We start from the raw sequence: 52,031 nt of genomic DNA, 5'->3' as shown, positions 1-52,031 counted from the left end.
GTTCGACCGACACTCACCGCCGCCGTTCTCCGGGGGAATCGTTACGATAGCATCCCCGATCTGAACGTCCCGAATGTCAGTCCAAACGTCGCCGGAGTGGGACGGAAGAAGCTCAACGTTCCCACTCCATTGCTTCTTCTGCTCGTTTATCAGCTTGCGTTTGGCGATCTCCTTCAACCCGTCAGCCGCCGCATCGAGGTCTTCGGGACTAATGATTCGCCCATAGTCCAGATCGGGACGCTCAGCAACGCCCTCCATACGGAAGTCCAAGATGTTCCGGTTCTGATTGACGAACTCCCCGACGTTATCAACGAAACTGTCGTTCGGGTCGTGAACCTGCTTCCCCCGAACCACGACCTTCATAATCGGGTCGCGGGGCGGAGTGATGTTGTAGTCGATTAGCTTCCACACTCGGGGGTCGTCGGGAGCCGCAACGTGGTCGATTCCCGTAGCCTCCCGGCTACCAACCCAAAACTTCCCGTCCGGGGCTACCCACGTCGTGACGCCGAACTTCTCGTTCATTTCGAGGATAGCTTCCCACGGCGTCACCTGCTTGAAGTCCAGAGCGTAGTGTCCGTCGATGATGTTGTGGACGTTCTCGGCTTCGAGATCGCGGATAACGTCCTCTTGATGCTTTGGCTCGAACGAACCCGTCTGGTCGCGCCGAGCCTGCCGAATCGCATCCCACGCCCGCTGGTTCTTCAGCGTAATCGGCCCCAAACCGGGCTTGTACCGACTGTTCAGTTCCTCGAACGCCGAGTCGGGAACAGAGAACTCGATACCTGAGAACATCTCGCCGTCCGAGGTGTCCCGCTGATTGAACACGTAGCGGTACGCATCATCGAGGCGAACGTTCTGCCGCTGGTAGTCCACTACTCCCCGGTCGAGGTACTTCTGACAGTCGTGAAGCTCGATATGGACGTTTCCCGACCCGAACTGAACAGCGTCAGGGAGGTAGAGCATCCGGTGAATCGGCTTCCCGCCGAGCTTGATAACAACGGGGCGGGGGCGGTGTAGGACTCCATCATCATCGAGGACAGCCAACTCGATGTGGTCGGCCACTCCTTGAGAGAATTTGGAGCGAACGAAATCGAACTGATTGATATTCCGCTGGAAATCCATCGTCAGCGGACGAATTTCAACAATCGGATTATCGAGATCGTTGTCCGTCCCGATAAACGAGAAAGTAATATCAGCGTCTTCGCAATTCATTCGATAATCTCGCTCACAATATCGTTCTCGGTGTCGTTACCGAACTCGTCGAGGCCAGTAGAGACGAAATCGAGAGTGTAGTTGAACATCCATTGCTTCTCAACGGGGTTCCAGCCCTCGATCTCTCCCACGTCACCGCCCTTGATGTAGCACTCCATCCCACCGTTCGGGGAAACTGGAGTGAACATATCCACAACCCCATCGTGTTCAGCAAGCGCCTGAATACGGCGGAGGTTTTCCTCAAGGACGACCCCGGTAGCGTGAAACTCGGAGTTCTTCAGGTTCTTGATGGAGACGTCTTCCCCACGGCATTGCTGACCCTCACGACGTAGCTCCTTGTCGAACGACTGCGTGAATCGGTCAGGGTAGAACAGGGGAGCGAACTCGAACAGGGCGGGGCGCTGAGCCTCACCACTATCATCGTCGTCGTCAATATCGGGTTCCCCCAACGCAACCACGCGGAACGTGATTGTCTCGTTCGGCCCCTCAGAAATGGGGTCTTCATCGAAATTAAATTCAGAGCTACTCATTTAGGTTCCTTCTCCATCGTTCAGGGAGAGCGACCGCGTGGAGTCGGTCTGGTTGTTCAGCTTCGCTACGTCCAGCATCTTCTGAGTCGTCGGCCCATCGGTCGAACCGTCGACGTTGAAGTTGTACGTGTCACCCTCGTTGATGACCGTGTTACCGTATCCACGGCCCGTGTAACCGGAGTAGTCGTCACCACCGGACGGCGGGCCTTTCGGCTTCAACGCTTGGTAGGCCAGCAGGCCACCACCGACCAGCAGAGCGCCAATCCCGGTCGCAATCAACGCCGCTTGAAGCGCGGTGAGGGACGCGATAGTGGCCCACACCTTCGCCTGAATCGTACTCAGAGCGGTGAGCGCCGTCCCCGCGAAGGAGGCCATAGCGCCCGACCCCGTGATGCTCATAATCAGGAGCGCGATACGGAGCTTTGCCATCACCGCAATGGTCTTGATCAGAAGCCCGACGAACACACCAACGACCACCAACACAGAGATAATCGCGCGTGCAAGGCGGCTCTCGAACGTCCGAGTCAGCCACAGGACGAACCCGATGAGCGGACTGAAGACGATGATGAGCTGAGAGAAGACCGTGGAGAGGTTGTAGATGATCTCAATGACCATCAGGATTACCTGTCCAAGTCGAATCAGCGTCTCCTGATTCAGGTAGGCTTCACGAGTAAGCCACGAGAAGAAGTCGAGGATGTTCGTTCCGATAATGTCCCCAAACCGCATTGCGAGCTGAGCGATTATCCCGTCCATCTCGCGCATCCGGCGGATGAACTCAGCGAGGAAATTCGCCGTCCCGCCGGTCGCGTCGAACAGGGCGTACTGAAGGCTCGTTCCCTGAAGCTGTTTCAGCTCATCGTTGACAACAGAGAGCTTCTGCGGGAGAATGTCGAACCAAGCGTCCTGAATCGGAGCGAAGGTCTGCATCGAGGGCTGGAACGTCTCGTACAGGTCTTCCTTGAGATCGGAGAGCTGTTCCTGAGCGTTCCGCCACGACTCGGCCATATCGTTACCGTGCCCGATTAGACCGAGGCCGATGAACGCCGCACCAGCGGCGGCCACCGAGAGCATCGCCGCCCCAACACCCGCCGCCTGAGTACCGAACGTAATCAGGGCCGGGATAGCAAGGGCAATCAGTTGCCACCACTTCGCCATCGAGGGAATCGCGCTACGGATAACGCCCCGGAGGTTTGAAACGCGACCGCTAAGCCGCTGAGTCGCCTTCCCGAGCTTCCCGAACCGGAGTCGGTCGGGAGTAACGCCCTTCCCTTCGAGCATCGCGGGGATGCCCATACTCCTATCGGACGTGTAACCGGCCCAATTCCCCTGCCGAGTGAGGAATCCAGAGATCAGTCCGTCCCCGATGGAGTCGGACATAGCCTCTTTCAGCCCCTCGATGCGTTCCCGACGCTCGATTTCAAAGCCGAGGTCGGCGCTCGCAACGTCGTCAGCAGTAGTACCGAAGTCACCACCGCGAACGCGCCGCATAATCTCCCGCATCCCCATCGTCGCGCCGGAGCTATCGGGAGTGTACCTATCTCCGCTATCACTCCCGGTGTCGCCACCGGAATCGCCCCCTCCCACGGGAGCTTCTACACCGATTTCGAGTCCTTCGAGACGGTCGGCAACTTCATCGAGATCGTCAACCAACGAGTCACCCAACCCATCGAGGGTCTTGGCAATATCGTCCAGTTGGGCCTTGAAATCGCCATCAAAGGAGAAGTCGAACTCGTCCTCAAGAGACTCAAGCTGTCCCTTGATTTTGGTCAACTTCGCCATCACGTCCCCAGCCCGAAGGTCGAGGTCAATAGTAACAGACATAATTAGTCAACGAACTTGACGTTCGCCTCTGGATTCTCGTCGGGACTGTCGTTCACATACCGTACTGTTTCAGACTGAGAGTGCCGGGAGCCGGGGGAGCCGCCGGACGGAACGCTCGGGTGAGCCGCGTTCGGAGTCCGACCGCCGCCCCCCATCTTACCGTTCTGAGCGGCCTCCATCCGCTCTTGTTCTTCGCGGTGTTCCCGCAGTTTCTCCGCCTCGAAAATCTGCCGCTGGAACGGCGTCATTTCGAGCTGGCTCTCACACCCGACGAATCCAGCGCCGAGTTCAGTCTTGAGGCCGAGAACTACGCTTGCCGCCCCGCTATCTGCGAAACTTTTTCGCGTCCTCTGCGTTGCTGGAAATGTCCAGAACGCGCTCCGCGATCTCGATGGACTTGCCACCAATCAGGTCACGGATGGTTTCGAGAACCAAGTCCTCGTCCAGACCTTCGGCGTCACCCTGCGTGGTGTCTACGCCCATCGCGGCGGCTTCCTGCATAATGCCGACGAACTCCTTGTCGAAGTTCGAGGCATCAATCGTGTCGTCTTCTCCGGCTTCGCGCTCCTCCTCGATGCGTTCCTTCGCTTCCTCGGCGTCCATGTCGAGCTTGTCTTCGAGGAAGGCCGCAATCGGCAGGAACTCAAGATCGGTGAGCGGCTTGAGGTAGAGAGTTAGAGTCTCACCGAGGTATTCGGTTTCAAACTCCTCGCGGTAGTTCTTTCCCCGGAGGGCAAGTTCGCGGAGCTTCGAGATGTTAACGTCGTTACTGTCGTTGTCGGTTTCGTCAGACATTATAGATTAAGTGTAAAGAAAGTTAGTTGTGGTGCGGTGCGTGGGAGAGCGCCCGATTACGAACTCGTGGAGTCCGTCTTCGGGTCTTTCGTAACCTTGTCCATCGCAATCCAGTCGAAGGCCGTCTCCGTCTCAGACTCAGACTGAACCTCGTAGGAATCGCTGGTCACGAGAACGTCCTCGAACGTCTCCGACTTACCGGAGAGTTCGTGGGTAATGGTGATCGAGCAGGGAACCGGGACGCCATCAGAGTCGTAGATAAGCGACTCGATGCTGGTCGGCTCGTTGTCGGGGCCGTGGACGCGCTCGCCCTTGAACATCATCGAGCCGGAATAGCTGATGGAAGTGACCGAGTAGCCGGTCGCCTTCAGCGAGGATTCCCGAATCTCGGAAATCTCAATGTCCTTCGTGGTGTCCAACCGCGAGATGGGGACGCGGAGAGTACCCGCGTCAACAGCGCCAGCCGCGTCATCGAAGCCGTCCGTCTCCGAGAAGTCCGTATCCTCGAAGTCGCCCTCAGTAACCTGTTCGCCACCCTTCGAGATGTTCAGGGTGATGTTCGCCGCGCTCTCAATCCGGTCAACGTTAGAAGCAGACATAATGAGTTAGAAAAGAGATTTTGAGTCTTTACGCCGAAGCGCCAATCGTGATCGTGTTCTCGATGAACCGGAGCGGCTTCGCCGTCCGAATCTGGATTTCAACCGCCGCGCTCGTCGCGTCGACGCGGGACACCGACACGCGGTAGTCCACGATAGCGTTCGACCGCTTCAGCGTCTTGAGCTGGTTGCTCAGAAGACCCTCAAGGGACGACCGCACCGCACGACTGTTCAGGCGACCGATGAACGGCTTTTCGTTCGTGCGAATCGTCGTGATAACGTAGTCCATCACGAGTCGCGTGAAGCCGAAGCGGATGCCCGCTTCCTCCGCGTTCGTGTCACTCACGGTGTTCACGTCGTCAGCAATCCGAGCGCCCTCCGTCTCGTCAGCGAGCGGAACAACGCGCTCGTCAATCAGCGCACCGCGCTCAGCCTTGTTCAGACTAACAGCGAGCGACTTGACGGACGAGAGGCGCTTGTTGATCGGCGTGGTCGTGATACCGAGCTTCGCACGGAGGCCAGCGTAGGCCCCGAGCGTGGAGTATCCCTCCGAGTCCCGAGCCGGGTAGATAACCTGAACGCGGGAATCGTCGAACTGCGGGGAGTAGTTGTCGGGGTCGAGGCCGGGGACACCGCCCACGATTGCCAGCGCGAGATTGTATTCGCTCGCCAGCTCACCGACGACGGCCTGTGCGTCAGCGGTAACAGCGTCGTCCTCACTCAGCGTCGTGAAGAAGTCAACCGCGCCACCAGCACCATCAGCAAGAGCCGCGTGGCCCGCCGAGTAGTCACCAACGGCGTAGTCAACGGAATCGCCCGCGTTGCCCACCGTCACGTCAGCGTCGATCTTGAACTCCCGAGTCGAGGGGTTCACGTAGACCTCGCCAGCGTCCGGCGAGAGATCGGTGAGGTCGTCGTAGACGAGAACCGTCTCCAGTTCCGCGCCGTTGACCGTGAACACCGTGTCAGCGGCGTCCTCGCTCACCGGGCCGTCCGAGAGCGTCCCCGTGTTCGAACTAAGTCCAGAGAGGTCTTCGCCCGTCACGTCCACGAGGTCAACCGCGACCGCGTAGACCGGGTACGCGCCCTCCGCGAGAGCATCGAGAACGTTCCGCGCGAGCGGGCTGTCCTCACCGAACCACTCGCGGGCCTTGGTCGCACGAGTGACCTGATAGACAGCGTTCGTCTGAGCCGTCCCCGCATCGAGGTCAGCCTGCCCCACGATACCAACGTCGGCGGGAGCGCCCCCACTCGAAGTGACAGCCAGCGCCGAGTTGACGTTCGTAACAATACCGGGTTCGATAGTGTTGCCGTAGTCAGCCATAGATTAGAATTAGGAAATTTCGATTGTGTCGGAGATAGACTGGATAACATCGAGGTCATCGCCAGCCGTCTCGAAGAACGATACAAGCTCGAAGGCTTGGTGGATTTCAGTCTCAGCAGGCTCGTTGAACGTGTAGCTCACCGAACCGGAGCTGAGTAGCCGGATTTCGTTCACATCCGGGTGGAACGTTTCCCACGGCCTCTCGCTCAGAGTAGCCAGCGCCGACTGAAGCTGAGTGAGAATGTCGTAGGCTCCCGTCTCGGAGTCGTCTCGAACAACGAGGTCGAACCGAAGTGTGTAGTAATAGCGGTTGATCTCCGCTTCTTCGTGGCCCGTTGCTGAATCAAACTTAGAACCGGCGTAGTTCTCATTGTGGACGTTGAGGTTTTCGAGATCAACGCCGTCAATCAGAACAGCCGGAATCGGTCGGTCTTCCTGAATCCCCGCCGTGTGGACGGGTGGAGGAATCCGACTGTTTAGTTCCGTGATTAGAGTTGAGACTGCTTCTTTAGGAAACATAGGAGAAAAGAGGCGGGAGAGAGGGGCTACGTCAGTTAGTAAACGTCGTCCATCTCGCCCTCGATGATACGCTTCGCCATCATCGGCCCGACTTGCCGCATATGGGATTCAGCGTTCTCGCCCCCGTCCGGGCCGGGGTGCATGAAGTGAATCCCCTTCACGCCGTGGTGCTTGATGTGGTTCTGGAGCCAAAACGCCTTGCGAACGGTATCCTCGCCCCACTTCTCCATCAGCGCGTCAATCTCGTCGTCGGCCATTCAGATTAGTCTTCTACCAGAGTCGTTTTCGCTCCGTAGAAACGGAGGTCACGAGCAAGCTCCCGAATCTGCTCATCCCACGGTAGCTCCACGAACTGCTCGCTTGGGGCCACCGCACCACTCCGGCTCGTCTCTACGATTGGTTCACCCGTGTCCACTTCATCGTAGAGTAGGCCATCATCGAGGTCTTGTAGCAGGCCGAGGATTTCCTCGTGGTCGCCCTCGTATTCCCACGAGAACGTGTCGGTGGACTCATCGTATTCCGCCCACCCACGGTTCCCACGCTCGATGAATGTGACCTTCATAGGAATCCCTCGTCTTTCAGTACCTTCTCAGCCTCAGCACTTACAGGTTTCTTCGTCAGCAGGTACGCTTCGATGAAGTACGGGTATGTGTCCACCAGCGTCCGAAGTTTCCGCAACTGCTTTCTGGAGGGATTGGGGACAGTCAACGCCTCGTTGAACGTCGCCATAACCTCCTCGTAGACAGTAGCCGAGTAGCCGTTTCGGAAGACGATCTCCTTCGAGTCGGCCTTGTTCGGAGACTGGTCGTTTGCGATATGGACGATCTGATACCAGAGCGCCATATTCGCCGCCTCTTGGAGTCGCTTGTGGGGTTCCGACTCCGGCGTGGTCAGCTCGGGGAACACGTCGAGCGACTCATCGTAGAACCGCTGGTCAATCATCCCTACAAACTCGGGAGCGGCTTCTTTCGAGAGGTAGTAGTCACCCCAATCGTCCGATACCGTGTCGTAGATCGTCCCATCTTCGCCAACGTAGAAGCCCTCATCCCCGTACTTCTCGTGTGGCTTCTTGAATCCGTAAGCAATTGCTTGGCTCGGCGTGTCTTCTTCTCCACCGACGAACGAGGTCGGGGAGTTGGGGCCGTCCCATCCCGTAAATTCGAGGATTTCAACCTCGCCGTCCTTCCGAACCGCAATGAAGTCTCCTTGTTCGAGCTTCATATCGTCCGGCTTGAGAACCTGCTGAGGCGTTAGCTCCTGAATGTGATCTTTCAGCGCCTCAGTCGCCGGAGACGTGCCCTGCGTCTCTAATCGCGCCAACTCCTCCACTTCGTCTTCCCAATCGTGGAAGCCGTAGGGTTCGAGCTGGTCGCGGTTGTCTTCAACGAGATTCCCATTACTGAACCGAACCCGATTCGGGTCGGAATTGTCGCGGGCCATGTACGCCTCGATGTACGTGTGAACGGCGTTTTCCTCGTCGTAGGGATTCCATTTCGGGAGGCCGTCCTCGTACATATGGGAGTGGGAAGCGTCGTTCCGCTTGCTCCACGGCTTCATAAACTTGTGTTCCATCGGGTCGTTCCCGTAGACTGAGTATTGGGTGTCGGTCGGCTGGCTGTATGCGTGGCCGAACTCGTGCGCCAGCGTCGTCTCCCATTGCTGGCCGGAACTCGGAGTGTGCTGAAGTCTCCATCCGTCCTTCTCGACGCCAACGTGGTCACGGTCTTGGCGGATACGTGCCTTCTCCCACTCGAAGATAACCCGACCGAGGTGTTCGCGGTCGCGGTAAGACGGGAGGATGAAGTCCTCCACACCGTCGCGGAGGTTCTGAATAGATTGAGCCGTGGGAACGCCTCCATCCCCATCGGTTTTTGCGACCACCTCATCGAAGTGGCCGAGCATCAGTTCTCTCTGTCGGGCCTCAGAAACCTCGGTGAAATCTTCGAGGTGTCGGATTACCCATCCATTCAGAGAGTCACCGATCTCGACTTCTTCGCCGGTATCCAGCTCTACCTTGAAGTTGTCGTTCAGGTTGATGGGGGGACTGGTGACGGTTCCACGAGCGGTCTGACCCGAGTGTTCGTCGTATGCTACAACTTCGGCGTTGTAGTAGGCCATCTGTGCCTTCCCGCCCGCCGAGTCCCGAATGAAGACTTGCTTCATCGAGGGGTCTGCGAACGAGTCGTCGTATTCCGGCCTGTCTTCGACCTGAAGAACCCGAGTGACCGGAACCATATGGCTCTCGTCGGAGTCCAGTTCTTCGACCACGTACCGGCGGTTGTACCCTATGTAGTGGGCGTCACCCGTGACGTAGCCGTGCAGGAGATTCCCGTCTTCATCGTACCAGTAGACGCGATCTCCCACGTCGGCACGTCCGGTAGTATCCAGCGACGGATGCTCTCCGAACGGAGAGATAATGTCCGAGTAGTCCACATCGTAGCGAGAGCCGTCTCCTTGGAGAGCAACGAACGAGTCGTCGTTCTTCTCAACTACGTCAACGAGGTAGTCAATATCCTCGTCGTACTTGATGTAAACTCGGTCGCCTTCTTCCACGTCGTCGCGGTCGTAGCGCCCGGTGAGCGACCGGGGAACGTCCGGGCCTACGTCGAACACAGACCCGTTCCCGCCGCCGTCAGAGTCAGAGTCTCCGAGGGAGAATCCCTGCATCTTCCGGGCGACCCACGGGAGTAGGGCCTGAACAGGAGGGCCGCCGTCAGCGTACTTCGCCGCCGGAACGCCAGCGTCGAGCGCCCCTGCGTGGGGAGCTTCATTGACGAACTTGATACTGGAACGAGTCGGGGTGTCTCCCGCGTCGATGATTCGGAACCCCTTGGCGACCTCGTAGTTGAAGTACGCCTGATTCCGATTGATGATTTCGAGGGCCTTCTCACGACCGGACTCCGCGATCTTCTCAGCGGATTTGTCCATCCCGCGTTTGAAATCCCGCTTAATATCGCGGATAACGCGGTCTTCGTTTTTGACCCGAACCCGGAACTTGCCCATCGTTATTCAGAAACGAGCTTTCCGAAAATCGCAACGTGCGTGTCGTAGATCGTCGGAGACTCCAGCTCGTAGAGAGTCCCGTCGTACCGAATCCGTGAGTTGTCGTCGGGCGCGTCGTCCCGAGCGAACAGGAACACCGGGTGATCACGCTTCCGGGGGCCACCACGGTTGTTTACCTCCGTGTTCCGATTCGGGTACGTTCTAACGCATCGAGTGGTGTGAGACAGAATCCAATCGTACTGCGGGTTGTTGAAGCCGTCAACCCCCGTCTTCCCCTCGATAAGAACGTCAACCTCCTTTCCAAGCCGGTCGATTGCGGAGTGAACCGAACGGCGGGACATTAGAGCGAGATACCTCCGCTGGTATCCTCATCGTCGACGCCGTACTCCCGGTCAGTCCGGGCGACCGAGGAAAGACCGAATGACGCTTCCGGCTTCTGGATACGCCGGAGCGCGTTCTCCATATTCCGATACCAGATGGTGACTTCATTGTTCGACTTGGCGAGAAGCGCCTTGTGGTCGATAGCACCAACCTGAACGGTCTGAGAGTCGAGTTCGCCTGCGGCAACCTTGAGGAAAAGCTTGGTAGCCCAATTGAGGGCTTCTTCCTGAGCCGGGTCGCCATACCAATCCACCTCGGCGTCGTTCAAAGAGGCGCGTAGCTGGACGTGCCGCTTCGCGTCCGAGAGGACAGTATCCATCTCCTCCTCGGAGATTCGAGAAACCTCGATGCCGGTGAACGCCCGGACTTCAGATTTGAATGTAGTATCGTCTGTTGCCATTGAAAGTACGAAAAAGGAAAATCGAACTCGAACTACCAGCCCGTTTACGAGTAGTTCGTGCTGTCGCCCTTGAAGTGGACAGCGCCGAGGGGGTTCGTCATCGAGACGCCGAACGACATGGTGGCGCTCGAATTGATGATCTCGCCCGGCTCCGTCGCGGGGCCACCCGTGGGACGGGTAATCTGCATCGGGCGGTCGATGTATTCCTTGACGGGATTCTCACCGACGCCGATCACGTAGAACTCGTCGCCGCGCAGGTAGGGCGTGGTCATCAGCTCAACACCGTCGATGCTGAACGTCTGCTCACGAACGTCCTGCGAGCGCATCCCGGTCGCCATCGGGATGTGGTAGTTCATGTCCCACGACAGCTCGTTGCGGAGCTTGCGCTTGAGGTCGATGGACATGAGGGCGACCTTCTGCCCGTTCCAGCCGTGGTGACGCAGTTCGTCAGCGGCGTACTCGATGTGTTCGCTGGCGCGGTGCGCCGAAGTGTCACCGAACAGCTCACTCGTGTCAGCGAAGACGTGGGAGTGCGTGCGGTCGAAGCCGTATGCACCGTGGTCGGGAACGTCGAACCAGACCGGCTCGCTACCGTCAGCGATGCCGTTGAAGATCACCTCGTGGATGATGCGGTCTTCAGTCTCCTTGCCCTCCTCCAGCACATTACGAACCTGCTTCATAATGTGGTCGGAGGTGGACTTCTCGATGAACCGCTGAGTAAAGCCGAGGGCCTTACCGTATTCGCTCGTGCGAATGGTCATCTGGAGGTAGTCGTCGTCCTTTGCGCGGGTGGTCGCGGGGAATTCACCCTCACTCAGCTTCTCCCACTCGCCCGGCTCAGCCTCGATTTCCTGAAGGAAAGTCTGCTGATCGACCTGCTCAACGAACAGGTCACGGAACGGGCGGTCAGCCTCGTTGAAGTAGTTGACGAGATTCTGAGTCTTCTCAGCGATCTCGACAAGCGGAACATCGTCCTTAGTGAAGATTTCGCGGTTAACCATAAAGAGTTAGAAAGTAGAGATTAAGTCTTTAGCCGATTACTCTACGCCGTCTGGTAGTCGTGGTTCACGTCCAGAAGGAACGTCGTCGCGTTGACCGCAACGCCGAGATACTGAACCAGCTCACCAGCCGCCGAAGGAGCGGTCTGCGTGACGCCGCCGCCGACGCCGAGGTACACCGGCTCGTTCGGAGTGAAGTCAACAGTACCGTCCTCGTCTTCGAGGTAGATACCGTGGGTGAAGTACGTCACCTCGTCGCCAGCCTGCGTCCGTTCGAGGTCGTAGGCTTCGTCGAGGCGGCGACCCATCGTGCCGTTGTCGTGGAGGTTAGCCGACCAGTACGAACGGTCGCGTACGTCCTCCATCAGGACGCCAATAGCGGGCTGTGCAACAGCCGCGTCAGCGTCGGCGGGGACGACGATGGTGTTCCCATCAGCGTCCTCGCTCAGACCCACAACGTCGCCTTCCAGAAGCGGAAGGTCAGCGTCGGGGTTCAGAGTCTCACCGTCGCGGTTCAGCGGCGTGTCCTTGAACTTAGCGAACTTGAAGTTAGCCATGATAGATTAGAAATGTAGTCGTTTAGAAGCCGAGGCCCGGAATGTCACCGAGATACTGCTTGGCGAAGTCGGCCTTCGCCTCGTCGTCGTCGCCAACATTACCGCGCGTTCCGAAGTCAGAGAACTCAGCCTCCTCGTCCTCGTTGTCGTCGTCGTCCTCCTCCTCCTCATCCTCGTCCGCCTCAGCGAACTCGGCAAGAAGCTCGCGCTTCCGCGAGATCGAGAACGCCGCCAGCTCGTCCTCACCGAGAGGCGAGACTTCGGCAAGCTCCTCAGTCAGTTCAGCATCGAAATCCTGAACCTCCGAGACGCGACCCTCAAGACCTTCGATAGTCTCGCTGGCCTGCTCGAACTCAGCAATATTCTGTTCCTGTGCCTCAGAGAACTGACGAACGAGCGAAGCAAGCTCGTCAGCCTCCATCTCATCGAGGTCGGTGTCGAAAGTAACCTTCTGGAAATCCATAGTTAGTTAGAAGGAGATAGTCTCCGTGCGGACAGAGAAGGCCGAGTTCTCCGAGGACTCCCCCACATCGAGGGGGTTGGCTTCGTCCTCATCATCGACATCGGCGTTCGCCTGCTCCATGATGTGTTCTGCAAAGGCGGCGCTCGGTAGACCAAGGCCACCTTCATCGTACCCGCCGGGGAACGGGACGGTACTGAACTCTCGAATCTGCCCGTCGATGAGTTCAGGCTCGCCGTCTTCGTTCACAACGGCTTCGTACTGATTACCGAACCCGACCGAGCCATCGGTCATCGTCGGCGGGGTGTACGTCAGGCGCTTCACCACTTCGTCGTGGGTCGGAGCGCCCGTGTTGAACACCCGATTCATCAGCATCAGCTTCTCGACGGACTCCTCGAACCACACCTTCTGGATTTTCCCGATCTCGTCCAGAGGGCGGTCGGAGTGGCCGAGCATATACGGCTCCTGACCGGAGTAGTTCTTCTCCGCGACCTTCCGCAAGAACGTGTCCGTGATTCGGACGCCGTTGCGGGCTTCGGGCGGGCCGGGTTCCATTGCTTCGTACACAACGTCAACCGACAGAAGCTCGCCCTCGTCGTCGCGGTTCTCACGCACCCCGTACTCGTTGAACCCATCGAGGTCAACGGACTCGGGGTAGTGACGCCCCGCCGTAAACTCCAGCAGGGCGTCCGAACTAATCGGGGAAGGGCCGTCGCCGTCGTCGTCCGGCGGGGAATCGGTACTCGTAGAAAATTCGATTTCGTGTAGATTGAGACTCATAGGAGAGTAAAGAGATACGTCACCGCCGCCCCGAAACCGAGCGTCAGCGCCGTGATGAACGCACCAAGAATCAGCGAATTGCGCCGACTACGGTTATCGTTCGTCTCGGCCTGCTTCTCCAAAGGGATAATCCGGTTGTCCCGTAGATTCTCCACTTGGTCGCGGTTATTTCGAGATCGCTCGTCTGTCCGGGCGAGCTGAGAATTTAGGTCTTGTATCTCACTCAGAATACTCTTGAGGAGTTTCACCTCAGAGTCCCCATCTGCTTCGTCAGGGGGCATTAGGCGTTTTCATCCTCCGTGATGGACTGTCTATTCCGCTCGTTAGAGCTATCACGCCCCGATTCACGGGACTTGACCTCCCCACCCGCCGACTCTACACCAGTCCCGGTGTCAGTCGGACGCCCACCTTCAGGATTCTGTATCCTGTCGCCACGCCCGGCGAGTTCCGTAATCAGCGGAATGATCTCGCTCGTAAGCTGGTCGGGAGTCGGCAGTTCAACCTCGGGGTCGATGCCAGCCCGGTCAGCGAACGCTTCACGAGTGAGGAAGCCGGACTGATAGAGCGTAACGAGCTTATCAATCTCAAGCCGCTTCTCCGCCGACGAGTGTTCACCGAACTCAAACTCGGGAACCACGCCGTCGAACTCGTCCAGCGAGGACTCCACCATCAGCGACTTGAGAATCTGATTCTCAACAGCCGACTTGACGATGTTCTGGAGCCGCTTGATACGCCGCTTGAACGACGGCATCGAGGCGGTAGCTTCGCCGGTCGAACCTCCCATATTCATCAAGAGCGCCGGAATCCCGAGGCCCGTGATAATGCGGTTCTGAAGATGCTCGAACGTCCCTTCGAGCTTCATAGCCCCCGCCGTCGATGAGGTAGAGGTCACGCCAACCACGTCGAAGTCAACGTCGTGGGGAGCCGCGAGCATCGAGTCCGGCTCGATCTGCTCAACGGTGTCCAGCCAGCCACCAATCTGGTCTTCCGACCATTGTTCTTCCTCAGTCCCGAGCTTCCACAGCACGGGCGGGTACGCCTTGGTAGCCACGAAGCGGGCGTAGTCGAACTCCATATCGCGGAGCATATCCGCCTGTTCCTGAACCGGCTCGACGAACGACCGACCAAAATCCTCGGCGGGGTCTTTCGTGAACCAAAGCTCAGCGACCTCGTGGGGCTTGTACCGGGTCGCATCATCGTCGTCCGGGCCACCGCCACTCGGCGGCTCCAGAGCGTATTCAGTTACGAACCCGTACTCGTCCGTCTTCTTGTGCATCCGCTCGGTCGGCAGGACACGCGGGAGGAATCGCTCATCCTGAACGACCAGCTCCATGAAGGAGTGGCCGTCCTGAGCCGCGTACTCAACCCATTGGTTGAACACGCGCCAAAACTCCGAGTTGTGGAGTAGGAGAGCGATAGGAGCAATGTCTTCCTCGGTCTGCTCGATACCCGTACCGGGAACGTTCCGAGGGGAGAGATTGAACCCGTCGCCGCAAATCCAGTCGATAAGCGTGTAAAGCGCCTCGTGAACGTGAGGGTCGGTGCGAACTATGTCCCGATTCTTCTGAATCTCCGACTTCGGAGCCTCAGAAGATCGAGGGCCGGAGAACCGACCACCGCCGCCTTGCCCCTTTTCTTTGATAGCACCCTTGGGGGAGTCGGCGGCGAAGTCCAACCGTTCATCCTCACTCGGAGGGTCAACAAAATTTCCTTCAGTCATTTAAAGAGAGTAGATTAGAACTTCCGTCGCCGCCTGTGAGTTGAACGGCGTCTGTGCCTTGATTTGTAACCGCGCTTGTCGCGTCCGTGCGAGAGAGAATAGCCGCGACCACCGGACGATTCGCCGGAAATTTTCAGTCCTGCCCATCCCTCGCGCTCCTGAGGTTCTTCCACCTGAACCGGAGGGGTCACATCCTCTCGCTGTTGGAGGGTTCTCGACTTGTCCGACTTGAAGTTCGGAGGGAACGCCGCCAGCACCGTCGCCATAGCGAGGTCGTCCTTCCCCTCCGGGGCGTGTTCCTTCCCCGTGAACTTCGGCTTCTGCCAATCCTCCTTCTGCTGTTTGACAATCGCACCGAGCTGTTCTCGGAGCTGTTCGTCGTCAGGGAGAGAGACGAGATCGTTGTGAAGGGCGTAGTTCATGTTGCCCATCATCTTCTCCACCTTGTCCTTCGCGGAGAAATTGAAGCCCGTGTAGGCCCGCCCGATACGACGGCGAACCTCGTCATGGAATCCCTGTCCCACCCCCGTCATGTCCATCACGACGTTCGAGATGCCCATCGCGTGATAGACCTGAGAGATACGTTCGGCCACCGCCGCCGGGTTCTGCCGACTCGATGGAGTGATTCCCGCCTGCGACAGCACGCGGTCGTTCACGACCTCCTTGTACCGGCAGTACCGACGCGGGCCTTCATGCTCGAAGACCACAATCGCCGTGTCGTCGGAGTTGAACCCAATGTCCACACCCATAACCAGAGTGTTGGGAGTGTCGTACCGCCTGAGGCCGTAGGAGTACCCCTCAGCGGCCCCCCGCTCCATTGCGACCTCTATGGTGGGCATCGAGAAGAAGCGGTACTCGTCACTCACAGGGCGGCACAGATACTCTTGTGCGAAGCCGTTGGGGTCGGAGGCTCGCTGAGTTTCCGCCGCCATTAGGTCGAAGTCGGGCCGGACGGGTTCCACATCCTGCTCGAATAGCGAGCGATCAGTCTCGATCTCGTCCGCGTTCTTGAACGTCGGCTGTTTCAGAGCGAGAATCCCGAAGTCGTTGCGACCGTCCGGCGTCCCCCGCTCGTTCGCCTGCATGAACTCGTCGTTCGCGGCCTTCGGCGTGGACACCTGCACCATTTGACTCGAACCGAGACTGATGGTGGGTAGGTACGCATCGAGGGTGGCGCTCTGGTCTTCCAAGAACGCCATCTCGTCAATAAAAACGGTCTTCGGCGGGTCTTCACCACGAGCGGAGTCCGGGTCGCCCGTGTACGCCTTGATTCGAGAGCCGTTCGGCAGAACGATCTCGTCCTGATTGTCCTTTTCGAGCGGAATGTCGATTTTCGCGTTCTTGATTAGCGTCTTAATGTCGCTAATCCGCGAGTTCGACTGCCCCTTCGTCTTCGAGAGAATAGGGTAGAACGTATCCGGCTTGAGAAGCGCCTCAATCAGGATACAGATACCGATTACGTAGGAAACGCCAATCCGCCGCCCCTTGTAGATGTTCAGAATCTTCGCATCGCCGTAGAAGTAGGCGTGCATAATCCGGGGCTGGTACGGGCGAAAGAGCGTCAGCGGCTCAATTTCGTCCGTCTCCAGATTCTTCGCCCGGAGAATGTCCTCTGCGAGAAGATCGGGGCGGCCATTCCACCGTTCGAGCAACGCATCAACGTCAGCATCGCTCTCAGAGGCGAACTTTTCAGCAATTTCCTGCATAAAATGGGTATATAAAGCGAGACAGACCGGAATCGAACCGGCTACGCCCTCCGATTTGGTGGACGTCTTCCCAACTACTACTGTCCCAAAATCACCGCAGATGGGCCAAATCGACGTAAGAATCGCCGTTCAGCGCCTCAATCCACGCATACCAGTTCCGAGAATCCTCGATCAGATACCTCGGAGGCTCAACACCGGAGTCTCCAAACTCCAATCCGACGGCTTCGCCGTCCGAAGGAGTATTACTCGGGGGGTATGGTTCAGATTTAGACACCTTGACCGGCTCGTAGGGGTTCATAAAGAGAGATTCGCCGCATCGAGGGGTGTGAGACGGCTATCGGAGCGTCAGAGTGACCGAATCACCGCAGATTTCGACCTTCTCAACGTCGGCGGGGTCAACGTCCGTTCGGCCACGGATATGACCGTCCAGAACCGACGCCAGCGGGAGTGACAGGCCAAATTCGACCGTATCGTACTCGAAATCCGGCTCAGAGAGGCCGCAATCGCAGTTTTCGCAAGGCTCAGTCACGGGTCAGTCCTCGAAAGTCAGATTTTCCTCGAAATTCGCTTCCTCAGTCTCCTCTCGGACGAGCTTGCCGTCCTCAGAGACGCTATACTCGGATGTTTCCTGCTTGTCCATCGTATCGTACCTGCCCCTCGATGCGGAAATCCCCAAGAAGAACGCCGCAGGTGGGGCAATTCCCGCCGTCAGGGGCGTGATAACCGCAATTATAGCAATTCATAGTTGATTCACCGCCGCACCAGAAGGGTGTCTCCGCTCACCCTCCGACCCCGGTACTTCCGGGGAACCGCGCATTGATAGCTGAGAACCTGCTTTGAGGGCCGGAAATGGTAGTTCACGCCCCCGACCATCCCGATGATCGGCTCTCCGAAGTAGAGAGCGAGGTCTTCGTACAGGTCAACGTCCATATGCGCCTGCTTCTCCTGCCACGTCTGAACCTCGGCATCCAGCACGAGATCGTAGTCGCGGGAGAAGCGTTCAAGTTCAGCCATCTTCGTCCTCGAATATGTCGTCGTCGGGGTCGAACGACGGCTCCTCACCGTCTTCACCCCCACCGAGAACAGCCTCCGCCGCGACAGCGGCGAGCTGTTCCGTCGCGCTCGCGGTCTTCTCGTCCGTGTTCATCTTGGACGCCTCCTTCGGGGTCAGCCCAAGCTCCTTCATTATATCGAGAATGAGCTTCTGCTTGAGCCGGAGGTCTTCGCTCAGACCGTGAGCATCCGTGATAACGCGAAGGTTTCCGTTCTCATCGTACACTTCCTGCCTGTCCATCTCGCCCTCGTCGAGGATGTATTTGGACGAGCGGGCTACGCGAACGCGCCCGAGCGCCGCCTGTTCGAGCAGATCGTACCGGGCGGGGTCTTCGTCCTTAGACGGCCAGCCGTAGGCGTCCGCCCACGACATGATGAAGTCGTAGAGCTTCTGATCGTCTTCGTCAAAGACCTCTTTCAAGTGTTCGTCAGTAGCGTACATTCCGTGTTTGAGTGCCGCGAGTAGTTCGAGATTGTCGTTGTTGCCGTCCGCGTTCTGGTTCGCGCCGTGAAATCGGCACGAATGAGCGTGCCCACCATCATCGAGGCGGGCTACTCGATTACTGCAATATCGTGTTGGCCCGTCGTAGTCCTCGGGCTGTTTCCCGATTCGTGTAAGGCAGTAAGCAGTATCGAAGGAAATCCCCTTCTCGGCCTTCGGCGTCTGAAGATACTCGTGGCGTAGCTCCGCGAGTTCTTGTACCGTGTAGCCTGTTACTTCTGCCTGAGCCATTGTGAGTTACTAAAAGTGATTCACCGCATCGAGTCGTTTTCTCTAAAACTCGGGTTAGAAAAGTAGAACACCCGAGCTAAACCGACAGAAAACAGAACCAGAGAGAAGAACACCTGAGTCACCAGCTCAGGAATCCAGAGAAGAAAGCCAGTAGTAGGAGGTCGTCTTCGTCGCTTCGCTCCTACACTCCTATTAATGGTAAAGGGTTTATATAGGATGGGTGGTGTTCAAATACTTCCCGTCAATCGCCTTATGGGATAATCGGACAGTATCTCCCCTGAAAATCTATGCGTCTGAATAGCATCCTAAGAAGAAGTGACAGCGATAAGTCTTAATACGCCGATTGTCTCCTAAACAAGTATGCCTGACCCGGTTCACAGTCACCATGTTGCGGTCGATGAGGAACATGATCTGCTAAGCCGGGGAGCGCACGATTCGAGAGGGCCGGGTTCACTCTCAGTATCAGTCATACAAGAACTCGCAACTCTACTCGACGTAGACCCCGTAGCGACTCCCCTCCATCTGGAGGACTGCATCGACCCAGATTGGCTCGATCAGCTCCCCGACCGAAACGCCGACCACGACGAGAACAGCATCGGCATTGCCTTCCACTACGGCGACTACAAGATATTCTGTTGTTCGTGCGGGAAGATCGCCGTCTATGGCGACCTCGCAAAACACGAGAGAGGCGAGATGGTCACTCCCCACTCGATGAAGAACATCACTCCAGAGAAAACCGAGCTGGAACTCCCCGAGCATACCCGCATAGCCCGTCCAGATGGAGGCCGTACACGCGAGAGTCGTCCAGAGGGCGGCGGAACAGATGGGTTCTCCCCCAAGAAAGGAGAACCCCTGTTCTTCGGAGCCGCCCCTACCCTCGTCAATCTCGCCAACGAGGTCGTCTCCACCGTCCCACCAGTCCTCTGAAAAACCGATTTTTCTGACCTCAGAGCTGAAAATTCTGAGAGGGACTTACTAAACTGCGTGTGCGGAATGTGCCTTAATGTTCTAACCGTCCCGGTGGGTGGCCCGCTTGTTGGGGCTTGTACCCGGTGATCTGGACGTTATCGTTGGCCCTACGCGCGTACCTGTGCCTGCTCGTTCGTCTCCGGTGGTGGCCCGGCCCGTCCGTCCCTGTCGGTGGCCCCTGTCGGTGGCCCGGTGGCCCGTCCCGGCCCGTCCCGTCTCTCTCGATCACACCGGCCCGGCCCCCTGTCGGCCCGTCTCCCGGCCCGCGCGGGCCGTCTCTCCCGTCTCTCGGGCCGGTGTGTCCGTCCATACGGGCCGTTATCCCGACTCTCGGGCCACCTGAAAACGCCGCGTTTGGCAAGTACGGGCCGTTATGCGTCCGTCTCTCCTATGTCCGTCCGTCCCGCGCGTCTCTCCCGTCCGTCCCGGCCCCCGTCCGTCTCCCGCGTTTCCCCTGTTTGTACGTTGTGGCCCGTCTCCCGTCCGTCCGTGGGTGTTTCGGCGCTTTTGGGACTTCAGTTATTAATTCTCTTTGCCGGTATTGATTTACCCGTATTTCCCCGCATCGAGGCTTGTATCCTCCGCGTTTGACACTCTCATAGTTTTTTATTTATATAGTAATCTACTACTGTATGCTGTCAACTTACAGTATTTGCCGCTTCTTTTCAGTATGTAGGTTATACTATATGCCCGTCTCTCGGCTTGTCTCTCCTGTTTCTACCGGATTAATAGTATGTAATGATTCTACCTCCGCTAATTATATATACCCCCCGGATGCTTGGTATAGATGTCGCTTGGTGAAAGCGGCCCGCCCCGGTTTGATGTTAACCGGGGCGGTGGCCCCCTGATACCGGGGCCGGGGACACACTCCCGGCTATAAAGGCCCGGAACCGCCGGAAAACGGCCTTAAATCGTCGTTTTCGGGGGCGTTGCCATATGCGTCCCCCGTTGGACGGTTTCGTTAGCACGTTGCCACCCTTCGACGGAACTACTACCACGTTCCCCCCGAACGCTCGGGGGCGGGTAAGTAGGCCCGTGGGTAGGTTTCCCTCGTTTGGCCCCTGTCGGGCCGGACGGGGCGGGACGGAACCACGGCCGAAACGGCCCGATCACGGAATGTAGGCCCGACACACACCTGTTGAATCAGTAGGAGAGACGACTAAGACGGCCCGAGAGACAATTAATCAGGTAGGAGAGATATAGACGGTTAGGTAAGTCGGTGTTCACTTCGCCCCAACGGGGGTATTCCGGTGTGGAAACCGGATTTAAAGAGACATAGGCCCGTACCAAGTACGGGGGAACGGAACCGTCCCGAACGCTCGGGACGGGGTAGGAACGTGGGGCGGGCCGGGACGTAACACCCTGTCGGTGTGAGTCCCGCCCCCGCCCCGAAACGTCAAACGGGGGCCACCGCGTGAGTCCGGCGATAACCTCAAAGGTAGCATAGCGCGGCCCCAAACGGCCCCCGTGGTGATACGTCGAAGGTAGGACTTGAAGGGCCGAACGCGGGGCGGGGAACCGCGTTCCGGTGGCCCGTATGTGAGTCCGAAACCGGCCCGGCCCCACGGACGGGGAAAGGTGAAACTCTCGATCTTGCTGGAAACCTTAGCGGCCCGGTGTGTAATTTCAGGTGATAGGGGTAGTATGGCCCGGACAAAGAGCGACCCTTAGGGCAAAGAGTGACGAAAACAGGCATTACGTAGCGTTAACGCTCGTAACTGTCGAACCGCCCCCTTAGTGGGGTATGGAAACGTGAATCCCGCCCATCTTTCGGTTAGCGGTTAGCAAAAAAGGCGCTTAGCCTTTGGACTGAAAGTCTATGCCACAAACAGGTTCGTAGGGAGACGAACGTAGTAGTCAAGAGCAAATGCTCATAGCCGATTAACGGCGAAAGACTCTTTGAGACTTGAAACTCCGCATAGTGAGCAGATCACATAGCGTAGCGTATAGCAGTCGGCTTTGAGGGGTGAGTGTCACGCTTAAAACGCTCGTTCGTATGTTCGGCCCGTCCCGTAAGGGGCGGGGAAGGATAGACGTAAAGGTTCCAGCGACAGCCAACCCCGAATTGACGGGGAATGAGGCTTAACGGGGATAATCCCCGTTGCTAAGCAACCAACGGACTTGAGTAAGTCACTAAGTGACTTCTCAAGCCGGATTGAGGTTTTCTCGCGGCTTCCCTCGCCCAATAAGCCGTAAGTGACACCCAACGAACTATGTCTGTGAAAGTCAACAGCGACGGCGACTTCGTTGAGAACACGGTGAGCAAGATCGGCGCTAACCACGTTAGCGACCTCTACGACCTTCTCCAGAAGGACGACCACTCCATTATGAGCCTCGCTCACGAGGTTCGTAAGGCGTTCGGAGAGGCATCTGTGAAGAAGGGCGGCGAGTCGGAAATCGCTAAGTGGTGCGAAGCGCCCCGTGAGGTTCACATCGTGGAGCCGTGCGAAGCTAACGATAGCGACGGCTCTATCGGTCGGGCCTTCTGGAAGGCCACCGATTACACCGCCAACGACTACAACGCCTTTAGTGGCAAGTACGCCTCCTTAGAGGAGGAAAACGGCGGGTTCGGTGTGAAGCCTCTCGCGGAAGTTGATGAACTCCAGCGTGAGCTACTGCTCTCGCAGGAGATCATCGAGGCAAGCGACACCGTGATGGTTCCCATCAACAGCGACGGGGAACCCGTGGTTCCGGTAGTGGCAAGTAAGGGTCGGCAAGAGGCTACGGACGGCTTCGAGGTTGGTTCGGTTCCGACCTACGAGGAGGCAAAGGCCCGCCTCGAAACCCTGCTGAGTGACTACTTCGGAGAGATCGAAGTCGATGAGAACGCATCGAGTGGTAAGAACAACAGCGACAGCGACGGCGGTAGTGACACCGAGGAAGGTCTTGGGCTTCCCCGCGACCTGTTCGACCCTACGGAAGTGAAGGGTATCGGGAACAAGTACGGGAAGGCTCTGCTCCAGCACATCGTGGAGAACCAGATCAGTCTCAACTGGGAAGACTACGAGGAACACGTTGAGCTTCCCGAGCCGGAGGTTCCCGACGTGAGTGAGATGAGCCAGCGGGAGAAGGACGCTCTGCTCCAGCAGTTGCTCGAAAACTCCGAGTAAGGCGTAAAGACTCAAAGGCGCTTTATTAACCCTTAGTGGCGACACCGGGGTTCGACTCCCCGGAAGGGCCTTCGATAGCGTAAGCTATCGAGAGTGACACCGATGTTTTCGCCAAGACTCGGGACTGTAACACAGTCCGACAGCGAGAAGCAAAACCAATGGAGCCACCGAGCTGACCTCAAGATCGACCAGAGGCATCGAGCCTTCGGAGCGGTAGTTGAGGAAAAACGCGAGGGAGAGCTTCTGGAAGGTGAGGAGCTGGCGGAGTTTATGGGATGGACTCCCGACCCGAGTGAGATTCATCCCCACCACGAACCGAAGTCGGAGCCTGAAGAATACGAAGGCTCCGGCCTAAGTGACGACGAGATCGAGCGACAGAAGATTGCGGAGAAGTACCGGCGGCGATACTCCGAATACCACGACAGCGAGTGACAACTATGAACGAGACACCGATCTTCAGCCGAGACGCTTCGAGTTACGAATACGACCCTCTTTCCCACGGTGGGAACCGGCGGCGCGAACGACGGATTCCGATGAGTGCGATTGATCAAGCGATTGAGAGTGGTGAGGCACACCTCGGCCACTCCGGTAACGTCTTGCTGGAGACTCGGTGGAGCGGCCAGCTCATCACGGTAGTCATCGACCCGAAGGACGAGTATATCGTCTCGGTCTACCGAGGAACCGGGAAGAAGCTCAAGAGTCTCCAACAGCAGGAGAGGCGACGTAAGGAACGCCAGCAAAAGATTCGGCAAGGTCGAGGAGCGGCCTATACCGGAGCTTGGATGTAAACAACAAAGACTTAATACTCAAACGTTGTCTTTGAGAGTGAGGAGCTTTTTCGGGGACAACGGCTCGATGCGAGTAACCCCAAATGAAGAAACCACATTCCTTCAACCCCGACTGTAACTGCTGGTATTGCGATCTCGAACGAACTGAACGAGCCGACCGACGCAAAGGATACCTGAGGTTCTAAAAATGGACTACCACGAGATACCGGACTACGTGCTGTACCGAACTTGGAAGAACGCATACGACGAATGGGAGGTCAAACTCATCGACGGAGTAGGTGAGACAGCTCTCCACCTAAGCGAAGAACCAGAGGCTCCCGACGACCGAATCGAGGAAGGACTGTTCTACCTGTGGGATACTGGAGCTGGACTCTCGTGGATTCGAGAGAGGGAAGCCTTCACGATGGAATACGACACCGGGACAGTAACCGACGCTGACTACGTGGAGCTTCGAGAGGATGGGAAGAAGCACGAGACTCAGCACAACCACGTTCACCTCGATAACGACGTGAAGAACGGGAGGAAGATAGCACTCTCTCCGGTTTAAAGACTTAGAGATAGATAGACAACTCTTTACTCCGAGTGGCGGCCTACGGTTCGACTCCGTAGCGGAGCCTCTGGTAGCACGAGCTACCGGGTGACACCGATGGCAGTAGCAGAGACACCAACTGACGACCGGCGTATCGATCTTAGCGAAGCCGACCTCGAACGGAAGGTCGGAGACTACGTGCTTCGACTCCGCCGAGCTTCGGTGGCGAAGTTCTACGACGACGAGCTTTGGTGGGGTGGTATCGAGATCATCCCGACCGACGACAACTACCTGATTCGAGGCATCGACGGGGAGACTCGAACCCCGATTCCCCGAGAGGAACAGGCTATCGAGCAACTTGTGGCGCTGTTTGACCGAGAGCTGGAGAACGCTCTGAACGACCTTTAGAGACAAATGTACGACAACTACTACCCTGACTTCCACGACCCGGAGATGAATGACAAGGCCAGCTACGACGACCGAGACGTTCCCGGTCTGAACATCGACGAACAGGACGGCTTCAACACTCCCGAAGAACGGGTGGCCCACCTATGAGTGGGACTGTCGAAGTCGACCGGATGGTTCTCGCAACGATGATAGACGAGATAGAGCCGTCGCTCCCCCACCTCGATGGGGAGTATGCGACGGAAGTTACGATTGCGGTGAACCGAGCAAAGGAAGCCCTCAACGATGAGCGGTGATATTCTTGCCCAACAAATCCGCCGAGAACGATACCGAGAGTGGAAGCGACGACGAGAGCAACGCGAACCCCATTCTGAAAATCGACCCGAGGGACGGCGGGGACGACGACGAGCCACCAGCGGCGGGAGCCGTGATGGTTACGAGGAAACCGACCGGCCCCAAGCTAAGCTTGGCTCCTACGGCGGAACCGAAGCACGAGGTGGAGCCTGAGGTGCTGACGGTATGAGATACCATCTAATCGACCCGACAGAGCCGGTGATAGAAGACGTAGGGAGTGACCCGGTAGCGAAGTTCGAGATCATCGAGTCGTTCCCCTCGAAGGAAGCGGCGGAACACGTCCTCGAAGCGAATCGGGGACTCCAGATAATCAAAGGATGAACCACGAAAACGTAATCGAGGAGCTGAAGGAGAGACTGCCGGTGTTCGCCGCCGAGTATGCGGTGGACGAAGACGACGACCTCGATGCTATCTTCGCGGCGACGAAGCTTCTGGAGGAAGACCTCGGACTCGGTGAGCGATGGATTCTCTACGAGAACTTCATCGTAGATACCGAGGGCTATCCTCTCGCTGTGGTGGAAATTGAGGTGTTCACCGACGCTGAGGAATCGGACTTCGAGCAAGCGGAAGCGGTCTATCAAGCAGGATACGCATAATGGATATTCTGGAAATCGCGGTTCGAGAGGTTATGGCAGAGGACGACGACTACGTGAAGCCCGGCACGGTCTACGAGACGCCGAACGGCCACTACATCGTGGAGTGAGAATGTCAGTTATTGGATTCACCGACCACCCGACGAGAGAGAACCGCTACGAGATCATAGTCACCGCCGAGTCGGACGTGGATGCTGTCGTGGCGTTCAACGAATCGTTTGACGACGACGAGAACTACACCGAAGCCTACGACGTTCACCAATACGACTCCGAGACGTTTGGTGTGTTCTTCTGGTCGGAAGACCCGATAGACACCGACGAAGAACCGCTGGTTCTCCCCATCGAGGAGGTTGAAGACGAATGACTACTCTGGAAGACACCCTCACCAACGACGAGATCGAGAGCATCGAGAAGGCCGAGAAACGAAGCAAGCGGAGCAAGACGAAGTACGGCGACCTTCTGCCGGAGGATGAGTAATGCCGGGCTGTGAGGAGTGCGGAGTCTACGGCGGAACAGTTGAAAACCGAGGCCGTGGCCGGTGGCTCTGTGACAAGTGCCTGAGGGCCGAGAAGATGGACGCGATGAGCGACAAGGCGATCTTGATGGAATACGGCGTCGGAGACGAGATAGGAGCGTTCACTATCGTCCTCGAAGGCCGGGAGTTCACTCAGATGATGAGCGACCCCCACGGCGACGGCTTCAAAGAGGTAGGTGGCCTTCGGCGGCCCGGAGTCTACCTTCCGAGCAAGGAAGTCCGGGGAGGAACCGCCGTACAGCGGAGCAATCTTCTCTTGGAGAAGGTGTCGAATCAGCTTCGACAGGTTGCTGAGCGAGCGAGCGACGACGGATTCCACGTAATCGGGGCAGGGAAGGCTCACGACGCTGACTGCTACGTGTTTATTGACACGTCGGGGTTCGACACTCGTGACCCGTGGTTCGACGGCGACCCCTATATCGAGGATACCCCGTTCAAGAGCTGTACGGTGATGGGGTTCCGACTCGGGTGGTGGAAGCACCGCGAGAAGATCGCGTCGATTCCCTACACCGAGCTGTACGAGGAGCGCGGTATGCCGAAGACTTCGGCTTAAAGACTCAAGGAAGCAACTATGAGTATTAGACCCACCAACGACGACGGCGAGGAGTTAATCGGAGTCGAGCGGCGGGAAGCCCTCGTGGAAACGTGGGGAGTGGATACCGAGACGTTCGAGCCACCCCACGCAAGCGACGACAACCCCTTCCGGTCGATGCCCTCGGGGATTCACTTCGAGGGATACCACCACGACGATTACTGCCCGGAATGTGGTCGAGGCGGTCGTGAGAAGGGAGTGCTGAGCGACTACACCGGAGGCATCAACGGCGGCTATATGACCGTCTTCCTATGCGAGGGCTGTCTCTCGGTGTGGCTCAAGTCCTTCGGCTGGTCGGCTCAGCGAGAATATCCTAAGAACCACATCTTCCACCCTAAGAACCGATGAGTGTCACTCACACCAAGACCCACGACGTGATAGCCCGACCGAAGAACGACTCCCGTGGTGGACATATGTTCCACCTCAAGCCGAACAAGCTCCCTCTCGAAACGCGGCGGGAAGTCGCATCGAGGCTCGAAGACTCCGGGGTGTTCGCTAAGGACTATCCCCACGAGAAGGTGGCGGAGGTCGTTATCGAGTCCACGGTTCAGGGACAAGACCGGAGCAAGCCCTTCCGAACGACCGAGATTCTGGAGCTGCCTATCAATGTGTGACCACGAGAATCGGACGTGGCTCGCCGGTCGGGGAATGAGATCGAAGTGGCGGTGTCGGGACTGTCACCGACGACTGACCGGCGGTTACGACCACGACGAAGGGCGCTTCATAGAGTTCCGGGGTGGGACGTGGCCTTAGAGTGCGAGAGATGTGGCGGCCCCCGGCTGAACGGAACCCCGGTCACTCAGGATAAGGAGAGCGGCGGCTGGAGAATCGCCTTCCCGAGTGACCCGGACAAGCGGTACTACTGCCGGAGCTGTGCGAAGAAGGTGACTCAGTAATGGAACCACACGACGACTACCCGAAGAACTGCCCCCGGTGTAATAGCACGGTCGAAGAACGCTCCTACGGCGTCCGGTGTAGCAACTTCCGTTGCCTCTGGAAGCGGTGGTGGCAAGACCGGAACGATATGTTCAGCGCGGTACTTCACGAGGAGACTTCCCACTAATGGTTGACTTCAAACACTACGACGGCGACGAGATGTGTCACCACGGACGAACAGTAGCGACTGACGACGACCCCTGCCCCTATCAGGGAGCGCGGATTGCGGAGGACGACACCGGACGGTTCATCCTCTGTGGACAGCACCACCAGCGACTTGTCGGTGGAATGGCGGCGCGGCGAATCACCCGGTAACTCCTAAAGACTCAAAATGAGCGTTCCAACTGCTATCGAGACGAAGGCCGGAGCATCGCTGGTCGAACTAAAGAAGAACAAACACGTCGGAACAACGCGGCTCAAGCCGAGCGACCCGGTTCATCCGGTATGGAAGGCCGGTCAGTTGACCGACCCGGACGACCCGATGCCTCTCTACGACGAGTTCTGGATTCGGGAAATCTTCAACGGCAAGAGCAAGTCGATCTACCGTGAGCGCCCCGACTTCGAGGCCGCCAACGAGAACGACCCGAAGGTGTGGGACACAGAGTTCGGACGCATCGAGCAGTTCTACACAACCTCGTTCAACAAGGTCGATTCCTACTACCGGCGGTTCATCTTGAACCCGGCGAAGATCGAGAACTACGTCGAAGAACGGAACCGATACTCGGAGACGTTGTACGGCGTTGTGAAGGAGCTGAATGAGAACATCGCAAAGGCCCTCGTGGTAGACGACCTGAAGGCTCATCTCGATGAGATAGACACCCTCGATGCGTTGAAAGAGCGGAGGAATCTCGAAGCTCTCCACCACCACGAACGCTACCGGAGCCTCGTGACCCAAATGTGGGTGTCCCAACACGGCGGCGACCCGGAGAAGACCCACCTATGGGGTTCGCTGGTGAAGGAGAAGCCGACGACGTTCGAGATCAAGCAGTTCCCTCAGGGATTCTTCTGTATCCCCCGGCTCTACAACGAACACATCTGCCGAGTCGTCGACGACGAGCTTCAAGAGCGCGACCTCGGGAAGTTCAGTCTCGCTTGGCGGGGCTTCATCGTGAAGCCGGAGAACTTCAGCGAAGTTGCCGAGCTAATCGGCCCGCTGTACGTGGACACTCCGGGGGTTGAAGTGTGGTAGAGTTTCTTCGAGATTTCTTCAAGCGACGTGGCGGAAACGGAGGAGCGGCTGTTCCAGCGTTACTATGACTAACAAGTACGATTCATTCGAGAGTTACATCCGAGAGGCACAGGCTACCGCTAAGCGGTACTACGACTACGCGCTGGAAGGGTCTGAGGAGATTCGGACTCCAGCCTACGACCCGCCGGAGCTTCCCGACGAGATTCCCCTGTGGGCTATCGCTGAGGCCGCCGTGGAGAACCACGAGCTAATTCAATATTACCAGCGGTGTGTGATCTACCACGCCGAGGAGGGGTTCTACAACGAGGGAGGAGAGCGATACTACAACGACCCGGACGACCAGCAGGAGGCTGTTCAACAACTTGCCCTCGCCGGGTTCTACAACGACGTAATCACGAAGCTCCGCTTCATCGAGGAAACCCGTGAGGATTTGGGTGAAGCGATTAACCTGCTCGAAGGGCCGATCTACGGTAAGGGAGTTCGCTTCGAGTACGACTACTACATCCACCTTTCCTCGACGGAGCCGGTGACGTACACTCTCGAATGTCTCCGTGGCGATGAGTGGCGAGTGTACGACCCGGACGGTGAGCCGTTCGAGGTAATCAGTCCACGAGTCGCGGTGCGGAACGCCGACCGGGAGATTCCCGAGTATTCTCTCAAGCTGTTCCTCGATAACGTCTGCGCTCGCCGGGAACGAGATCGTGAGATAACGACGTTCAACGACGCAACCGAGGAGGAGAAGCTGGAGGAGATAGCCCGACAGGGCGACCGAGCGCACGTCCTATGGGAATTGGCGAGTGACGGTCGAGACTTCTGTGGAATCGACTTCGTAGCACGAGAGCTGAATATGGAGGACGAAACCCTCGAAGCGGTTGCTAAGCGGTACGTCGAAGACGTGAACTGCTCTCTCGAAGAAAATCCCGACCCTCCGAATTGGCAACACTTGGAAGCGGTCTACGGAGAGCGGGCTGACGAAATCCTCTGCGAGTAACTCAAATGAGTACGAAAACCAGTACGACGACGAGCGACAGCAACGCCGAGACGACCACGACCGAGCCGGACTACGACGAGATCGAGAAGGAAATCCTCGACGAGCTTCCCGAGCGGTTCCGTGAGCTGAGCCACCTCCGGGTGGGGAAGATGGGAGACGTTCAGATGCTCCTGATTCCGTTCCATCCCTACGTGGACAGCGACGGGAAGCCGTGTTCCCACCTCGTGATGGGTAGCGAGCGGGAGACGATGGAGGAGTTCGGGTTCACGTTCGACTTCGCTACTCTAACCGGGAAGGGTGCGGGAGTGAAGTTCTGGTTCGAGTACGACGGCGACGACGAATAGCGCGGCAACCAGCCTGCGGTGTCACTTACGGTAGTATGGAAGGAGAAGATATTGAGAAGATCGAGCAAGCCGACTACGAATACTTCTACTCGCTCCGCCGGAAGGCGTGCTGGCGTCGACGTGGAAAGTCGAAGCCCCGCCGAGACGTGTCTGAGATAATCAATATCGAGCGTCGTTGGTGGCAGGAGTAATGGCGAAACGGGGGTAGCGGCCCCCGTCGTCGGGAGTTGGTCGTCCCGGCCTTTGATGAGCTGACCAGAACCAGCAAAGACTTATAGACACTACTCCGAGTCTTAGGAGACACAAGTAATGGAAGACCTGACGAAGTTCAACGACCCGACGCCCGACCTGACCGACCACGAACGACGCCTACTCCGGTGGGCCGGAGCTGACGAACGGCTCATCGAGGTGTGCGAGTTCGACATTACCACGATGGAGCGAGATCGAGACGACGGAAAGGAGGTGTACCGCAACTCCGCGCTGGAGGAAGCAAAGAAGTACGTCCGGGGGACTGACCACGTTGGCCCGGCGCTCACCGAGGAGAACGCTGAGGAGTTTACCCCCTACGGCGGCCACTTCTTCACGGCGCTGTGGGACGGCCACCTGTACCAAGCATGGAGCCGCGCCGACTACAACAACCAAGCAGTCCTGCTCGAAGTCTTCGGAGAGTACCGCATCAACGCGACCCGGCCCGAACACGCCCCGGAGGTTCGGGTATGAACAACGGGCTACGTGGTCGCTACCTCGAACAGCTCGAAGCGTGGAACCTCGCCCGGCAGTTCTCTGCCGAGTTGGTGGCGGCGTTCTACGACAAATCACGCTCCCTTCGGGAAGTAGTGAACAAGTGGATTGAGATTCGGGAGGCGGTGTTCCCCCGACTTGATGCGATCAAGCAGATGGTGTCGAACGTCCTGTTCCTCAGCGGTCGGGATTCTATTGACAATCTCGCTCGGCAGGTAATGGGCTTCGAGGGCTGGTGGTAAGGTGGCGCAATCCGAAAGAGCAGGGCGTCAACCTCGTGCGGTTAGCTTCGGTATGTCCGCCCGACTTGTTACTCCCGACTCACCCCTTCCCGACCTACTGGATGGAGGGGAACGAGCGAATGAACCCGATGAAGACTGCATCATAGAATGAGTACGCTCGCTGACTTCGGGGCGGAAATCCCCGACGAAGAACCGTGGAAGGACGCGGAAGTTCTCCGCGAGATGTACCACGATGAGGGGCTTGACCAGTCCGAGATGGGGGACGAACTCGGCTGTTCTGCCGGGACGATCTCCTACTGGATGAACAAGCTCGGAGTAGATACCACCCACACCTCTCACAACACCCGGCAGGAACCCCGCCCGGAGGATTGGGAGTGTGAATACTACTCGGTGTGTGGCAACGAGACGCCCGGCCCCCGGAACGGGCTGTGCGACGACTGCCTCGATATGGTTCGAGACAACCAATCGTCGTACTACGACGGCGAGACAGTCGAGCGGAGTAGCTTCGATGATATGACGGAGTTCGTGAAGGCTCTGTACGAACTTCGCGGTAAAGACTTAGAGAACCAATGATGAGTGTTACAATCCAAACTGATGAGGAGAAGTTCGAGGAACTGTTCGGAAGCGCGAACACCGAAACGCTCGAAGGAGCGATAGAGAACGACGAGAACACGGTCTGCCTCGGAACCTACGGCGAAGACCTGAGGGAGAAGAACAAGCGGATAACGTGGGACTACACTCTCGCATCGGAACACCCTGAGGTCATTCAGGACATAATCGCCGGGGAGACTGAGGTAGTTGATCTGTGGCCGGTGGAGGACGAGGATGCCACGGTGAAGACCCGGATTCAGAAGGACTACTTCGAGAAGGCAGAGGAGTTCTTCGACATCGACCTTCGGGAGAACAAGGACGCGATCTACGTCCACCCCGAGTGGAACTTCATCGCGGTGATTCACCCCGAGGATTCGGAGAAGTACCTCGCAATCGCCCCGGTGGTGTACGGTGAGTAATTACCCACCGGGAACGTCGGCTGGCGACCCACGAGCGCCGTGGAACGCTCCCGATCATTCCCACGACCACGAGTGGTATCCGGGGGACGTGGACAACCCGATTCTGGAAGATGGTGCGGCAATCTTCCACGAGCGTTGCCACTACGCGGAGGGTCGCTACGGTGAGGGATGGGAGTGTGAGGAGGCTCGGACGTTCCGGTGCGACGTAGAGCGCGTCGTGAAGCTCCGCGACGGTGAGCCGGACGTGGCCTACCTCGCGTCAGAAGAAGACCACCACAACGAGTGGCGATTCATCGAGTGGCTGTATGAGGAAGCGTTGATCGCGGCTGAACGAGCTGACCGGAACGGCGACCTCAATTACCTCGATGTTGACCCCGCCAACGAGTACGGCGACGGCTACGTTCGGGTTCGAGTGAACGATTATGAAGTGGTCTACACCCAAGAATGAGTACGCAAAACCGAAACTTCGCTTACGGAAAGGACACAATTGGTGGATGCTGTTGCCCGGCTGTCGCGGCAGGTTACGCTCCGAACACGGGTGACGAATCCACCGAAATCGCAGAAACTTACGACTACTACGTTCGTGAGCTTGGCCTCGATAACGCCGACTCAATAATCACAGAGGAAGAAGCCCGCCAAGCATGGCTCGCGGCTGTCGAAAGCATCGAGCAGGATGAGTACGCCGCTGACCGAAAGGCGAGGCTCGGGGAGGACATTGCGGAAGACCTCGGGTGGTTGTAGTGGCGGTCAAGACTGACACGACCGGCAACCACGTCGGCCCTGATCTCACCAAGTACGATTGGGAATACTGCCCAATCGGAGGCAACGGGTACGACTTTCGGCTCATCAGCTACGAAAAGTGCGTTGAGGTGGAGGTCTACCCGGAGAACGACAACCCCGAGCAGGGATACAATATCGTCGTTCGAGACTTCGAGATTGTGAATGAGGGGACGCCCGACGAGTATATCGAGGACGGATACCCGGTCTACTCGACCCAAGCCGGGCCGTGGTTTATGGAAATGATGTGCGCCCTTGCTACGGCAATCTCGTGGGTAGAGGAGAGTCGTGAATGAGCTGGTGAGCGGCCTCGCTGTGTTCGGGGCTATGTTCATCGGAGTGATCGTACTGCTTCCCGTGTTCCTTCTCCAGAAGGCAATCGCGGAGAATCGTAACGAAGACCGACGTGCAGAAATTGAGAAGCAACTTGAAAATGAGAAGCTTCTCTGACGTTCTAACCGTTCTTTTCCTCGTGAGAGGACACGTCGACGTAGCCGGTTACGACGGTGATGATTATCTCGATGAAGCTGTCTCTGCGCTCGAAGCCGCGCAGTCTGCCGTTCTTCGAGTGTAGAGTAACGCCTTCCGAAAGTATAGTTAGCGAAATAGCAAATGTCGCAATTCGTCGATCAGCAGTTGAACAGCCATAGAAAGAATATCCGCGAAGTTCTGCGTCCCGCTCTTGTTTTCTACGAGAAACTGAGTTCGACCGACCGAGTGATTTTGACTCTCGGAAAAGTCGTGGAGTTATCCACGTATGATAAACAACCAGAAGCCGAATGTCAGTAGTATAGAGTGTGAAACGCGCCTTTTACAGCATCGTAATTCGATCACGCTTGAGCAGAAACTCGTCGGCAGAGGTGTGGACGTTCACCCTCGGTTGTTCCACCACTTGAGGAAATCGTAGGTGAACTGCTCTGCGTCTGAGTCTGTGGGCTTGAAGAAGAAGTCCACGTTGTAGTAGCCCGGCCACTTTTCGACCGTCCCAATGATGGAGTTGGGATTGATGTTCCGCCAGTAATTGCCCTGCGTGAAATCGAGCCACGGGGCTTCCACCACTACCGGCATCGGGGCTTCCCAATCATCAGCTCGCTTCAGCTCCCGCTCGAAGCGGTCGCGTTCGTGAGTGATGGAGTTAAGGAAGTCACCCTTCGCCTTCCGTTCGACGGCGAACGGCGGGACGTAGGTTCCGTGCTTGCCGTAGTAGCCCGGTTCCTCTACGGCGTAGTCCCCGGTTCGGAGCTTCTTCTCTTTCACCTTCACGGGGTAATCCTCGAACCAGTACCCGTGGCCCTCGTGTTCTCGGGTGTCCCGAAGAATCGTGAACTCGGTCATTCGACCCTCCGGTGTTCGATGGTGAGAATGGCGCTGAGTTGCTGGTTCTCGGTGAACCCGAGGTTGCCAGCGATGTTCTCGAACAAGCCGCAGGTGTCGTTCGAGGTCGGCCAGTAGCGAGTACCATCGTGAACATCGTCGTTAGCAACGACAGCACAAACGCCGAAAGCAATGAGGGAAGCCGATTTGCCGAGGTCTTGGAGATCGAGTTCATCGAAGATTCGTCGTGCTTTCCCCTTCTGGAAGGGCGTAAGTTCGAGTTGGCCGCTCAGCGAATCGAGGATGGCAAGATTGTCCTGCCGGTGTGTGACTTTCTTGTTTTCCTCACCGGGGCCGAGCCAAGTGCCCCGGTTGTAGAGCATTAGCCGCTTGAATTTGTCTGGTTCGCCGTTCCGCTCCTTTGGGTCGAAGTACGTTGCGTTCTCTGTATCCGGGGTGATTGCGTCAGGTGGTTGCTTCTCTGTTGGGGATTCCATAGAAGATCATCTCAAGAGTAGAGTTCCCCGATAACTGACCTAACAGTATAACTAAGAGTATAACTACTAAGTGTATTACTAAGAGTAGTTCACTACATCGAGTCTCTTTAGCTAACTGAGTGTTATCAGAGTAGTTAGAATAGAGTAGGTACTATACTGGTTAGTAGCCGTTCGGAAGAACTCCTCACTCTAATAGACGGGAACTAAGGACTTAAAGATGCCGATTATAAGTCTTTGAAGACAGCACAATGAATGACATTAACATAGGCCACCCCGAAGATGGGTGGTATGAAAGAGACGGACGTAGCGTATCTCTCGGGAGTAGTCGATTCGATAGGCCGCTTCCGGGTTGAAATAGAAGAAGACGACGACTACAAGACGGACTACTGGATGGAGCCTACGTTCAAGCTGAACCGTAGCGACCCGGAGACGGTCGTGTTCGGGATGCTTGAAGAATACTGCACGGAACAGGGAATCCGGTGGGAAATCAAAGACCTGCAATCCACTATGTCGTTCGTGGTGTCGGGAGCTGACGATCTCGATTCGTTCTTCAGCCCGCTGGCTCCCTACATCATCCAGAAGAACGAGCTACTGAGCATCTTTATGGGTGAAATAGTGGTTCCGGTGTCCGAGGGAGAACATCTCTCGAAGCAGGGCTTCTACGAGATCGTGAAAGCGATGAACAAGTTGTACCGGAAAGACCCGTCCATCAACAAGTGGAAGTACGAGACTTCGGTGTTCTCGAACAAGTGGCGAGACGAGATCGAGACTTAGAGTAGCATCTCGCGGGCCTTGTTCGCCGCCGTGAGGTGGTCGTTGGACTCAGCCCACTCGATGTAGGCAATCACCTCAGCTCGCGGCACGGAGCCATCTCGCCGGTCTTCCGTGGACGGCATTAGTTCAGGGTCGCCTTCCTCAATAACCTCGACGACGTTCCGGTTCTCGTCGACGTGAGCAACCGGGCAGTCCTCTTTATCGACTATCTCGGTGGCGTCCTCGGGGTGGTTCTCCTTCCCGGCGATCTGTCCGAGGTGAATCATCACTCCCTGATACCCGCTGAACGGGCGTCGGCAGAAGGGGCAGAGGCGGGCTACGTCTTCGCCTTTGCGTTCAGAGGGGTAATCCATTTCAACTTCCCGAGTACCAACTACTTCCAGATTACTAAAATCTAAGCCGTCAGGGACATCTCCATTGGGGCCGTGACCGTTGCCGCTCGATTGACGGACGTGAAGGTGCATCCCTCGGGATAGGCCCTCGTGGTCGCACCCCTCCACGGGACACTTGACGACTTTTTCCTGATTCTTATGTTTCGTCTTAGCCATGCCTACAAAGACGAAGTTTCTCCGCTTAAGTCTTTGCTATTGACTGCCCCGGCTCTAAGACTCGAATAGGCATCTTTAAGTCATAGTGCCACGTCTATTAGAGTGAGGAGGTCGCGGTGGCCCCTCGACTCGTTTGCTTGGCGGAGTCCTGTCATTGTTTGACTCGTTGGTGTCCAGCTACCGCTCTGCGGTGGCTGTTTCGTGCGACCATAGTGTGAGTGGCAAACACGGTGGGCGGGTCACGGTGAGAAACGTGGCCGGATAAGAAAAGAATCCACAGACGCAGGTTCAAATCCTGCTGGTCGCTTCCCCTTGGTCATAGGGGAGATTGGTACTACGCTACCTAAGCCGCGCCAGCGGCGGTTATCTGCTGGAAAGAGAACCAGAGAAATGTTCTATCTCAACCGACTATTCGACCGGCTGTTCGGCAGTAACGACGACGACTTCGACTATCTCGATCTCGGTGGGGCTGAGGCTGTTTTCAACGCTATCGCGGAGAGAACGGACTCCGGCTTCGAGGCTCAGGTCACGCTCGGTGAGCCGCGACTCATCGACCGAGGTGAGCTGACCGAAGACCTCTACGTGGTCATTCCCACGTACACGGAGAACGGCCCCGACCCGGCTGACTTGGAGTTCGATCTTCCCGATGGTATCGAGGATGCTTCGACAGAGTTCTTCGACCTGCTCGATGCGTTCGGTATCGAGAAGGTGGCCGACGTGTTCGAGCTGGCCGGGCAGTCCGCTCCGGGTGTCCGAGTAAATGGTACGGTCGTCGTGGACTTCGACGCTCTCGGTGATATGGAGTAAGATGGAAGCGTACACGCGAGCTTCCGGCGACCTCGAAGCGACTATCGAACCTTTCGGTGACGGTGATGAGGTGGATATTGTTTCTCTCGATTATCCCGCCTTGTGGAACGACTCTAATCTTCTCGATGCCGTCTACTCTCTTGCTGATGATCTTCGCTCGGACGGGCTGACCGTCAAGAACCTCTCTACGTGGGTCAACCGCTACGACAAATAATGTCTACTCTCTCTATCTCTCCCGGTTGTGGTTCTCCCCTTGCTACTAACTTCATCGAGCGGGGTATCCCTCCCGACGATTTCTAAGACTCAAATAGGCATCTTTAAGTCTTGCTCTCACATCTAATAGAGTAGGGGCGAGCGCCCAACCCTCACTTTCTCTTGCCGAGGTAGCTCAGTTGGTAGAGCGCCTGACTGTTAATCAGGTAGCCACAGGTTCGAGTCCTGTCCTCGGCGCTTCGCTACGGCGAGAAATACAATGCCGTAGCTGGCTCCGTACTGACCGACGACCAGAACCAGAGAAACCTACGTTCAACAAATGAGCCTTTTCGACACCGACTACAACAGCGGCGGTAGCACCAACAACCAGAGCGGCGCGGACGGCGACTTCGAGGAGCGCCTGTCCCTGAAGATGAACAACTACGCCTTCATCTCGTTCAAGATTTCGCGTCTCGGTGAATACACCGGGTCGCAGTACGGCCAGTCCCTCATCGTGGATGCCGACGACGTGGAGGTGATCGACGGCATCGTGATGGAGCGGTCGCCGGGCGACCCTGACGACGACACCGTGAAGGTGTTTGGGTGGGACACTTGGTTCGCCACCGACGACAACGGCGCTCTCACGGAAGACGTGAGCGGCGACGAAGTTCCCTCCCGGCACAACGAGCAGTTCGGTAGCAACGACTTCACGTACAAGCTGACCGACACCGTTCAGGAGGGCGACGACCCGGTGAGCCTCGGCAACTGCACGCTGTGGCTCTCGAACGGAACGAAGAACCGCACCTTCGCCAAGGTCATCACGCCCGCCGGTCACGACGTGGTTGACGACAAGGACGACAACTACAACTGGCTGGACGAGGACGCTATCGAGCTTCGAGACGACCTCGAAGGCCGCCGTATCATCCTTTCCTACTACAAGGACGGCTTCCTGCCGGACGACGCGGAGAGCGAAGACGACTACGTGGAATACACGGACGCGAAGGTTCTCGACGCCGACACCCTCGCCGGTATCACCATCGCCAACTCCGGCGACGGTGGTTCCTCTGACGGCGACAGCGGCGACGAGAGCGGCGGTTCCCTCGGTGGTGGCTCCGACGACGAGCTTCCCGAGGGCGTCCCGCAGGCCGCCGACCAGATCATCGACTTCATGGCGAACACGGGCGAGACGAACCCGGAGAACGTCGAACAGCTCGTCGCTGGTGAAGTCGGTGACGCCGAGTACGACCTCGATGCGGTGATTGCCGAGATCGAGTCTCGGATGTAAAGACTCGGACGAACGCTTTTAATTCTTGAAGATGGACAAGGACGACGCCAAGCAGTACGTTACAGAGGTACAGGTCGGTACAGACAAGAAGAAACAGCTCGGTCAGTATGAGCCAGCGACGGCCCACACGTTCCTCACCGCCGAGGTTCCTGACGACGAAGACGTTGACGAGGTGATCGAGGCGCTGGAAGAACTTGCGTGGGAATCCACCGAGAGGAGCATTATGGAGCGGTGGGAGAAGCACGTCCGCAAGTCGGACGAGTAGGCTCTGTTCTCCCGCTCGATGAAGAAGTATCGTAACCGGACTCAGGACATGAAATAGGCGTATGCAACGCAGTCCGAGAAATGCACATCCCTGTTCTCAACCAGATGGAAGACACCTACATTCCGAACCTGTACGACCTGACGCTGATGAAAGAGGACTTCGGGCTGATGGGGGAAGAAGACACCCTTCAGACCGTCCTTCTTTCGTGGTTCAACGGAGGGTTCGTCGCTATGACCGGCCTCTCGCGTGGGGGGAAGGACATGGTGGTGGACGCGGCGGACTACTGCACGAAGGGAGACTTCGTGTTCAAAGTCCCCGACTCCACCTCGAAGACCGACCTCTACATGAAGGAAGACCAGATGAACTCGGCCCGTGTCCACCGTTACCCGGACATTGCGACTCTCCAAGACAAACAGCACTTGGAGGAAATTATGAAGCGCCACGGGGAGGGCAAGTCGGCAACCCACTCCCGCGCTCTCGGTACGAGCGGTCAAACCGAGTCGTTCGAGCTGAAGCCCCCGGACGCTTTCGTGCTGTTCGTGGCTTCGGACAACGAGCAGGTCGATCTCAACGACTATCCCGAGCTACGGAACCGGGCGCTGGTCGTCTCCATCGACGCCTCCGAGGAGCTGACCAAGAAGGTGAACGAGCGGCAGGCCCGACAGGAAGCGGGACTCGTCGAATACAACTTCACCGAGGAGGAGCGGGAGGAGATTCGGGAGTACGTTTCCGGCATCCCCGTCAAGATGTTCGCGTCCGAGGAAGGGCCGAACGGCGGGACGCTGAACCCCGTCTCGGTTGCGCTGAACAATCAGAATCCGCTCCCTCAGCACTTCACAGAGGCCCGGCAGGACTTCCCGCGACTGCTGGACTTCTGCCGGTCGGTGGCCCTGTTCCACTACAAAGACCGAATGACTCCGGCACTCCCCGACCGCCCGGAGACGGCTACGCTTCTCATCACGCCCGCCGACGTTTGGTACGCAATGCGTATCTTCGGTGAGCAGATGATTCTCTCCGCGCTGAACCTCCGCGAGATCGACTTCGAGATGCTATCGATGCTTCGAGACACCAACGACGGCTACTCGAAGGCGGAGATTCAGATGGAGATGCGCGACCGGGGCTTCAACATCACGAACCGCGACGTTCACTCCGCGCTGAACAATATGCTCACGAAGGGCTACGTGCGGAAAGACCAGAGCGAGAACCCCGTGATGTGGAAAGCGTCCGAGTTCGCGGCTCAAGCTCGCCGGGACGTGACTCTCGATTGGGCGGAGATGGTCGAAGACACGAAGCAAACCGCTCGGAAGGCCCTGCCGGGCGACGTGGCAGAGGAATACATCGAGCGGTACTGCGAAGGCGAGGGGCTGTTCGTGACCCATCCGTTCACCGGAGAGAAGCTGAACATCACGAAGCAGAACATTCTCGAAGATAAGGTCGAGGAGGCTGAGTCACAGGAGGAAGACGTCTTCTCCCAAGACCTCTACGGCGGGTCTGACGACGCTGAGGATGAACCCGACGCCGAGGGAGCTTTCGCTGGCGGGACGCTCGGATGAACGGACGCTGGACGTGCCGCTGTTGCGAAACCAGCACGGGTGGCGTTGCCGAATACTGTCCGGCTTGTCAGAGTTCGGGATGTACGAGCTTCGCCGCGAGGTGCAACGAATGACCACTCACACAAATGGGAAATCACGAGAAGCTTCTATGGGAAGCATCGAAAGTCTGGTGTCCCGACGTGGGGCCGGACGCTCCACGACGGGTGAGTACCCGGTTTAGGATACAAGAACCGGCGAACAATCGAGTTGAGCTGGTAAGCAATCTTCTTGAGGCAGGTCGCGCAGGCAAGGACGGGTTCGTATCCACCTACTCCTTCCCTCGGGGGCACACCGACGACGGGGACAACATCCCGAAGATAGATACGATCTTCATCGACTTCGACGTTCCCGCTGACTCCGAGTACCGCGAACGGAACCGAACCCTCGATGCGTGGAAACGCTCTATGAGTGACCTCCTGATTCGCGTTCAGTTGGTCGCTGAGGCAATCATCGACGGCGGGAAACAAGACCATTGGCGAGCTTCCCTGTCCGGTCACAAGGGAATCCACCTGTTCTTCGACTTCGAGGAAGTGGACGTAGCCAACGGGTCGTACACGCAGTTCAAGCGTGGTCTTGAGAAGTACGGCAACCAGATGATAGAGCAACTGGACGAGATCGCGGGCGGAATCAACATCGACCCGTGGGTTGACGTTGACAGCTCCGACCTCGCACGACTCGTCCGACACCCCAACACGCCCCATCCCGGCGCTGAGCATCGGGATGAAACGAGTTGGTGTGTTCCGGTGAGCATCGAGGAACTGGTAGACCTCACGCCGGACGACTACTTGGAACTTACCAGCGGCCCCCGGCCCGTTCCCGTGAAGGAGCGGTCGCCATCAGCGGCAGGACGCCGGGAAGTAGCTCTCGAAGTGCGGAACGCCAGCGGTGGTGACAGCACGTACAGCGAGCGCCGTGGGTCGGTGAAAGACCCGAAGGCGGTGAAACGCTACAAGGAGGAATCGAACGACCGAATCAAGGTAAGCGACATTCCGCTTCTCGTTGCGAACAAGCCCTGTATTATGGAGTTCATCAAGCGTGACGACTCCTACGGGTACGGCTCCGAGAGTCGCGTTATGGAGATTAACGTGATGAAGGAGCTGATTCAGAAGAAGGTTCCCATCGAGGTGATCGTGAACTTCTTTCGCCCCATCGAGGGGTACGACGAAAACACGACGCGCTCGCTGGTGGAAGACCTCATCTCTCGCTATGAAGGCCCGTTTGTCTGTCAGAATGTTTGGGACGCAGGCGGGGAGTTCTGCGTTGGAATGAACGACCACTCGGACGAAACCTGCCGAATCTACGACGAAGAATACGTACCTACATGAACTACGAACAGAACCTCACACCCACCGAACTGGAAATCATCGACTACCTCCCTTCGACCTACGCTGACCTCTCTACTGAGTTCGGCTTCTCCGAGTCAACCGCCCGCGACCACATCAGCAGTATCGAGCGCAAGGGCGCTCCGCTTGCGAAAAGACGCATCGACGGGGGCAAGGTCGAAGCGTATATGCGGGACGTGGAGAAGGAACACCCGACGAACCAGAACCGCACCCGCGAGTACGGTTCGACCACGAAGGCGACGAAGACCAAGCGGCTGAACAAGGCCGCCGGGTCGCTCTCCCGTCGTCTCGATAAAGTGCTGAACAACACGGAACCCGCCGTGAGCGCCGTCCCTCTCTCGGATGGCGGTGAAGAAGACGTGGTGATTCACGTCACGGACGACCACATTGGCGACGTTCTCGAAGACGAGTTCGGAAACGAGGTCTTCAACACCGAAATCGCTCTGGAGCGGATTCGCTACCGGACGCAGAAGACGCTCGAACTGATTGAGCGCCAGCGAAAGGCCGGATGGGAGTTCCACACGGTTCACTACGTAATGGGTGGCGACATCATCACCGGCTCCGGTATCTACCTCGGCCAAGCGTGGGAGATGGAGCTGAACCTGAACGAGCAGATCGACATTGCCACGCAGGTTCACTTCGAGCAGATTCGGATTCTCGCGGAGAACTTCGAGGCCGTTCAGGTGGTGTGTCAGACCGGGAACCACGGCGAGATTCGGATTAACGGTTCGAGTCAGCAGGCCAACGGTGACGACATTGTGTACCGGATGCTCGATGCGGTTGTTCGGGCGTCGGAGTACGACAATATCACCTTCATCCGAAACGACCGCACGGGCTTCACGAACTTCGAGATTCGGGGTCACAAGGCTCACATCCGGCACGGGCAGAACGCGGCGGAACACATCGGAACGGCGGCGGCGAAGCGTGACTGGAGAGGGTGGCTCCTTCAGCACGGTTTCGACATTGCCTACGCTGGTCACTACCACACGCAGGGTGTTGACCGAGTGATGAACGTCCCCGTGATTCGCTCGGGTTCTATCAAGCCGCCGGGCGACTTCGAGGAGTCGATCTCCGAGTGGTCGATGCCCGGTGCGACAATTCACGGCGTCTCTGACTCCCTTCCCCTGACGTGGCTCTACGACGTACAGTACCAGCCCTAAAGACTCAAGGACATAACAACGAGTCTTTTACAAAGAGTTAAGAACCGCTCAACGAGTCTTAGCAGTAGCGACCAGCAGGACACTAAATGGAAAACAAAGACGAGTTCTTCGGAAAGCCAAGAGCTGACACCACTACTATCGAGAGCGGCCCCGGAATCCACGACTATTGGGCGCTCCACAAGTTCGCCCTCGAAACCGAGGCGGATTGGATGCCCACCCACCTTCGATGCTACCACCCCGGACGAGAGATCGACGGCGAACTGATGGAGGGCTACTACGACGAGTTCATTCCCGTAGCTCACGAGTGCGCGAGAGGTCTTGTTCTGAAGAAGGAAGTGACAGAGGAAACCCTCTACTGCCCGGACTGTGAGGAAGCCGCTCGGAAGATGGACACCGGGGAGCCGGTGTGCCCTGAGTGCGGCCTTATCTGCGACGACGGGCGACCGACCTACGAAATCGTGAACGACCCCAAAGCGGCGGGGAGAGTTGACACCCAATCTGGATACTATGGAAGTGACTGACCCGACAGAGAAGACTGAGGAGTTGAAACGCCTGATGAACGAGACGACCGTGGAGATCGGCGGCGAGAACGAACGTCTCTCCGACCTCGTGGGCGACATCAAGAAAGCTCACCAAGAGCTTGATGCCTACAAGTCGGGGGCGCTCAAGCTGAGCAACGCCCTCGATGAGCGGATTCTGATGGCGAAAGGCGACGACGACGAACAGCTCACAGAGATTCTGGAGGGGATGAAGGAGTCTGCTTTCGGCGTCTACCTCAGACTTCAGCGCGGCGACCTCGAACTACTCGGAGAACGCGACGGCAAGCACTCCGGGTACTTCGCACCGGACGACGAGTAACCACGACCTCATTATGATGAGCTTTGGAACAGACGGAATTAGTCACAACATCCATCTCGCTCAGGTTGACGACGACGGAAACCTCTCGAACTTCAAAGAGTACGAGAACGTAGTCGATGCGATGTGCCTCCCTGATGGGACAGTCAAGTTCTACTACGAGAACGAACTCAAGCAGATTCAGGGTGGTCGAATCGTCCGGTCGCAAGTTCGCGGTATTAAGGACGCTTTCCGCTATCGCTGTTCGGCGTGCGGGGAGTTCGAGACGGACGTAATCAGCCAGCGAGACAGGGGTGAGCAGACCGTGATGGAGTGTCCGGTCTGTGAGGAACCGACCGATCACGACCGAATGGACGTGGAGGAAATCAAATACGACCGAGTACGACATGGACGGAGTGAATAACGGGAGACTTCTCGAAGAAGCGCAGGAAATCATCGAGGGCCGTTCCGAAACCCACGGTTCTGCCGAAGACTCCTTTGGTCGAATCGCTGAATGGTGGACGACCTACCTCTCAACGGAGTACGGGAGCGACCTGACGTTGAAGGACGCCGACGTTGGGGAGATGATGGAACTGTTCAAGCTCGCCCGAGCGCAGGGCGGAGACTACCACGAGGATGATTATCGTGACCGACTCGGCTACGTCAACCTCGCCAGCAACTTGCGACGATGACAGACGAAGAAGACCAAGACCTACACGATGAGATCGACGCGCTCGCACTCGAAATCGAGCGGTCGATAGTAGAGTTTCGAGAGACGAACAAAAAGTGGGAGGGCGTGTTCGACCCGACGCCTCGCCATATGAAGACGCAAGCGGAGGCGTTGTTCTCGTGAGCGTCGGACTCCCCGACGAAACGAAGGATATTCTGATGGACATTCTTCGTCGAGCGGCGTCACAGGATAGAGCGGTGATTGAGTTCAAGAAGCGCGACGGTGAGCTTCACGCGATGGACATTACGGAACACGTCGCCGTCCTCGAAGATGAGTACGAACCGGAAGACAACGAACAAATCGACTGAAGGAGGTAGGGATTTTCAAAACAAGGCGCACTACGAATCCGGCAACGACGAACGCGGCACTCCTGTTGAACTCGCTCGGCAATTGAAGCGGGCGAACGGCGGCCTATTCGATCTCGACCCCTGTTCTGGATGTGAACCCGAACCCATCGGTCGGGAGCGGTTCACGATAGACGACGACGGCCTCGCTCAACGGTGGTTCGGGTCGGTGTGGATGAACCCGCCGTATTCGGACATAGAAGACTGGATGAAGAAGGCCAGCACCGAGGCTCAGCGTGACGACGTGGACTATGTTCTCTGTTTGGTTCCGAACCGGACGAGTACGCAATGGTTCCACAAGTACGCGGTCGAAGCCGAGGTGTTCTGCGTTATCGAGGGTCGACTCAAGTTCGAGCATACGGACGGGTCAGCTCCCTTCCCGAGCGCGATCTTCGCCTACGGGGATGTTCCCGACGACGTGATGGACGTTCTCCACCACCGGGGAGCGGTCTACAACATCGAGGAGGGAGACGACGGCCAGCAAGTCCGTCTGATGGAATGGGCCGAGAGCGACGTTGAATCCGAGGAGGATACCACCATCGTCGTCTCTCAGTCCGAGTGCCAGCCGCTCAAGAGCGTCAACCTTCACGACCGGCTCACGCTCCACATCAACGACGACACGCTCGGAGCGCCCGCCCACCTCGATGCGGAGGTGACGGTGGAGATCGTCTCCGGTCAAGTACGGAACGGTCAGCAGGAACTTCTCACGCAGGTTCCCCAAGACGACCGAGACGGAACGTGGTATATTCTCTCTTACCCGGTGTTCGGTGACGGCTCGGTGTACGCCGCCGTTGAACAGCCGGGGAGTGGGTGGTACGACGTGATTCTCGAAAAAATAGAAATCAATGAGTAAGGCACTCACAGACGACGGTAAGGAAATCGACCTCACCGTTCCCGACGATAACGCTGAGAACGGACTCGAACACATCTCGAAGTCCCGAATCAAGACGTACCTCCAATGCCCGAGGAAGTTCCTCTACCTCTACTGGATGGACAACCGGACGCCCGGCTCCTACCACACCGAGAAGGGGAGTCAGATTCACCGGGCCTACGAGACGTTTCACGAGAACTTGATCGAGTACGTCCAAGAACACGGCGAGCGCCCCGAGTGGTACGCCGACGTGATGGGGCCGTGGGAAGACTACGCCCAATGGCTTCACCCACATATCGAGAACTTCTGGAAGTTCGAGGATACCCGATGGGAGCTTGCCCTCGATGTGGCTGACAGTACCGAGGAAGCACTCGATTTGTGGCTCCCCCTCGGGGTCGAAGTCGAAGGCCGACTCGAAGGCGACGATGTTCCTATCGGGAGCCTCCCGTGGATGGGGTACGCCGACGCTCTGCTTCACGCCGCGACTGTCCCCGGCATTGAGGCCGACGTGGGCGTGGTTATCGTGGACTACAAGACCGGGAAGGTTCAGGACGAACAGTACCGCCATAAGGGAATCTACCTAGAAGGAGAGTTCTACGGCTGGCTGTTCGAGAACGAACTCGACTACGAGATCGCGGGAGTCGCTGGTTACTATCCACAGGAGGATGAGCTGGTCGTCTCCCCCTACCCGGACGAAGACCGCCGACACATCATCCGAAAGGCCGTCCTCGGGATGCAGATGAAGCCCGAGATGGAGAACTACGAGCTAAACACCGGCCCGCTCTGTCACTATGGGCACGGCAAGTGCTTCTTCTACGACGACTGCCCCTCGACGTGGGGGAAGAAGGGCGGGGAAGGCTACCACGGGTTCGCTGAACCAGATGGTAGCACGAAGCCGAAGGATGAGATAACCGACCACAAGCGGGCGAAGAACTGGTATCCCTACTAATGGACTTCAATCTCCCTCATAACTGCCGGAAGTGCGGTAAAGAGTTCAACTACCTGAACCCGGAGTGTAACGAGGATTACTACGTGGTTCAGAGACGGAGCGCCCGCTACCGTGGGGCGACCGCCTCAGTCGTCTACTGTACGGGGTGCGCCCCGTTCGGGAACACGAAAATCCCCGACCAGCTCGGGTTCGATGAGTAAAGCGGAAATTTTCCTCCGACTCTGCCTGATTCCGCTTGGCGTTCTCGTCCTGAGCTACGGATTCGGAGCGATCTACGACTACCTGCGATACGAATACGACAACCGAAAATGACCGAAGGAAACCTCAGCTTCGTCCTGCACAACGAATCGTTCGATGACCTCGCCTCGATGCTTACCGAGTACGCTCAGATGAAGCGTGTGGTGAGACAGCACGAGGAAGCGGAGCAGGCGGAAACTATCCGCAATACCCTCTACGCACAGCACGCACACAGCCTGAAGTAGCCGATAATTCCCTAATGAGTCTCACCGAGTACGCATCGACCAGCGACAGCTCCAGCTCACCCAACCGAATTGATGTTATAGTCACGTCCTGCGGCGGCGAGGATATGCCCCGAGCGGCCTACCGTGGTGGCTCGCTCGTGGGGATGGAAAGCACGAAAGCCCGACCACCGAGGGAGATTCCGGTGGAGTTCGTCGATTGGCCGTTCCTTCAAGATGATCTATCGTTCGACCAGAAGTGGGAGTCCCACCTCGATGTGGTGAAACGCGAGAAGCCGAAGTATGCTGTTGCGCCTGATATTGAGAACGAATCTTCCCTCAATTCTACTCTTGCTAAGGCTGACCGGCTTCGCCGTCACGCAGAGGTCGTTATCGTGGTTCCGAAGGGAGTCAAACCCGACCGTATTCCCTCTCGGTTCCGCGTCGGACTCCCCGCTCAAGACCGCTTTGGTGGTGTACCGTGGCCTGTATGGGAGTACCGTAACTGCCGAAGCGTTCACATCCTCGGTGGTAGCCCGCACCGACAATTCGAGTTATCCCACTACGTCCCCGTCCACTCAGTCGATACAGCTTCGCCTCTGAAAGCGGCTCAATTCGGGAGTGTGTGGCAGGGCGATAAGTGGGGAGAGGACGGCTACAACTACTACGACCGCATCGAGCGGTCGATGGAGAACGTCCTGAAATCGTGGAACGACGACGAAAGAGTTGACTCGGCGTTCCTGAACCGTCGACGGCGGGAGATCGAACACCCACAAACCCCGTCGCTTCTCGAAACCGACCGGAAGGCCCACCCTCCCTCTCGGGAGGAGCTGTGTATCGGGCCGGACGAGGAGATTCCCTTCCCCGGTCGGGCGTACTTCTACCGCGACGACACGCTCGAATACGACGAATGGCTCCGCGAGTACCGGGGCCGTGAGCCGTCTTGGGCGTAGTTCTCTGATTCTCTGTTTTCGGTCGAAATGCCGTCAGCATCCGCTGGCGGTGCGGCACGAATCCAGAGACATGACGAACTGCCGAAAATGCGACAAACGAGAGACAATACCCGGTAAGTCGCTCTGCCCGTTCTGCTTGGAGATAGCGAAGGACGCGACTATGCGGGAACGACAACGAGAAAATGAGTAGCACACTTCACGACTTTACCGATGTAGAACCGCTCGTCGTTCGAGAAATCCAGCCGCTCCGGTATCCCGACAACCCCGAGAAGTTTGTCGGGTTCCTCGGCCCCTCGAACCGCGACCAGAACTGTATCGTGTGCCAGCGGAAGCGCCACCCCTATTGGGAAGACGGCGAGCAGAAACAGCACTTCTACCGGAAGGGCGGTGGGTATTCGTTCAGCGAATCCACCCTCGGATTGCTCCGCCGAGCAGGTGTCACTCGAATCGTGATCGAGGAGACGGACAACGACCGCCTGCTCGAATTTAATCTCGTGGACTACGAGAGCGGGCGTTTCTCAAACGAGATGGGCGACGACCCTCAGCGATTCGTCCCCGTCGATGAAGCTCTCCACGAGTGGACTGCCGCTGAAGCGACCATCATCCGCGATCACAAGCTATGAACCAGAACCAGAGTCACCAGCAAGCCGCACCGTGTGGATGTGAGAACCCCCGAATCGCCCCTCAGGGTGGTTGCGAAACGTGTCTGAACTGCGGATGGAGTGCCTGTCTCATTTGAAATGAAGGAAATCTACGTTACCAATACAGAACTCATCTACGAGGATTACACCCCGAAAGTCCAACTGTTCGGGCGAACTGAAGCGGGGAAGCCGGACTCCGTTGTGGTGGAGAACTTCGACCCGTACTTCTACGTCCCCGCTGAGGAACGCGAGCAGGTTGACCCGTTCGATAATGACCACATCGAGGGGTATGACGACACCGAGATGGTCGGCCTCGTGAACCAAGACGAGCTGGCGAAGGTCGTCGTGAACAACCCAAAGAAGATGGGCGAAGTCGCGTCGTTCTTCTCGAAGTCGTGGGAAGCCGACGTGGACTACACCGACCGGCTCCGTATCGACCTCGGCATCAAGACCGGCGTTCGAGTCCCCGGCGACCGGGTGACTCCCGACGAGATCGAGCCGGTGGAGATGGACACGCCGCCGCGCGTGATTACGTTCGACATTGAGACGGACGACCGGGGGGAGGGCTTCCCCGACTACGGGAAGGCTCAAATCCTGAGCATCGTCGCTCACGACAACTACACCGACGAGTACGTAGGGTTCATCGATCTCGACGGTCACGGGCTTGGTGAACGCTTCCCCGACGCCAACCTCGATGCGGTGAGCCACCCGAGCGACCTCGGCCTCGAACACCTCGACCAGCTCAAGTTCGAGCCGAACGAGCGGAAGATGCTCACCGAGTTCGCCAAGTACGTTCAGGAGAAGGACGCCGACCTCATCTGCGGCTGGAACAGCAACGGGTTCGACACCCCGTTCACAATCGAGCGGATGAAGGAACGCGGCGTCAACGCCGACCGGCTCTCCCGCACCGGGAACTCCTACACCGGGTACGGTGGCCCGAAGATCGAGGGACGCACCTGTTACGACCTGATGGAAGCGTGGAAAGACACGAAGTTCACGAAGGTCAGCGGGGCGCTCGATAACGCCGCCGAGATGGAGCTGGAGGACGCGAAGATCGAACACTCCGACAAGGGATTCTACGAGCTATACTCGGAGAACACTCGGAAGTTCCTCAACTACAACGCGAAAGACGTCTTCCTCACGGTGGGCGTCAACGAAGCCGCGAACGTTCTCGCGTTCAAGAAGGCGCTTCGGGACACCATCGGTCTGGACTTCGAGCAGACCACGGCGAACAACGAGTTTATCGAGATGATGATTCGCCGGAAGCTCTACGAGGAGGGCTACGCCGGGCCGACCGCCGACCCGCCGGAGGATTCCGGTAAGTACGACGGGGCCTACGTGTTCCCGGCGTTCACCGGCCTCAAGGAGAACATCGTCGGTATCGACCTTGCTTCCCTGTACCCGAACGCGCTCTGGATGCTGAACGCCAGCCCGGAGACGAAGGTTGACCCCATCCACGTCGAAGAACACGACGACGGCCTGTACGCAGTCCTCGAAGAAGGGGGCGACCTCGTGCCGGTGGCGAAGGCGGCCAACGACGTTTACTTCCGACTCGATTTCGACGGCGTGTTCCGCGAACTAGTAGACGAAGCTCTCCGGCTCAAGGAACACGCTGGCGAGATGAAGAAGGACGACTCGCTGAGCGCCGATAAGAAGGAGAAATGGGCCGAGGAGTATAGTGTCAGGAAGACGATAGTTAACTCGATCTACGGCGTTTTGGGGTGGGTTCGGTTCTTCCTCTACGACTCCGATATTGCCGCCGCTGTCACCCTTACAGGGCAGACAGTAATCAAGCGAACGGCGAAATACGTCAACGAGGAAAGTATCGCAAATGTGGCATACGGGGATACCGACTCAAATTATATAGAATTTGATAGTTCGATGAGTCAGCGAGAGTGCCTCGAAGCCGCAACCCAAATCACGGAAACGCTGAACAACGAGGTCTACGTCGAACTCGCCGCCGAGTACGGGATGCCGACTGACCCCTGCCGGTTCGAGATCGAGATCGAGATGTACGCCTCTCGGTTCTTCATGTCCGGCCAAAAGAAGTTCTACGCCTACGTGAAGGTGTGGGACGAGGGGATGGACTACGACGCCCAAATCAAGGACGGAGAGGGCAAGCTGTCCATCAGCGGCTACCCGTGCAAGAAGGCGAACACGGCTCAGCTCACCAAGGAGGTTCAACGGGAGACGCTGGAAACTATTGTTCGTGGTGGCTCGAAGGACGAAATTCGCCGCATCATTCGGGAAGGGGCCGAGCGCATCGACGCCTCGAACCCGGACTTCGACCTGATTGGCGTCCCCGGCGGTCTTGGAAAAGAGCTTGAAGACTACTCGTGGTCTGACGGGACGCCGAAGGGCGCTTCGCCCCGAGCGGCGTACTACGCTAACAAGTTTATCAAGGACTGCAACTTCGGGAAGGGGAACACGGTCAAGCGGGTCTACCTCAAGCACACCACGCTCGGAGAAGACACGCTCGATGTGATTGGATACGAGCGGGGAGCGCAGTTGAACGATCTCCGCGACCAGCTCACCGTGGACGTGAAGCGGATGCAGGACACGCTCGTTCGGAACCCGATGGTGGACATCCTCGATGCGGTAGAGATCGACGTAGACGCCGCGATTGAAGGGCAGAGTCAGACCGGCCTCGCCGCGTTCTGCTAATGTCCCGAGAAAGACCGTGGCAAGACGAGGAAACGCTTAGAGAAAAATATTCGACACACCGTTCCTGCCGCAAGGTCGCTGGAGAACTCGGTTGTTCCAAGGAGACGATTCGATACTGGATGGAGAAATTCGGTATCGAGAGAACGGGTCGGAAGCACAACGTCGCCGTCACGGAACGCTCCGATGGATACGAACAGCTCACCGTCAACATCGACGGGAAGACCTACTCGTGTCTCCACCATCGGCTTCTCGCCGTTGCCGAGTACGGTTACGACGCCGTGGTTGAGAACGACGTTCACCACAAGAACTCGATGAAGCTGGATAACAGATTGGAGAACATCGAACTTCTCGGTCACGCTGAACACGCGAGACACCACTACGAAAAGCGAACGCTGAATGATCGCGGCCAGCTCGTTTCTATCACTTAAAGACTTGAATAGGAGTCTTTAAGTCCTTAGTTCACGTCTATTAGAGTGAGGAGCGACTTCTCCGCTTTTCTGAACCAGAGAGACGCATCTATGAGATACATTACACCTGTTACTCAGGACGAACTTGCATCAATGCTCGCTGACGTTCTCAGCGACGTACTACGAGAGGACTGCCGCATCGAGGGGTTTCAGGAAACTCATCACTTCAATCCCGAGATGACCGAAATCGATCTCAATCTCGTCTACTACCTCGAATGAAAGTCGAACTCAAGACAGAATACAGCACGCCGAACCCCGACGACGTTCCCGTAATGGCCGCCCGTGGCGACTATATGAGCGATTCCCTCGTCGGGAAGACTATCGACGACGCCCTCGAAGGGACGACAAAGACCCAAGAGGAGCTGATTGCCGAACTGCTCCGCCGTGGTCACTTCGGGCCGTTTGAACACATCCAAGCGTTCTTCGCGGTCGAAGGACTCTCCCGCTCGGCTATGGCTCAGGTGACGCGACACCGCCATATGAGCTTCGACGTGCAGAGCCAGCGGTACTGCGACTTCTCCGAGAAGAACATCGTCGTCCCACCGGGCGACAAGAACAACCCCGGAGCCTCCGACGTGGTTCTCGGCCAGTACGACGGCCCGGCTGAGGATTTCACCGGAGCCGACGCCTTTGAGGGGCATTTCCTGAAC

76 protein-coding genes, 2 tRNA genes and 1 other RNA gene (2 of these 79 running past the window's edge) are annotated in these 52,031 nt (G+C 57.5%); 54 read left to right on the top strand and 25 right to left on the bottom strand.

The genetic code is table 11. The annotated features are described in order from the left end of the window. From FGM06_RS03770 to FGM06_RS03655, 22 genes are all read right to left on the bottom strand, one after another. Positions 1–1,212, bottom strand: the 5' portion of a protein-coding gene (locus FGM06_RS03770) for a hypothetical protein (RefSeq protein ID WP_144797691.1). Its footprint begins 231 nt before the window's first position; only the first 1,212 of its 1,443 coding nucleotides appear in the window; its start codon is at positions 1,210–1,212; its stop codon lies off the left edge, out of view. Then, entirely contained in the window at positions 1,209–1,742 is a 534-nt protein-coding gene (locus FGM06_RS03765) for a hypothetical protein (RefSeq protein ID WP_144797689.1), read from the bottom strand. The genes FGM06_RS03770 and FGM06_RS03765 overlap by 4 nt, the downstream gene beginning before the upstream one ends. After that, positions 1,743–3,521, bottom strand: coding sequence for a hypothetical protein (locus FGM06_RS03760; protein WP_206668659.1), 1,779 nt, complete (start codon positions 3,519–3,521; stop codon positions 1,743–1,745). Between the two features lie 366 nt (positions 3,522–3,887). Beyond that, positions 3,888–4,358, bottom strand: coding sequence for a hypothetical protein (locus tag FGM06_RS03750; protein WP_144797682.1), 471 nt, complete (start codon positions 4,356–4,358; stop codon positions 3,888–3,890). Between the two features lie 56 nt (positions 4,359–4,414). Further along, the gene (locus FGM06_RS03745) at positions 4,415–4,957 is read right to left on the bottom strand and encodes a hypothetical protein (RefSeq protein ID WP_144797680.1); all 543 of its coding nucleotides are present in this window, start codon (positions 4,955–4,957) and stop codon (positions 4,415–4,417) included. A 28-nt stretch (positions 4,958–4,985) separates the two neighbouring features. Next, positions 4,986–6,278 (bottom strand): hypothetical protein, encoded by a 1,293-nt coding sequence (locus FGM06_RS03740; RefSeq protein ID WP_144797678.1) that lies wholly within the window; start codon positions 6,276–6,278, stop codon positions 4,986–4,988. 9 nt (positions 6,279–6,287) lie between these two features. Beyond that, complete coding sequence (locus tag FGM06_RS03735) at positions 6,288–6,797, bottom strand: hypothetical protein (RefSeq protein ID WP_144797676.1); 510 nt, start codon at positions 6,795–6,797, stop codon at positions 6,288–6,290. A 35-nt stretch (positions 6,798–6,832) separates the two neighbouring features. Further along, entirely contained in the window at positions 6,833–7,054 is a 222-nt protein-coding gene (locus tag FGM06_RS03730) for a hypothetical protein (protein ID WP_144797674.1), read from the bottom strand. Between the two features lie 5 nt (positions 7,055–7,059). After that, positions 7,060–7,359: a hypothetical protein gene (locus tag FGM06_RS03725; RefSeq protein ID WP_144797672.1), complete on the bottom strand. Its 300-nt coding sequence runs from the start codon at positions 7,357–7,359 to the stop codon at positions 7,060–7,062. After that, positions 7,356–9,800: a hypothetical protein gene (locus tag FGM06_RS03720; RefSeq protein ID WP_144797670.1), complete on the bottom strand. Its 2,445-nt coding sequence runs from the start codon at positions 9,798–9,800 to the stop codon at positions 7,356–7,358. The genes FGM06_RS03725 and FGM06_RS03720 overlap by 4 nt, the downstream gene beginning before the upstream one ends. A gap of 2 nt (positions 9,801–9,802) precedes the next feature. After that, on the bottom strand, positions 9,803–10,141 hold the full coding sequence (locus FGM06_RS03715; protein ID WP_144797668.1) for a hypothetical protein: 339 nt from the start codon (positions 10,139–10,141) through the stop codon (positions 9,803–9,805). Continuing rightward, positions 10,141–10,581 carry a hypothetical protein gene (locus FGM06_RS03710; protein WP_144797666.1) on the bottom strand — a complete coding sequence of 147 codons (441 nt, stop codon included), beginning with the start codon at positions 10,579–10,581 and terminating at the stop codon, positions 10,141–10,143. The genes FGM06_RS03715 and FGM06_RS03710 overlap by 1 nt, the downstream gene beginning before the upstream one ends. 44 nt (positions 10,582–10,625) lie before the next feature. After that, positions 10,626–11,582 carry a hypothetical protein gene (locus tag FGM06_RS03705; RefSeq protein ID WP_144797664.1) on the bottom strand — a complete coding sequence of 319 codons (957 nt, stop codon included), beginning with the start codon at positions 11,580–11,582 and terminating at the stop codon, positions 10,626–10,628. 41 nt (positions 11,583–11,623) lie between these two features. Continuing rightward, positions 11,624–12,136, bottom strand: a complete 513-nt coding sequence (locus tag FGM06_RS03700) for a hypothetical protein (RefSeq protein WP_144797662.1) — start codon at positions 12,134–12,136, stop codon at positions 11,624–11,626. Positions 12,137–12,158: 22 nt separating this feature from the next. Next, positions 12,159–12,599 (bottom strand): hypothetical protein, encoded by a 441-nt coding sequence (locus tag FGM06_RS03695; protein WP_144797660.1) that lies wholly within the window; start codon positions 12,597–12,599, stop codon positions 12,159–12,161. Between the two features lie 6 nt (positions 12,600–12,605). Beyond that, positions 12,606–13,376, bottom strand: a complete 771-nt coding sequence (locus FGM06_RS03690; protein ID WP_144797658.1) for a hypothetical protein — start codon at positions 13,374–13,376, stop codon at positions 12,606–12,608. Next, a complete protein-coding gene (locus FGM06_RS03685; RefSeq protein ID WP_144797655.1) occupies positions 13,373–13,657 on the bottom strand; it encodes a hypothetical protein in 285 nt (94 codons plus the stop codon). The genes FGM06_RS03690 and FGM06_RS03685 overlap by 4 nt, the downstream gene beginning before the upstream one ends. Then, the gene (locus FGM06_RS03680; RefSeq protein WP_144797653.1) at positions 13,657–15,096 is read right to left on the bottom strand and encodes a hypothetical protein; all 1,440 of its coding nucleotides are present in this window, start codon (positions 15,094–15,096) and stop codon (positions 13,657–13,659) included. Before FGM06_RS03680 ends, FGM06_RS03685 begins: the two co-directional genes overlap by 1 nt. Positions 15,097–15,110: 14 nt before the next feature. After that, positions 15,111–16,802 carry a terminase large subunit domain-containing protein gene (locus FGM06_RS03675; protein WP_144797651.1) on the bottom strand — a complete coding sequence of 564 codons (1,692 nt, stop codon included), beginning with the start codon at positions 16,800–16,802 and terminating at the stop codon, positions 15,111–15,113. A gap of 91 nt (positions 16,803–16,893) precedes the next feature. Then, entirely contained in the window at positions 16,894–17,100 is a 207-nt protein-coding gene (locus tag FGM06_RS03670) for a hypothetical protein (protein WP_144797649.1), read from the bottom strand. 452 nt (positions 17,101–17,552) lie between these two features. Further along, on the bottom strand, positions 17,553–17,816 hold the full coding sequence (locus tag FGM06_RS03660) for a hypothetical protein (protein WP_144797645.1): 264 nt from the start codon (positions 17,814–17,816) through the stop codon (positions 17,553–17,555). Next, positions 17,809–18,588 (bottom strand): hypothetical protein, encoded by a 780-nt coding sequence (locus FGM06_RS03655; protein ID WP_144797643.1) that lies wholly within the window; start codon positions 18,586–18,588, stop codon positions 17,809–17,811. The genes FGM06_RS03660 and FGM06_RS03655 overlap by 8 nt, the downstream gene beginning before the upstream one ends. A gap of 360 nt (positions 18,589–18,948) precedes the next feature. Between FGM06_RS03655 and FGM06_RS03650 the strand changes: the two genes are divergently transcribed. The 28 genes from FGM06_RS03650 (at position 18,949) to FGM06_RS15955 (ending at position 33,143) form a co-directional block, all read left to right on the top strand. After that, on the top strand, positions 18,949–19,515 hold the full coding sequence (locus FGM06_RS03650; protein WP_186310962.1) for a HalOD1 output domain-containing protein: 567 nt from the start codon (positions 18,949–18,951) through the stop codon (positions 19,513–19,515). 2,255 nt (positions 19,516–21,770) lie between these two features. Then, the gene (locus tag FGM06_RS03645; RefSeq protein ID WP_144797641.1) at positions 21,771–22,667 is read left to right on the top strand and encodes a hypothetical protein; all 897 of its coding nucleotides are present in this window, start codon (positions 21,771–21,773) and stop codon (positions 22,665–22,667) included. Positions 22,668–22,769: 102 nt separating this feature from the next. After that, on the top strand, positions 22,770–23,099 hold the full coding sequence (locus tag FGM06_RS03640) for a hypothetical protein (protein WP_206668658.1): 330 nt from the start codon (positions 22,770–22,772) through the stop codon (positions 23,097–23,099). Positions 23,100–23,104: 5 nt separating this feature from the next. Next, complete coding sequence (locus tag FGM06_RS03635; RefSeq protein WP_144797637.1) at positions 23,105–23,455, top strand: hypothetical protein; 351 nt, start codon at positions 23,105–23,107, stop codon at positions 23,453–23,455. Between the two features lie 187 nt (positions 23,456–23,642). After that, on the top strand, positions 23,643–24,002 hold the full coding sequence (locus FGM06_RS03630; RefSeq protein ID WP_144797635.1) for a hypothetical protein: 360 nt from the start codon (positions 23,643–23,645) through the stop codon (positions 24,000–24,002). A gap of 99 nt (positions 24,003–24,101) precedes the next feature. After that, positions 24,102–24,392: a hypothetical protein gene (locus tag FGM06_RS03625; RefSeq protein ID WP_144797633.1), complete on the top strand. Its 291-nt coding sequence runs from the start codon at positions 24,102–24,104 to the stop codon at positions 24,390–24,392. 6 nt (positions 24,393–24,398) lie between these two features. Then, the gene (locus FGM06_RS15970) at positions 24,399–24,539 is read left to right on the top strand and encodes a hypothetical protein (protein WP_186310961.1); all 141 of its coding nucleotides are present in this window, start codon (positions 24,399–24,401) and stop codon (positions 24,537–24,539) included. Continuing rightward, positions 24,536–24,685, top strand: coding sequence for a hypothetical protein (locus tag FGM06_RS15965; RefSeq protein WP_186310960.1), 150 nt, complete (start codon positions 24,536–24,538; stop codon positions 24,683–24,685). The genes FGM06_RS15970 and FGM06_RS15965 overlap by 4 nt, the downstream gene beginning before the upstream one ends. Then, entirely contained in the window at positions 24,682–24,912 is a 231-nt protein-coding gene (locus tag FGM06_RS03620; protein ID WP_144797630.1) for a hypothetical protein, read from the top strand. The genes FGM06_RS15965 and FGM06_RS03620 overlap by 4 nt, the downstream gene beginning before the upstream one ends. Then, the gene (locus FGM06_RS15960; RefSeq protein ID WP_186310959.1) at positions 24,909–25,064 is read left to right on the top strand and encodes a hypothetical protein; all 156 of its coding nucleotides are present in this window, start codon (positions 24,909–24,911) and stop codon (positions 25,062–25,064) included. Before FGM06_RS03620 ends, FGM06_RS15960 begins: the two co-directional genes overlap by 4 nt. After that, positions 25,061–25,339, top strand: coding sequence for a hypothetical protein (locus FGM06_RS03615; RefSeq protein WP_144797628.1), 279 nt, complete (start codon positions 25,061–25,063; stop codon positions 25,337–25,339). Before FGM06_RS15960 ends, FGM06_RS03615 begins: the two co-directional genes overlap by 4 nt. A gap of 109 nt (positions 25,340–25,448) precedes the next feature. Further along, positions 25,449–25,700, top strand: coding sequence for a hypothetical protein (locus FGM06_RS03610; protein ID WP_144797625.1), 252 nt, complete (start codon positions 25,449–25,451; stop codon positions 25,698–25,700). Positions 25,701–25,812: 112 nt separating this feature from the next. Next, positions 25,813–26,424, top strand: coding sequence for a hypothetical protein (locus FGM06_RS03605; protein WP_144797624.1), 612 nt, complete (start codon positions 25,813–25,815; stop codon positions 26,422–26,424). Between the two features lie 18 nt (positions 26,425–26,442). Then, a complete protein-coding gene (locus FGM06_RS03600; RefSeq protein ID WP_144797622.1) occupies positions 26,443–26,811 on the top strand; it encodes a CynX/NimT family MFS transporter in 369 nt (122 codons plus the stop codon). A 65-nt stretch (positions 26,812–26,876) separates the two neighbouring features. Beyond that, positions 26,877–27,077, top strand: a complete 201-nt coding sequence (locus tag FGM06_RS03595) for a hypothetical protein (protein ID WP_206668657.1) — start codon at positions 26,877–26,879, stop codon at positions 27,075–27,077. A gap of 448 nt (positions 27,078–27,525) precedes the next feature. Then, positions 27,526–27,714, top strand: coding sequence for a hypothetical protein (locus tag FGM06_RS03590; RefSeq protein ID WP_144797618.1), 189 nt, complete (start codon positions 27,526–27,528; stop codon positions 27,712–27,714). A 16-nt stretch (positions 27,715–27,730) separates the two neighbouring features. Continuing rightward, positions 27,731–28,588: a hypothetical protein gene (locus tag FGM06_RS03585; RefSeq protein WP_144797616.1), complete on the top strand. Its 858-nt coding sequence runs from the start codon at positions 27,731–27,733 to the stop codon at positions 28,586–28,588. 64 nt (positions 28,589–28,652) lie between these two features. Further along, on the top strand, positions 28,653–29,579 hold the full coding sequence (locus FGM06_RS03580) for a hypothetical protein (protein WP_206668656.1): 927 nt from the start codon (positions 28,653–28,655) through the stop codon (positions 29,577–29,579). 5 nt (positions 29,580–29,584) lie between these two features. Continuing rightward, positions 29,585–29,923 carry a hypothetical protein gene (locus tag FGM06_RS03575; protein ID WP_144797614.1) on the top strand — a complete coding sequence of 113 codons (339 nt, stop codon included), beginning with the start codon at positions 29,585–29,587 and terminating at the stop codon, positions 29,921–29,923. Between the two features lie 191 nt (positions 29,924–30,114). Next, positions 30,115–30,183: hammerhead ribozyme type II (locus tag FGM06_RS03570), an RNA gene on the top strand. Between the two features lie 49 nt (positions 30,184–30,232). After that, positions 30,233–30,643 carry a hypothetical protein gene (locus FGM06_RS03565; RefSeq protein WP_144797612.1) on the top strand — a complete coding sequence of 137 codons (411 nt, stop codon included), beginning with the start codon at positions 30,233–30,235 and terminating at the stop codon, positions 30,641–30,643. Beyond that, positions 30,640–30,906 (top strand): hypothetical protein, encoded by a 267-nt coding sequence (locus FGM06_RS03560; protein ID WP_144797610.1) that lies wholly within the window; start codon positions 30,640–30,642, stop codon positions 30,904–30,906. Before FGM06_RS03565 ends, FGM06_RS03560 begins: the two co-directional genes overlap by 4 nt. Positions 30,907–31,053: 147 nt before the next feature. Continuing rightward, positions 31,054–31,479 (top strand): helix-turn-helix domain-containing protein, encoded by a 426-nt coding sequence (locus tag FGM06_RS03555; RefSeq protein ID WP_144797608.1) that lies wholly within the window; start codon positions 31,054–31,056, stop codon positions 31,477–31,479. Beyond that, positions 31,476–31,916: a beta/alpha barrel domain-containing protein gene (locus tag FGM06_RS03550; protein ID WP_206668655.1), complete on the top strand. Its 441-nt coding sequence runs from the start codon at positions 31,476–31,478 to the stop codon at positions 31,914–31,916. Before FGM06_RS03555 ends, FGM06_RS03550 begins: the two co-directional genes overlap by 4 nt. Then, positions 31,909–32,364, top strand: a complete 456-nt coding sequence (locus FGM06_RS03545) for a hypothetical protein (protein ID WP_144797606.1) — start codon at positions 31,909–31,911, stop codon at positions 32,362–32,364. The genes FGM06_RS03550 and FGM06_RS03545 overlap by 8 nt, the downstream gene beginning before the upstream one ends. Next, positions 32,361–32,657, top strand: a complete 297-nt coding sequence (locus FGM06_RS03540; protein ID WP_144797604.1) for a hypothetical protein — start codon at positions 32,361–32,363, stop codon at positions 32,655–32,657. Before FGM06_RS03545 ends, FGM06_RS03540 begins: the two co-directional genes overlap by 4 nt. Continuing rightward, on the top strand, positions 32,657–32,989 hold the full coding sequence (locus FGM06_RS03535) for a hypothetical protein (protein WP_144797601.1): 333 nt from the start codon (positions 32,657–32,659) through the stop codon (positions 32,987–32,989). The genes FGM06_RS03540 and FGM06_RS03535 overlap by 1 nt, the downstream gene beginning before the upstream one ends. Continuing rightward, positions 32,982–33,143, top strand: a complete 162-nt coding sequence (locus FGM06_RS15955; RefSeq protein ID WP_186310958.1) for a hypothetical protein — start codon at positions 32,982–32,984, stop codon at positions 33,141–33,143. The genes FGM06_RS03535 and FGM06_RS15955 overlap by 8 nt, the downstream gene beginning before the upstream one ends. Before the next feature lie 420 nt (positions 33,144–33,563). On the opposite strand, the gene FGM06_RS03530 is transcribed toward FGM06_RS15955, so the two are convergent. Beyond that, positions 33,564–34,028, bottom strand: a complete 465-nt coding sequence (locus FGM06_RS03530; RefSeq protein WP_144797599.1) for an ERCC4 domain-containing protein — start codon at positions 34,026–34,028, stop codon at positions 33,564–33,566. After that, a complete protein-coding gene (locus FGM06_RS03525; protein ID WP_144797597.1) occupies positions 34,025–34,504 on the bottom strand; it encodes a hypothetical protein in 480 nt (159 codons plus the stop codon). The genes FGM06_RS03530 and FGM06_RS03525 overlap by 4 nt, the downstream gene beginning before the upstream one ends. Positions 34,505–34,792: 288 nt before the next feature. On the opposite strand from FGM06_RS03525, the gene FGM06_RS03520 reads away from it, so the two are divergent. After that, on the top strand, positions 34,793–35,278 hold the full coding sequence (locus FGM06_RS03520) for a hypothetical protein (RefSeq protein ID WP_144797595.1): 486 nt from the start codon (positions 34,793–34,795) through the stop codon (positions 35,276–35,278). Here FGM06_RS03520 and FGM06_RS03515 read toward each other — a convergent pair. Beyond that, positions 35,275–35,826: a hypothetical protein gene (locus FGM06_RS03515; protein WP_144797593.1), complete on the bottom strand. Its 552-nt coding sequence runs from the start codon at positions 35,824–35,826 to the stop codon at positions 35,275–35,277. The two genes, FGM06_RS03520 and FGM06_RS03515, sit on opposite strands and share 4 nt — an antisense overlap. 203 nt (positions 35,827–36,029) lie before the next feature. Between FGM06_RS03515 and FGM06_RS03510 the strand changes: the two genes are divergently transcribed. From FGM06_RS03510 to thyX, 25 genes are all read left to right on the top strand, one after another. After that, a tRNA-OTHER gene (locus tag FGM06_RS03510) sits at positions 36,030–36,133 on the top strand. A gap of 83 nt (positions 36,134–36,216) precedes the next feature. Next, positions 36,217–36,633, top strand: coding sequence for a hypothetical protein (locus FGM06_RS03505; protein ID WP_206668654.1), 417 nt, complete (start codon positions 36,217–36,219; stop codon positions 36,631–36,633). 1 nt (position 36,634) lies between these two features. Next, the gene (locus FGM06_RS03500; RefSeq protein WP_144797591.1) at positions 36,635–36,847 is read left to right on the top strand and encodes a hypothetical protein; all 213 of its coding nucleotides are present in this window, start codon (positions 36,635–36,637) and stop codon (positions 36,845–36,847) included. Between the two features lie 163 nt (positions 36,848–37,010). Continuing rightward, positions 37,011–37,083, top strand: a tRNA-Asn gene (locus FGM06_RS03495). Between the two features lie 82 nt (positions 37,084–37,165). Next, positions 37,166–38,110, top strand: a complete 945-nt coding sequence (locus FGM06_RS03490) for a hypothetical protein (protein WP_144797589.1) — start codon at positions 37,166–37,168, stop codon at positions 38,108–38,110. A gap of 31 nt (positions 38,111–38,141) precedes the next feature. Further along, positions 38,142–38,375, top strand: a complete 234-nt coding sequence (locus FGM06_RS03485) for a hypothetical protein (protein WP_144797587.1) — start codon at positions 38,142–38,144, stop codon at positions 38,373–38,375. A 104-nt stretch (positions 38,376–38,479) separates the two neighbouring features. Continuing rightward, a complete protein-coding gene (locus tag FGM06_RS03480; RefSeq protein ID WP_206668653.1) occupies positions 38,480–39,928 on the top strand; it encodes a hypothetical protein in 1,449 nt (482 codons plus the stop codon). 125 nt (positions 39,929–40,053) lie between these two features. After that, a complete protein-coding gene (locus FGM06_RS03475; protein ID WP_144797582.1) occupies positions 40,054–41,292 on the top strand; it encodes a hypothetical protein in 1,239 nt (412 codons plus the stop codon). After that, complete coding sequence (locus FGM06_RS03470) at positions 41,289–42,470, top strand: hypothetical protein (RefSeq protein ID WP_144797580.1); 1,182 nt, start codon at positions 41,289–41,291, stop codon at positions 42,468–42,470. Before FGM06_RS03475 ends, FGM06_RS03470 begins: the two co-directional genes overlap by 4 nt. Positions 42,471–42,556: 86 nt before the next feature. Beyond that, positions 42,557–42,991: a hypothetical protein gene (locus FGM06_RS03465; RefSeq protein WP_144797578.1), complete on the top strand. Its 435-nt coding sequence runs from the start codon at positions 42,557–42,559 to the stop codon at positions 42,989–42,991. Between the two features lie 34 nt (positions 42,992–43,025). Next, on the top strand, positions 43,026–43,328 hold the full coding sequence (locus tag FGM06_RS03460) for a hypothetical protein (protein ID WP_206668652.1): 303 nt from the start codon (positions 43,026–43,028) through the stop codon (positions 43,326–43,328). Positions 43,329–43,341: 13 nt separating this feature from the next. Further along, positions 43,342–43,728, top strand: a complete 387-nt coding sequence (locus tag FGM06_RS03455; protein ID WP_144797574.1) for a hypothetical protein — start codon at positions 43,342–43,344, stop codon at positions 43,726–43,728. Next, a complete protein-coding gene (locus tag FGM06_RS03450; RefSeq protein ID WP_144797572.1) occupies positions 43,712–43,996 on the top strand; it encodes a DUF6378 domain-containing protein in 285 nt (94 codons plus the stop codon). Before FGM06_RS03455 ends, FGM06_RS03450 begins: the two co-directional genes overlap by 17 nt. Next, positions 43,993–44,157, top strand: a complete 165-nt coding sequence (locus tag FGM06_RS15950; protein ID WP_186310957.1) for a hypothetical protein — start codon at positions 43,993–43,995, stop codon at positions 44,155–44,157. The genes FGM06_RS03450 and FGM06_RS15950 overlap by 4 nt, the downstream gene beginning before the upstream one ends. Next, complete coding sequence (locus tag FGM06_RS03445; protein ID WP_144797570.1) at positions 44,154–44,342, top strand: hypothetical protein; 189 nt, start codon at positions 44,154–44,156, stop codon at positions 44,340–44,342. Before FGM06_RS15950 ends, FGM06_RS03445 begins: the two co-directional genes overlap by 4 nt. After that, complete coding sequence (locus tag FGM06_RS03440; protein WP_144797568.1) at positions 44,305–45,231, top strand: DNA N-6-adenine-methyltransferase; 927 nt, start codon at positions 44,305–44,307, stop codon at positions 45,229–45,231. Before FGM06_RS03445 ends, FGM06_RS03440 begins: the two co-directional genes overlap by 38 nt. Next, positions 45,224–46,198 (top strand): RecB family exonuclease, encoded by a 975-nt coding sequence (locus FGM06_RS03435; protein WP_144797566.1) that lies wholly within the window; start codon positions 45,224–45,226, stop codon positions 46,196–46,198. Before FGM06_RS03440 ends, FGM06_RS03435 begins: the two co-directional genes overlap by 8 nt. Continuing rightward, positions 46,198–46,398 (top strand): hypothetical protein, encoded by a 201-nt coding sequence (locus FGM06_RS03430; RefSeq protein WP_144797564.1) that lies wholly within the window; start codon positions 46,198–46,200, stop codon positions 46,396–46,398. Before FGM06_RS03435 ends, FGM06_RS03430 begins: the two co-directional genes overlap by 1 nt. A 108-nt stretch (positions 46,399–46,506) precedes the next feature. Continuing rightward, positions 46,507–46,680 (top strand): hypothetical protein, encoded by a 174-nt coding sequence (locus FGM06_RS15945; protein WP_186310956.1) that lies wholly within the window; start codon positions 46,507–46,509, stop codon positions 46,678–46,680. Positions 46,681–46,694: 14 nt separating this feature from the next. Continuing rightward, positions 46,695–47,609 (top strand): DUF6610 family protein, encoded by a 915-nt coding sequence (locus FGM06_RS03425; protein WP_144797562.1) that lies wholly within the window; start codon positions 46,695–46,697, stop codon positions 47,607–47,609. A 182-nt stretch (positions 47,610–47,791) separates the two neighbouring features. Continuing rightward, positions 47,792–48,232: a hypothetical protein gene (locus FGM06_RS03420; RefSeq protein ID WP_144797560.1), complete on the top strand. Its 441-nt coding sequence runs from the start codon at positions 47,792–47,794 to the stop codon at positions 48,230–48,232. A gap of 117 nt (positions 48,233–48,349) precedes the next feature. Beyond that, entirely contained in the window at positions 48,350–50,914 is a 2,565-nt protein-coding gene (locus tag FGM06_RS03415) for a DNA-directed DNA polymerase (protein ID WP_144797558.1), read from the top strand. Then, entirely contained in the window at positions 50,914–51,342 is a 429-nt protein-coding gene (locus tag FGM06_RS03410; RefSeq protein ID WP_241662520.1) for an HNH endonuclease, read from the top strand. The genes FGM06_RS03415 and FGM06_RS03410 overlap by 1 nt, the downstream gene beginning before the upstream one ends. Before the next feature lie 45 nt (positions 51,343–51,387). Next, positions 51,388–51,600: a hypothetical protein gene (locus tag FGM06_RS03405; protein ID WP_144797556.1), complete on the top strand. Its 213-nt coding sequence runs from the start codon at positions 51,388–51,390 to the stop codon at positions 51,598–51,600. Next, on the top strand, positions 51,597–52,031 hold the 5' portion of the coding sequence (thyX, locus tag FGM06_RS03400; protein WP_144797554.1) for an FAD-dependent thymidylate synthase. Its footprint extends 270 nt past the window's final position; only the first 435 of its 705 coding nucleotides appear in the window; the start codon lies at positions 51,597–51,599; the stop codon falls past the right edge of the window. The genes FGM06_RS03405 and thyX overlap by 4 nt, the downstream gene beginning before the upstream one ends.

This window comes from Halorubrum depositum (assembly GCF_007671725.1).
Lineage (GTDB): Archaea > Halobacteriota > Halobacteria > Halobacteriales > Haloferacaceae > Halorubrum > Halorubrum depositum.
The sequence above is the reverse complement of the archived record's forward strand: the minus strand, read 5'-3'. Positions and strand labels throughout refer to the sequence as shown.

Excerpts from the sequence above, each read along its gene's own strand:
- FGM06_RS03765 (WP_144797689.1), bottom strand. The coding sequence starts at position 1,742 with ATGAGTAGCTCTGAATTTAATTTCGATGAAGACCCCATTTCTGAGGGG.
- FGM06_RS03760 (WP_206668659.1), bottom strand. The coding sequence starts at position 3,521 with ATGGCGAAGTTGACCAAAATCAAGGGACAGCTTGAGTCTCTTGAGGAC.
- FGM06_RS03750 (WP_144797682.1), bottom strand. The coding sequence starts at position 4,358 with ATGTCTGACGAAACCGACAACGACAGTAACGACGTTAACATCTCGAAG.
- FGM06_RS03745 (WP_144797680.1), bottom strand. The coding sequence starts at position 4,957 with ATGTCTGCTTCTAACGTTGACCGGATTGAGAGCGCGGCGAACATCACC.
- FGM06_RS03740 (WP_144797678.1), bottom strand. The coding sequence starts at position 6,278 with ATGGCTGACTACGGCAACACTATCGAACCCGGTATTGTTACGAACGTC.
- FGM06_RS03735 (WP_144797676.1), bottom strand. The coding sequence starts at position 6,797 with ATGTTTCCTAAAGAAGCAGTCTCAACTCTAATCACGGAACTAAACAGT.
- FGM06_RS03730 (WP_144797674.1), bottom strand. The coding sequence starts at position 7,054 with ATGGCCGACGACGAGATTGACGCGCTGATGGAGAAGTGGGGCGAGGAT.
- FGM06_RS03725 (WP_144797672.1), bottom strand. The coding sequence starts at position 7,359 with ATGAAGGTCACATTCATCGAGCGTGGGAACCGTGGGTGGGCGGAATAC.
- FGM06_RS03720 (WP_144797670.1), bottom strand. The coding sequence starts at position 9,800 with ATGGGCAAGTTCCGGGTTCGGGTCAAAAACGAAGACCGCGTTATCCGC.
- FGM06_RS03715 (WP_144797668.1), bottom strand. The coding sequence starts at position 10,141 with ATGTCCCGCCGTTCGGTTCACTCCGCAATCGACCGGCTTGGAAAGGAG.
- FGM06_RS03710 (WP_144797666.1), bottom strand. The coding sequence starts at position 10,581 with ATGGCAACAGACGATACTACATTCAAATCTGAAGTCCGGGCGTTCACC.
- FGM06_RS03705 (WP_144797664.1), bottom strand. The coding sequence starts at position 11,582 with ATGGTTAACCGCGAAATCTTCACTAAGGACGATGTTCCGCTTGTCGAG.
- FGM06_RS03700 (WP_144797662.1), bottom strand. The coding sequence starts at position 12,136 with ATGGCTAACTTCAAGTTCGCTAAGTTCAAGGACACGCCGCTGAACCGC.
- FGM06_RS03695 (WP_144797660.1), bottom strand. The coding sequence starts at position 12,599 with ATGGATTTCCAGAAGGTTACTTTCGACACCGACCTCGATGAGATGGAG.
- FGM06_RS03690 (WP_144797658.1), bottom strand. The coding sequence starts at position 13,376 with ATGAGTCTCAATCTACACGAAATCGAATTTTCTACGAGTACCGATTCC.
- FGM06_RS03685 (WP_144797655.1), bottom strand. The coding sequence starts at position 13,657 with ATGCCCCCTGACGAAGCAGATGGGGACTCTGAGGTGAAACTCCTCAAG.
- FGM06_RS03680 (WP_144797653.1), bottom strand. The coding sequence starts at position 15,096 with ATGACTGAAGGAAATTTTGTTGACCCTCCGAGTGAGGATGAACGGTTG.
- FGM06_RS03675 (WP_144797651.1), bottom strand. The coding sequence starts at position 16,802 with ATGCAGGAAATTGCTGAAAAGTTCGCCTCTGAGAGCGATGCTGACGTT.
- FGM06_RS03670 (WP_144797649.1), bottom strand. The coding sequence starts at position 17,100 with ATGAACCCCTACGAGCCGGTCAAGGTGTCTAAATCTGAACCATACCCC.
- FGM06_RS03660 (WP_144797645.1), bottom strand. The coding sequence starts at position 17,816 with ATGGCTGAACTTGAACGCTTCTCCCGCGACTACGATCTCGTGCTGGAT.
- FGM06_RS03655 (WP_144797643.1), bottom strand. The coding sequence starts at position 18,588 with ATGGCTCAGGCAGAAGTAACAGGCTACACGGTACAAGAACTCGCGGAG.
- FGM06_RS03650 (WP_186310962.1), top strand. The coding sequence starts at position 18,949 with ATGCCTGACCCGGTTCACAGTCACCATGTTGCGGTCGATGAGGAACAT.
- FGM06_RS03645 (WP_144797641.1), top strand. The coding sequence starts at position 21,771 with ATGTCTGTGAAAGTCAACAGCGACGGCGACTTCGTTGAGAACACGGTG.
- FGM06_RS03640 (WP_206668658.1), top strand. The coding sequence starts at position 22,770 with ATGTTTTCGCCAAGACTCGGGACTGTAACACAGTCCGACAGCGAGAAG.
- FGM06_RS03635 (WP_144797637.1), top strand. The coding sequence starts at position 23,105 with ATGAACGAGACACCGATCTTCAGCCGAGACGCTTCGAGTTACGAATAC.
- FGM06_RS03630 (WP_144797635.1), top strand. The coding sequence starts at position 23,643 with ATGGACTACCACGAGATACCGGACTACGTGCTGTACCGAACTTGGAAG.
- FGM06_RS03625 (WP_144797633.1), top strand. The coding sequence starts at position 24,102 with ATGGCAGTAGCAGAGACACCAACTGACGACCGGCGTATCGATCTTAGC.
- FGM06_RS15970 (WP_186310961.1), top strand. The coding sequence starts at position 24,399 with ATGTACGACAACTACTACCCTGACTTCCACGACCCGGAGATGAATGAC.
- FGM06_RS15965 (WP_186310960.1), top strand. The coding sequence starts at position 24,536 with ATGAGTGGGACTGTCGAAGTCGACCGGATGGTTCTCGCAACGATGATA.
- FGM06_RS15960 (WP_186310959.1), top strand. The coding sequence starts at position 24,909 with ATGAGATACCATCTAATCGACCCGACAGAGCCGGTGATAGAAGACGTA.
- FGM06_RS03615 (WP_144797628.1), top strand. The coding sequence starts at position 25,061 with ATGAACCACGAAAACGTAATCGAGGAGCTGAAGGAGAGACTGCCGGTG.
- FGM06_RS03610 (WP_144797625.1), top strand. The coding sequence starts at position 25,449 with ATGTCAGTTATTGGATTCACCGACCACCCGACGAGAGAGAACCGCTAC.
- FGM06_RS03605 (WP_144797624.1), top strand. The coding sequence starts at position 25,813 with ATGCCGGGCTGTGAGGAGTGCGGAGTCTACGGCGGAACAGTTGAAAAC.
- FGM06_RS03600 (WP_144797622.1), top strand. The coding sequence starts at position 26,443 with ATGAGTATTAGACCCACCAACGACGACGGCGAGGAGTTAATCGGAGTC.
- FGM06_RS03595 (WP_206668657.1), top strand. The coding sequence starts at position 26,877 with ATGTTCCACCTCAAGCCGAACAAGCTCCCTCTCGAAACGCGGCGGGAA.
- FGM06_RS03590 (WP_144797618.1), top strand. The coding sequence starts at position 27,526 with ATGGTTGACTTCAAACACTACGACGGCGACGAGATGTGTCACCACGGA.
- FGM06_RS03585 (WP_144797616.1), top strand. The coding sequence starts at position 27,731 with ATGAGCGTTCCAACTGCTATCGAGACGAAGGCCGGAGCATCGCTGGTC.
- FGM06_RS03580 (WP_206668656.1), top strand. The coding sequence starts at position 28,653 with ATGACTAACAAGTACGATTCATTCGAGAGTTACATCCGAGAGGCACAG.
- FGM06_RS03575 (WP_144797614.1), top strand. The coding sequence starts at position 29,585 with ATGAGTACGAAAACCAGTACGACGACGAGCGACAGCAACGCCGAGACG.
- FGM06_RS03565 (WP_144797612.1), top strand. The coding sequence starts at position 30,233 with ATGGAAGACCTGACGAAGTTCAACGACCCGACGCCCGACCTGACCGAC.
- FGM06_RS03560 (WP_144797610.1), top strand. The coding sequence starts at position 30,640 with ATGAACAACGGGCTACGTGGTCGCTACCTCGAACAGCTCGAAGCGTGG.
- FGM06_RS03555 (WP_144797608.1), top strand. The coding sequence starts at position 31,054 with ATGAGTACGCTCGCTGACTTCGGGGCGGAAATCCCCGACGAAGAACCG.
- FGM06_RS03550 (WP_206668655.1), top strand. The coding sequence starts at position 31,476 with ATGATGAGTGTTACAATCCAAACTGATGAGGAGAAGTTCGAGGAACTG.
- FGM06_RS03540 (WP_144797604.1), top strand. The coding sequence starts at position 32,361 with ATGAGTACGCAAAACCGAAACTTCGCTTACGGAAAGGACACAATTGGT.
- FGM06_RS03530 (WP_144797599.1), bottom strand. The coding sequence starts at position 34,028 with ATGACCGAGTTCACGATTCTTCGGGACACCCGAGAACACGAGGGCCAC.
- FGM06_RS03525 (WP_144797597.1), bottom strand. The coding sequence starts at position 34,504 with ATGGAATCCCCAACAGAGAAGCAACCACCTGACGCAATCACCCCGGAT.
- FGM06_RS03520 (WP_144797595.1), top strand. The coding sequence starts at position 34,793 with ATGAAAGAGACGGACGTAGCGTATCTCTCGGGAGTAGTCGATTCGATA.
- FGM06_RS03515 (WP_144797593.1), bottom strand. The coding sequence starts at position 35,826 with ATGGCTAAGACGAAACATAAGAATCAGGAAAAAGTCGTCAAGTGTCCC.
- FGM06_RS03505 (WP_206668654.1), top strand. The coding sequence starts at position 36,217 with ATGTTCTATCTCAACCGACTATTCGACCGGCTGTTCGGCAGTAACGAC.
- FGM06_RS03500 (WP_144797591.1), top strand. The coding sequence starts at position 36,635 with ATGGAAGCGTACACGCGAGCTTCCGGCGACCTCGAAGCGACTATCGAA.
- FGM06_RS03490 (WP_144797589.1), top strand. The coding sequence starts at position 37,166 with ATGAGCCTTTTCGACACCGACTACAACAGCGGCGGTAGCACCAACAAC.
- FGM06_RS03485 (WP_144797587.1), top strand. The coding sequence starts at position 38,142 with ATGGACAAGGACGACGCCAAGCAGTACGTTACAGAGGTACAGGTCGGT.
- FGM06_RS03480 (WP_206668653.1), top strand. The coding sequence starts at position 38,480 with ATGGAAGACACCTACATTCCGAACCTGTACGACCTGACGCTGATGAAA.
- FGM06_RS03475 (WP_144797582.1), top strand. The coding sequence starts at position 40,054 with ATGGGAAATCACGAGAAGCTTCTATGGGAAGCATCGAAAGTCTGGTGT.
- FGM06_RS03470 (WP_144797580.1), top strand. The coding sequence starts at position 41,289 with ATGAACTACGAACAGAACCTCACACCCACCGAACTGGAAATCATCGAC.
- FGM06_RS03465 (WP_144797578.1), top strand. The coding sequence starts at position 42,557 with ATGGAAAACAAAGACGAGTTCTTCGGAAAGCCAAGAGCTGACACCACT.
- FGM06_RS03460 (WP_206668652.1), top strand. The coding sequence starts at position 43,026 with ATGAACGAGACGACCGTGGAGATCGGCGGCGAGAACGAACGTCTCTCC.
- FGM06_RS03455 (WP_144797574.1), top strand. The coding sequence starts at position 43,342 with ATGATGAGCTTTGGAACAGACGGAATTAGTCACAACATCCATCTCGCT.
- FGM06_RS03450 (WP_144797572.1), top strand. The coding sequence starts at position 43,712 with ATGGACGGAGTGAATAACGGGAGACTTCTCGAAGAAGCGCAGGAAATC.
- FGM06_RS15950 (WP_186310957.1), top strand. The coding sequence starts at position 43,993 with ATGACAGACGAAGAAGACCAAGACCTACACGATGAGATCGACGCGCTC.
- FGM06_RS03440 (WP_144797568.1), top strand. The coding sequence starts at position 44,305 with ATGAGTACGAACCGGAAGACAACGAACAAATCGACTGAAGGAGGTAGG.
- FGM06_RS03435 (WP_144797566.1), top strand. The coding sequence starts at position 45,224 with ATGAGTAAGGCACTCACAGACGACGGTAAGGAAATCGACCTCACCGTT.
- FGM06_RS03430 (WP_144797564.1), top strand. The coding sequence starts at position 46,198 with ATGGACTTCAATCTCCCTCATAACTGCCGGAAGTGCGGTAAAGAGTTC.
- FGM06_RS15945 (WP_186310956.1), top strand. The coding sequence starts at position 46,507 with ATGACCGAAGGAAACCTCAGCTTCGTCCTGCACAACGAATCGTTCGAT.
- FGM06_RS03425 (WP_144797562.1), top strand. The coding sequence starts at position 46,695 with ATGAGTCTCACCGAGTACGCATCGACCAGCGACAGCTCCAGCTCACCC.
- FGM06_RS03420 (WP_144797560.1), top strand. The coding sequence starts at position 47,792 with ATGAGTAGCACACTTCACGACTTTACCGATGTAGAACCGCTCGTCGTT.
- FGM06_RS03415 (WP_144797558.1), top strand. The coding sequence starts at position 48,350 with ATGAAGGAAATCTACGTTACCAATACAGAACTCATCTACGAGGATTAC.
- FGM06_RS03410 (WP_241662520.1), top strand. The coding sequence starts at position 50,914 with ATGTCCCGAGAAAGACCGTGGCAAGACGAGGAAACGCTTAGAGAAAAA.